The sequence below is a fragment of the Streptomyces sp. NPDC003035 genome (genome assembly GCF_042888285.1).
In the GTDB taxonomy this organism is placed as follows: Bacteria; Actinomycetota; Actinomycetes; order Streptomycetales; family Streptomycetaceae; genus Streptomyces.
The window spans coordinates 57672-111735 of the sequence record NZ_JBIAPJ010000012.1; the positions used below are offsets into that span (position 1 = coordinate 57672).

A 54064-nucleotide genomic window follows, 5' to 3' on the forward strand; every position below is an offset into this window, starting at 1 on the left:
CACCGACAGGACAGGACACCCACGCCATGGCCGATGCCGTGAAGGGCCCCGCGAGCTACTTCCCCTCGATCGAGAAGAAGTACGGCCGCCCCATCGCCGAATGGAAGGACCTCATCCGCTCCTCGCCGCTGACCAAGCACATGGAACTCGTCGCCTGGCTCAAGTCGGAGCACGGGCTCGGGCACGGCCACGCCAACGCCCTGGTCGCGCACACGCTCGCGGAGGACAGCGGCAAGTGATCCCCTGTCAGCGCCCTGCCCGGTCAATTCGCTCGCGCACGACCGGCCGGGCCTGGCAGGATCACCGCATGACCTACGGAATCGAGTACCACTCCGCCCTGTGAGCGCCCCGGACGAGCGCGGCGCGCTCACCCCTCGGCCCTCCCTGTACGACTACGCGCTGGGCCTGCACCGCGCGGAGCCCGACGGCCGCCTTCCCGAGGGCGGTTACCCCCTCCCCGTTCAACCCCCGCGGCCCGAGCAGCGCTCCCCTCGCGGCTGGAGAAAGACCTCCGAGGCGCTCGCGGACGCCCTCACTCCGCTCCTCGCCGATCCGGACACCACCCGGGCCGCCGACGAGGTCCACCGGCGTCTGCGTGAGCTGGACGCACGGGAGCATCACGTCCGCCGCGTGGTCCCCGATCTGCCGCTGGTGGACGAGGCGGCCGCGCGGGCGCTCGGCCGCCGTCTTACCCGTACGGGAACGAGCGCCGAGGCCGTCGGCGCCGGCCTCCGCCTCCTCGCCCGGCTCGGCGAGCCGGAGGACATCCCGTACCTCCGAACGCTCGGCTTGCTCCGCGACTTCATGGGCACGGCCGTCCAGGCGCTCACCCCTCTCGACCGTCCCACGGCCGCCCTCGTGTGGCTCACCGGGCGCGCCAGGAACCGCGAACTCCGCCCGCTGGTCGACGCGCTCGCCGCGCACGATGACAAGGCCGTCCGCGCCACCCTGGTGGCGATGAATCTGCACCCGCGCGCCTTGGGACCGGAGACCGCTCGCAGGATCGCGGAAGCCATGGGACTCGTCGACATCCTGTGCGCGGATCCGGTCGACGCCGCCGTACTCGCCCAAGCGGCCAGGCTGCTGTCACGGATGACGAGCCAGCGCGACTACCGCCCCGAGATCCTCTCCTACGAACAGGCCGTCAGCGCCTACGAGGCCGTCGTCACACGCGCCTCCCTCCTCTCCCCGACGCTGGACCACTGCGCGACCCTGCTCTCGCTCGCCCTCGACCTGCACAGCGGCCCCAGTCGTCTGCTCCCGTGGCCGCCCGGTCGGCGCGAGGCCCTCCTGGACATCCTGGAATCCGTCCTGCACTCCCCCGAGTGGTCGGCCGTGGCCGACCACGAACCCGACGACCCCGACGATCAGCACCGCACCCACTGGATCCGGCGCACGGCCCGGCAGCCCTTCAGCGCCCGCCCGGGATCGTCCCGCCTCCAGGTCGAGGTCGCCGTACGCGATCCGGCCGACCCCGACTGCGCCGAGACCCGCTTCCTGATCGACGGACGCCCGCTGGTGCCGGAGGCATTCGGCCGGGGCCCGGGGAACTCTCCGGAGTACCTGCTCGACAGTGGACGCCTGCGGGCGACGCCCGAACCACGCGAGGTCCAGCTCGCCGAGGCGTACTGCACCGAGGGCTGCTGCGGGGCCCTCCACGTCACCGTGCAACGGGACGGAGACCACGTCGTGTGGCGCGACTGGCGCCGCACGGCCTCCGGACGGCGCGGACAGCCGCACCTCCCCGCGTACCGCTTCGACGCCACCGCCTACGACGCCGAGATCACGCGCGCCGAGCACGACCACTCCTGGGCCTGGCCGGCCCGCATCACCGCGCGCCTGCTCGCCGCGGGGCTGCGCGACCGGCCGGAACTTCTCACGCGCTGGGACGCCCGCTTCGGCTGGGTGGGCACCGACTTCCACGATCCGGACACGACGGTGCTGTCCTTCACGTTCCGGCCGGGTCTCGCCACCGGGCGGCAGGACACGAACGGAGCGTGGCTGCAGTTCCTCTGGCGGCTGCCGGACGACGGCACGCCCCCGGACCTCCGGGCGGCCGCCGCCCTCCGACTCCTGGAGACGACCGATCCGAAGACCTTCGCCCTGGTCGGAGGCGGCAGCCGGGAGTACGCGAAGGAGCTCGGCTTCCCGTGGCCCGAGGGCGGCCGCGGCTAGCGGGTGTCGCCCTCCCAGTCCCAGTGCACGTCGTCGCCCTCGCGCGGCCCGTACCGGGCGTGGCCGCCCGGGCCGTAGCAGCCGATCTCCGTGGCAAGGGCGGCCCCTTCCTCGAGCTGTCGTGCGGTCCATCCGGTGACGTCGAGCAGGAGGCCGTCCAAGGGGCCGGCCACCAGCTCGCGGTAGACGTGCCCGGGTCGGGGGCCCGGATCGGGATCGTCATGGTCGGCGCCGTACACACGCCCTCTCATCAGCTCGTCCATACCCGGCAGCATCGCATCCGGCACTGACAATCGCCCGGGCACGACGGTCCCGGTCAGGCCGCCGGGGCGATGTTCTGGTTGGAGCGGAAGACGTTGCCGGGGTCGTACTCCTTCTTGAGGGCACGCAGCCGGCGAAGCTTGTCGTCCCCGTACGCCTGCCGGACGCGGTCCGCGCCCTCGTCCATGAGGAAGTTGACATAGACACCGGCGTGATACGGCTCGAGCGCGGACCACCACGCTCGCGCCCAGGCGCGCGCCTGGTCGAAGCCCTCGGCGTCGACACAGTTGCCGTTGATGTTCAGGGTGTGGGCCACGTCCCGCCCGCTGCACGCGGTCTCGTCCTCGCCCACGCGGGCGACCGCGCCACCCAGATGGAAGATGTTGCACGTCGAGAGCGGGGAGGTGATCCGCAGCGCGTGCGCCGCGCTGATGTCGATGACCTCGTCGTCGAGTCGCTCGATGTCGCAGGACCGCACGTAGTACCACCAGCCCGGACGGAACGACGGGTCGAACATGGACTGGTGCTGCAGATAGGGCTTGGGCGCGCACAGATCGAGCAGCGGCGTCCCGAACTCCCGTAGCGGCCGGAGCACCCGCTGCCCCGCCTCGATGTCCCCGGCGTAACAGCTGATCACCGCGATGACCGGTCTGCCGTGCAGCTGGGGCGGGATCGCCGGGAGCGGCGGGGCCTTGCGGTGGACGACGATGGTGGTGAGCTCGTCGGGCACGTCGGTGATCCAGTCCCGGTAGAAGCGCAGCACCTGCGGTGCCTCTTCCAGCGGCCACAGGATCGGTCCGGCGAGCACCATGGGTCCCACGGGGTTGAGCCGGAACTCGAACTCGGTGACGACGCCGAAGTTGCCGCCCGCGCCGCGCAGGCCCCAGAAGAGTTCGGGCTCGTGGCGCGCGCTCGCGGTGACGAAGGTGCCGTCGGCCGTGACCACGTCGGCGGAGAGCAGCTGGTCGACGGTGAGCCCGTACTTCCGCATCAGCCAGCCGATCCCGCCGCCGAGGGTGAGCCCGGCGAGGCCGGTGTGCGTCACGATGCCCGCGGGCACGGCCGCCCCGAAGTGCTGCGTCTCGCGGTCCAGCGCCCCGAGCAGGACTCCGGCCTGGGCCCTGACCGTGTGGTTCTCCGGATCGACGCGGATTCCGTTCATGGCCGACAGGTCGATGACGATGCCGCCCTCGCACAGCGACTGGCCCGGGAAGCTGTGGCCCCCGCTCCGTACCGCGACGGGCAGGCCGGTGCGCTTCGCGCTCTCCAGCGCTGCGGCGACGTCGGCGACGCCGGTGCAGTACGCGAGGAGGGCGGGGAACTTGCTGATGGATCCGTTCCAGATGCGCCGGGCCTCGTCGTAGGCGGCGTCGCCGGGGCGGACGAGCCTGCCGGAGAAGGATCGCTCCAGCTCCAGGAAGGCCGCCTCGTCCAGTTGCGCGGCGGGAGCTGTGCCCATGCTCACTCCTGGGCCGATTCGGCTTCTCCTGCCAGCCTCCCACCGGCCGGCGGCCGCTGCCAGCGGGACCGGGCGGCGCCCTGGGCCAGGGCGTTCACGCAACCCCAGGCGGGGCTTCACGCAACCTTGGGCCAGGTCGTTCACGCAGCCCCGGGCGGGGCTTCGCGCAACCCTGGGCCGGGCCTTCGCGCAGCCCGGGCCGGGGCGTTCGCCCAGCAGCAGGGGGACCCCGCTCAGGCGCCGACGGTTCCGTCGACGCCCTCGCGCAGGAAGTCCGCGTGTCCGTTGTGGCGGCCGTACTCGAGCAGGACGTGCATCATCACCATCCGCAGCGACACGTCCTCGCCCCACCTCGGCTGGTGACCCACGAGGTCCAGGGAGGCGGCCTCGCGTTCGATCCGCCGGGAGTTCTCGACCTCCGCCTCCCAGGCGGCGAAGGCCTCGGCGCGGGTCGACCGGCTCGCGTCGTACGCGGCCTGGAAGTCGATCCGGTCCGACCAGACCATCGGTGCCTCGCCGTCCTCGAAGACCCGGCGGAACCAGGCGCGTTCGACCTCGGCCATGTGCCGGACCAGGCCGAGCAGCGACAGCGTCGACGGAGGCATGGACCGCTCGCGCAGCTGGTCGTCACCGAGCCCCTCGCACTTCATCGCGAGCGTCGCGCGGTGGTAGTCGAGGAAGGCCCGCAGGGTGTCGCGTTCGCTTCCGACGTGCGGCGGTCCGATGCGGGGGTCGGTGGTCACTGTCTCTGCTCCTCGTCGCGATCCGGTGCGGGTACCGAACCTACTTCCCCCTGCGCCACCGGTGGGCGCCGCTCGGCCGTCAGGGAGGCGACGAGGACCCCGGCGAGAGCCGCCCACACCACCGTCTCCGCCCCGACGGTCAGCCAGCCCGTCGCGCCGAGCGCGAGTGCGGCCCCGAGGCCGGCGCCCCGTGCCCGCCGGTCGGTGAGGAAGGCCCAGGCGCGGCGCCCCGTGCCGGGCTCGCGCAGTTCGAGCACCGCGGCCCGGCATACCAGCGCGGCCGCCGCGACCACGGCTGTCAGCACGGACGTCTCCATGGCACCGCCTCTCCCCGTCCATGCTCCCGCACGGCCACGAGGCTCGCACCGGGCGGCGACGGCATGCCCGCGCGTCAGCCGGCGAGGAAGTCCTCGATCGCCGCGGCCAGCGCCTGCGGGGTCTCCTCCGGGGCGTAGTGGCCCGCCTCCGGGAGGACTTCGAGGCGGGCGTTCGGGTACCAGCGGAGCCAGCCGGCCGCCATCGCCTCGGCGCCGAGCGCCGGATCGTGGGCGCCGACGACGAGAAGGACCGGAGCGGGGTTGTCCTTGACGCGCTGGTGGAAGTCGGTGCGGGACCACGAGTCGAGGTAGGCCCGGAACGCCCGGGCGGAGGAGCGTTCCACCGAACGTTTCACGACCGGGTCCAGCCAGGTGTCGTCGTACCGGCCGCCCGTGGTGGTGTCGATGATGACCCGTCGGTTCGCCGGGTCCTCCGCGGCGCCCGCGAACAGCGCCCAGCTCGCCTCGTCGAGCGGGAAGCCGGCGGCGGACACCGGCGAGATCCCGATGAGCGAGCGGACCCGCGCGGGCGCGTCGAGCAGCATCAGCTGGGCCGCCTTGCCGCCCATCGAATGACCTATCACGCTGAAGGAGTCCCAGCCCAGGTCGTCGGCGACTGCCAGGGCGTCCGCGGCGACCTCCTCCATCGTGAACGCGCCCTCGGTGTCGATCGCCTCCCCGTAGCCCCGGCAGTCGAGGAACGCGTACGTGCCGGTGTCGCCGTTCAGGTGGGCGCGCAGCGGGTCGAAGCTGGTGCGGTCGCCGAACCAGTTGTGCAGCACGAGAGCCCGCCGGGGGCCGCTGCCCTCCACGTCGTACGGAAGAATCTGGCCCGTCATCACGCCCCCTGGTCACGAGGTGGTGGAAGTGCTCGGCACCTGCGTGTCGGCGCCCTCGACCGGTCGCCGACGATCGAGTGTCGCGAGCCGCGGCGGCCCGGTCAACCGTCCCGACCGGGCGCACCGCGGCGCACGGGGCGCGCTCCGGGGTGGTCCGGCGCGCTCCGCCATGACCTGTCGTGTCCGGTCCGGTACGTCGGGCGACGGGCTCCGAGATGCGGGGCCCCACGGGCGGGGAGCATCCTGGCTGTGTGACGTCGCACGGCGAGGCCGGCCCCGCCCCGTCGGCAGGGGCCCGGGAGGCCCCGGGGAGCGCGGAGACCGACGGGCGGCTGTTCGACGCGCTGCCGCTGGTCCTGGCCGAGGGCGCGCTCCGGACGATCGAGGCGGTCGGAGGTTACGCGGGCGTGGTCTATCTGCGGTCCGGGACTCCGGGTCTGCTCCGCATGGCCGTGCTCGCCGGGCTCCCGGGCGAGCTGTTCCGCCCCTGGTGGCGGATGCACGTGAACCGGCCGTTCCCGGTGGCCGAGGTGCACCGCTCGGGTCAGCCGGTGCACCTGGCGGACGTCGAGGAGGCGATGCGGCAGTTCCCACAGCTCGTGGCGAGCCTCCCGTTCCCCTTCGCCTCGCTGTACGCGCCGATCGTGCACGGCCGGGAACGCTTCGGGGTGCTCGTGGTGCTGCGTACGCCGAGCCCCGGTGTTCCCGTGAACTCCCGGGACCGGATGCGGATGGCACGGGAGGCGCGCCGGCTCGGGGAGGCGCTCTCGGGTCTCATGGAGAACGGCACGCCCGTCAGGTGGCCCGGCGAGCCGGTGTGCGTCCAGCTGCCCTCGGGCGGCACGAAGCCGGTCCGGATCGGTTACTTCGACTGGGACCTGACCAGCGGCGCCGTCACGGCCGACGCCGGGCTGCGGGCGATCCTCGGTGACGGTGACGGCGACGCGTTTCCCGGGAGCATCGAGGCGCTGACCGCCCGCCTCGCTCCGGAGGACAGCTACGCGCTGTGGACGATGGCCCGCCGGGCGGCCGAGTCCGGTGCGCAGGTGGCACGCCGGATCCGGCTCAAGGGGCCCGACGGCGGGCTCCATCTCCTGGAGGTCTCCGCCCGCGCCGCGGGTGACCGCCCAGGACGGCTGACGGGCTCGCTGGTCGACCTCGGCACCGGCCTGGTCGGCTCCGACGCCACCGACCGGCTGCCGCGGGCCATCCTGGCCATCGACCGCCTGGCCCGGATCTCGTACGTGAACCATCTGGCCGAGGCCCTGCTCGGCCGCCCCCGCGCGGCGCTCGCCGGGCGCACCGTGTGGGAGGTGCTGCCGTGGCTCAACCATCCCGCCTACGAGGAGCACCTGCGGGCCGCGCTGCTCGCCGACGAGCCCGTGCACTTCCTGGCCCACACCAGCGAGGCGGAGTGGCTGTCGGTCTCGCTCTATCCCGGCCACGACGGCGTCACTCTGGTGCTCCTGCCCGAGGGCGGCCCGGCCTACAAGCCGGGCTCCGTCTCCCATCCGGACGCCGGTCTGGGTTCTCCCGCGGACCGGGCGTCGGCGCTGTACCGGCCGGTGGCGCTCGCCATCGCGCTGACCGAGGCGGTGACGGCCCGACAGGTGTCGGCCGTGGTGACCGACGAGCTGCTGCCCGCCTTCGGCGGCCGTCAGCTGGCGATCTACCTGCTGAGCGACCGTCATCTCTATCTGGCGTGGGAGACCGGTTTTCCGACCGGCTTCCTGGAGCCGTTCGACGGTGTGGGGCTCGACGCGCATCTGCCGGGGGTCGAGGCGCTCACCACCGGCCGCCCGCTGTTCTTCGAGTCGATCGAGCAGATGAGCCGGGCCTATCCGGATCTCCCGCTGGACGCCCTCACCGGGGCCCGGGCCTTTCTGCCGTTGATCGCCTCGGGCCGGCCCGTCGGCTCGTGCATCCTCGGCTTCGACCGGCCGCGCGGCTTCAGTCCGGAGGAGCGCACGGTCCTCACCGCCCTCGCCGGTCTCATCGCCCAGGCGCTGGAGCGGGCGCGGCGGTACGACAGCGAGGCCGCGCTGGCCCGCGGGCTGCAGGACGCGCTGCTCCCCCGTCGGCTGCCGGTCCGCGAGCAGGTCGACACGGTGGCGCGGTATCTGCCCGGTACGCAGGGCATGGACGTGGGCGGTGACTGGTACGACGTGATCGAGACGGGACGGGGGCTGCTGGCGCTGGTGATCGGCGACGTGCAGGGCCACGGTGTCGCGGCCGCGGCCACCATGGGCCAACTGCGCAGTGCGGTACGGGCCTTCGCCCTCGGCGGCCATCCGCCGCAGGAAGTGGTCCAGGGCACCAACCGGCTGTTGATCGACCTCGATCCGGGGCAGTTCGCCAGCTGCTGCTACATCCTCCTCGATCCGGCGACCGGCGCCACGCAGGCCGTCCGGGCCGGGCATCCGCAGCCGTTGCTGCGCCGGGCGGACGGCACGACGGAGGTGCTGAACCTGCCGGGCGGGCTGGTCCTGGGGATCGACAGCGACGCCACGTACCCGGTCACCGAGCTGAACCTGGAGCCGGGGGCGGTTCTCGCCCTGTACACGGACGGGCTGGTGGAGCGCCCGGGCACCGACATCGACGAGGGGGTCGAGTGGCTGCGCCGTACCTTCGCCGTGACCGGATCGATCCCGCTCGCGGAGACCGCCGACCGGCTGATCCGCGACGCCCGCCAGGCGACGGACCGCCCGGACGACATCGCCCTGCTCCTGGCCGCCCGCTGGTCCCATCCCGCCTGAGCGTGCCGGGCCGCGTCGCCTACGGGCGGCGGTAGCTGTCGGTCATGGTCGGCGGCGCGTTGTGCGCCGTGAAGGACGAGAACGACGAGCGGCCGCCGCTCGCCTGCACGCGCCGCGCCTGCTCGACGAGGAGGCCGTCGATGTTCTCGGTGCGCGCGCTCCCGCGGAGGAGAAGCCGGCGCGCTCACCCGGTCGGCCCCGTGGCACTGGTCGGCCGGGCCCGGTCCGGCGAGGCTGGGCCCAGCAGCAGGCAGCCCGAGGAGGAACAGTGCAGCAGGACAAGCAGCCGGAATACGGCCCGGTGGTCTTCCGCGACCGCTCCGCCGGGTTCGCGTTCCTGACCCGGTCCACGGCGACCAGCGAGCAGACCATCGAGTGGGACGACGGCCACACTTATCCGGTCGTCGACGTGGAGATCTCCTCCGAGAGCCATCCGTTCTACACGGGCAAGGCGCGCACGGTGGACACCGAGGGCCGGATCGCGAAGTTCGAGCGCCGCTACGGCGAGGGCGGCGACGAGCCCTGATCCGGCCCTGTCGGTGCCGCGCCGTAAGGTGACGGCGTCGGTACGAGAACGGGACGGTACGGGGGGCGGTCGTGCGGGAGTTGTTCCTGACGGACGTGCAGGCGCACATCAGGTGGATCGAGTTGCCCGGCGAGGGGCCCGAGCGCGTTTTCGTGCACGGCCTCGGGTGCACGAGCGCGTCCGACTTCGCCCACATCGCCACGCATCCCGCGCTGCGGGGGCGGTCGGCCCTGCTCGTGGACCTGCTCGGCTACGGGCTGAGCGACCGGCCTCGCGATTTCCGCTACGACATGACGGCGCAGGCCGCCGCCGTGGCGCGGATCCTGGAGCATCGGGGCTCCAGGGGTGTGGAGCTGATCGGGCACTCGATGGGCGGGGCGGTCGCCGTCCGGCTCGCCGCCGCCCGGCCCGATCTGGTCGCCCGGCTCGTGGTGGCCGAGCCGAATCTGTATCCCGGCGGCGGCGTGTTCAGCACACCGGTCGCCGCGCAGGACGAGGAGTCCTTCGTCCGTGAGGGCTTCGCGCGGATGGTGGCCTCGCTGGACCGGCCCGACTACGCGGCCCGGGTCCGGCTCGCCGATCCCCTCGCGGTGCATCGCAGCGCGGTAGCCCTGGTCGAGGGGGCCTCGCCGCCGGAGGGCGAGCTGCTGGCCGGGCTGGACCGGCCGCGCGCGTTCCTGGTCGGCGAGGAGAGCCTCCCGGACGCCGACGCCGAGCGGATGCGCGCGCTCGGCGTCCCGGTGTTCGAGGTCCCGAAGGCCGGGCACAACCTGATGATCGACAATCCGGACGGGTTCGCGGAGGCGCTGGCACGGGCCCTGGCCGTCGAGCGCGGCTGACCCGCCGGGCCGTCCGTCCGGGCGTACGACGACGTCCGGCCGCCTTCGCGACGTGGTTGCGCGAGGGCGGCCGGACCTGTTCCCGTCATGGGGGTGGTACGCGAACCGGTGCCGCTCAGGCCTCGACGACGCCGGAAGCGGCGACGGCGATCTTGGCGCTGGTGGCGCCGGAGTGGGAGCCGAGGCCCTCGATCTTCTTGACCAGGTCCTGGCCCTCGACGACCTCGCCGAAGACGACGTGCTTGCCGTCGAGCCAGTCGGTCACGATGGTGGTGATGAAGAACTGGGAGCCGTTGCTGTTGGGGCCCGCGTTCGCCATCGACAGCAGGAACGGCCGGTCGTGCTTCAGCGTGAAGTTCTCGTCCGGGAACTTCTCGCCGTAGATGCTCTTGCCACCGGTGCCGTTGCCCCGGGTGAAGTCGCCACCCTGGAGCATGAACTGCGGGATGACGCGGTGGAACGGGGAGCCGGCGTAGCCGAAGCCGTGCTCGCCGGTGGCGAGCTCACGGAAGTTCTTCGCCGTCTTGGGGACGACGTCGTCGAACAGCTGGAAGACGATCCGGCCTGCGGCCTCGCCGTTGATCGTGATGTCGAAGTACACATTGTTGCTCATGAGGACATCCTGTCATTCCCGATCACGCGGGGCGCACACGGGCTGCCCCATCGGAGCGTCACATCAGGCCGCCGGTGTCCGGGGTCTGGGGGAGGACGTCGGTCACGAGCGGGGCGGTCTTCTCCACGAGGGGGGCGACCGGCGTGTCGTTCTGCAGGAGACCGGTGGCCCCGGCGGCGCCGTGGTCGGCCGCGGAGGCGTGCGGCGGCGGGGTGACGAGGGCCGTGACGACACCGGCGGCGAGGGAGGCGATGGCGAGCATGCTGCGCTTCTTCATGCCCTGGACAACTGTCGAGGGGTCCGGGGGTTACGGCCTGCGCTCCAGGTGAACAGAATGCCCTGCACACATCGCCCCTATTCCCTGCAAAACCCCTGCAACCGTATGGTTGTGGTGGATGTCTCACTTAGTGACACCACTGTCCCCGGAGCAACAGAATTGGGGGACGTCATGCTTCACCGTCAGAGCCTCGCGGCCGTGGCCGCCGGCATCCTTCTCGCCGCCGGGATCGGTTCCACGATCCCCGCCGGCGCCTCCACGGAACGGTCCCCGGCGGCGGCACCGCCCTCGACCGCCCTGGTGGTCAACGCCCGCTGGGGCGGGCACGCCTCCTTCGACCGGCTGGTCATCGACGTCCGGGGCGCGATGCCCCCGATCACGGTGACACAGGTCGGAGCACTGCACTACGACGGCTCGGGCCAGCGGGTTCCGCTCGCCGGGAAGCACTTCCTGGAGATCAGGCTCTCCCCCGCCGCCGCACACGACGAGTCCGGCCGGTCCGTCTACCAGGGCCCCCGGCTCCTGAAGATCCATCTGCCCACGCTCAAGGGCGTCGCCCTGACCGGCGACTTCGAGGGCGTGGTGACCATCGGAGCGGCCTTCGACAGCAAACCGAGCTACAAGACCTTCAGGCTCCACTCCCCGGAGCGCTTCGTGCTGGACATCAACCACCCGGTCGGCTGCCGGGCCTGAAGGGGAAGCCGTGCGGGGGCCGTCCCGTCGACGGCCCCCGCACGTCCGACGGCTACGGCCGTGCGACGGCCCCCGCCGCGCCGCTCAGAGATCGGTCACCGTCTCCACGTACACCGTCGTGCCGGAACGGCGGGCGCGGTCGATCTCGGCGAGCCGGACGAAGTTCCCGGGCGTCATCTCCCGCCGCCACTCGGCCAGGGTGCGGACGCGGAACTCGCTGTGCTCGTCCGGGTCGAGGACGATGCCCGCGAGCTGATCGTCCGTCAGAATGCCGCCGTCGAAGATGAATCCGATGTGGTTGGCGGGCCACTCCTCCCCGCGGGCGGACACGAAGTGGGTGCCGAGGAGCCGCGGCTCGCCCTCGAAGACGATCCCCGTCTCCTCGTGGCACTCGCGTACCGCCGTCTCCCACGGGGTCTCACCCGGGTCCATGTTGCCGCCCGGCCACTGCCAGAGTTCCGTGCTGTACGTGGCGCGCAGCTGGAACGGCCGGCCGTCGGTGTCCGTGAAGTACAGGCAGGCGTACGCCGTCGCCCTCGGCAGCGTCGCGATGTACTCGGCGGGCGGCAGCCAGGTGTTCGCCATGGGTCAGCTCTCTTTCGACGGGCTGGTGGGTCACCCCATCCAACCGGCCCCGGCGCCCCCGCCCCGCGCTCCGCGATCATGTCCACCGGATCGTGTGATCACGGGGTCACCAGCCCCGTCTCGTACGCGATGATGACGAGCTGGACCCGGTCCCGGGCACCGAGTTTCGCGAGCAGCCGGGTCACGTACGTCTTGGCGGTGGCGACGCTGATGACCAGCCGTTCGGCGATCTCGGTGTTGGACAGTCCGCCGCCGATGAGGGTCAGCACCTCGCGTTCCCGCTCGGTGATCGAGGTGAGCTCGCCCCGCCGCGGCGCGCCTGTCGCCGGGCGGCCGGTGAACTCCTTGATGAGACGGCGGGTGACGCTCGGCGCGATGAGGGCGTCCCCCGCGGCGACGACGCGGATCGCGGCGAGGATGTCGTCCAGGCCCATGTCCTTGACGAGGAAGCCGGACGCGCCGGCGCGCAGCGCCCCGTAGACGTGGTCGTCGTCGTCGAAGGTGGTGAGGACCAGGACGCGGGTGGGGCCGGGGTCGGCCATGATCCGGCGGGTGGCCTCGATGCCGTCCATGCCCGGCATACGGAGGTCCATCACGATCACGTCGGGGCGGAGGGTCTCGGCCAGCTCGACCGCTTCGGCGCCGTTGCCGGCCTCGCCGACGACATCGAGGCCGGGGGCCTCGGCGATGACCATCCGCAGCGCGGTGCGGACGAGGGGCTGGTCGTCGGTGAGGACGACACGGACGTCGGCGGGGCCGGTCATCGGACTCCTGTCGGAACGGGGAGGCGGGCGGTGACCCGGAAGCCGCCTTCCGGGCGGGGTGCGGCGGAGAACTCGCCGTGGAGCAGGGCGACCCGCTCGCGCATGCCGACGAGACCGTAGCCGGGTCCGGCTCCGGGCTCCTCGCCCCGCCCGTCGTCGACGACCTCGATGACCAGCTCGTCCTCCTGGGAGTCGACGGTCACGCGGCAGGAGTCGGCGGCCGCGTGGCGGACCACGTTGGTGACGGACTCCTGGATGATGCGGAACGCCGAGAGGTCGATGTCCGGGGGCAGTGGGCGCCGTTCACCGCGCCACCGCACGTCCACCCGGACGCCTGCGGCCGTCGTCGTGGCGGCGAGCGCCTCGACGTCCGCGAGGCCGGCGGTGGGCCGCAGTACGGAGCCGTCCGGCTGTTCGTGCTCCCGCAGGGCCCCCAGCATCCGCCGGAGCCCGGACAGTGTCTCGCGGCTCGCGTTCTCCACGGCGGTCATCGCCTCGCGCGCCGCCACCGGCCGGGTGTCGACGACCCGTGCCGCGGCCCCGGCCTGGAGGGCGATGACACCGATGGAGTGGGCGACCATGTCGTGCATCTCGCGGGCGATCCGCAGCCGTTCGTCGATGACCGCCTTGACCGCGGCCTGCGCGGCCGCGTGGTCGCGCGCCGCGCGGGCCTGGTGGGCGGAGCGCCCGAGGAGCCAGGCGACGAAGGCGGTGAGGGCCACCGCGATCTCGGCCGACGTGCCGACGTGCCAGCCGTTGGCGAGGCGGAAGCCGAGGAAGCCGACGAGCACGCCGAGCGCGAGGGCGAGCGCGGCGATCCCGGTGCGCCGGGGCCGGCCGGCGGCGATGACGTACAGCGCCACCTCGACGGCGAGGAACTGGGCGAGGGGAATCTCCCCGACGCCCAGCGGGAGCGTCGCGGTCACCGAGGCGAGGAGCAGCAGGCCGAGTGCGGTCAGGGGCCGGTCGCGCAGCCGGCGGGCGCCCGCGAGCACCAGGGCGGTGGCCACGGCGAGGAACAGCACGCCGTCCCAGCGGAGGTACAGGACCCCGGCCAGTACGGCGGGTTCGGTCTCGCCGGGAAGCCGCATCCTGATGAGGAAGGTGAAGACCACGCCCGCGCACCATGCGACGACCGTCCAGACGGCGGGTGATACGCGTTTGACCAGGGGCGCGGGTGCGGTGGCGGGCATGATCCCGATCCTAGGCACGGGGGTGCCCCGGCGACATCGGACCTGGGGTGTACACCCCTGGTCGACAGGTGCCGGGGGAGGTCGGCCTCACCGGCGCCGGGGAGGCCGGCCTCACCGGCGCGGACGTGGTCACCGTGACGGCGGTGCACCGCGGAGACCGGTGAGCCACGGCGTCACGAGGCGTCGTCCGGGGACTCGTCCGGCAGCTCGGCCGGCAGCCGGTCGATCCGGCGCCTGACCAGGTGCTCGTGGACGAGGCGCCCGACGAGGGCGCCGCCGTAGACGACGAAGCCGACGCCGACGAGCCAGGACTGCAGGACGAGGACCGTGCCGAACTGACCGTACGTCACCGCGTTGGAGGCGATCAGCGGCGAGAAGACGAACTGGGAGAAGATCCGCAGCCCGAACAGCCCCAGGGCCGTACAGGCGGCGCCCGGGGCGAGCGCGCGCCAGCGGATGCGCCCGCACAGCAGGAAGCGCTGCGACCACCAGAAGAAGAAAAAGGCGCCGACGACGTCGCCGACGGCGACGAGGTAGGTGACGGTGGTGGAGGACTCGTGTCGTTCGGGGGCGGCGATGAAGAGCAGGAGGGCGGCGACGAGGACGGCCAGCCAGACGACGTGGCGCCACATGGTGTGCCAGCGGGCGGTGGGCAGGTCCCAGACCCGTTCGTATCCCGTCTGCACGGCGGATCCGAAGGTCACACCGAACGCGGCGAGGGCGGTGAGGCCGAAGGCGGTGGTGCGCTGGAGCGCCTCCCCCGGTTTTCCGAAGAGCCGCTCGACCTCCTCCTGCGACACCTCGGAGACCCCGAGGCCCTGGATGAGCCAGCGGGCGAAGCCCTGGCCGCTGGCGAGGTCGGCGGCGGCGACGACGATGAGCAGGGGGACGAGGGTGAGCAGACTGAGCGCCGCGAAGCCCATCGCGCGGTGCATGAGCTCCACCTCGCGCCCACGGTTCCAGGCGAGCCCGACGACCGAGACCAGCACGGACCGATGGAGCCGGTGGAACCAGTGGCCGTGCTCGGCGGGGGCACCGTCGTGGGGCGCACCGGGAGTGGGGGACATGCCACGGGGAGTACCCGCCGGGCGCCGGTACGCCTCCGTCATGCCGCCGAACGGAGGGTACGCGACGGCGCGTCGGGGCGGGTCGTCGGCGTGGCGCGTGGGTGTGGGCGTGAGCCGGTACTCGGTGCGGGGGCGCTCAATGCCGCAGGGGTGTGAGGCAGGTGCGGGTGCAGCCGTCCGGCGAGGCGTCCGGACCTCGGGTGGAGGCCTGGAGCGCGGCGCTCACCAGGGTCGCCAGGAGGTCGATGTCGGAGCCCATGTCCAGACGGACCGTCACCCAGCCGGACCCGGCGCGCAGTCGGACGGCGCTCGAGCCCAGCAGGGCGGGGCGCAGTTTCGCGATCATCGCCCGGGTGAGGTGGACGTCGGCCTCGTGCTCGCCGTGGAAGTGCACGATGTCGTGGGTCGCGGTGCGCAGACCGAGCTCGGCACCGCACTGGGCGCGGCCGGGGGCCAACGAGGGCCAACTCATCAGACGTTCACCGGCGAGCCGGGCTGTGTTCATACCCAGGAGCGTGCCGGGCGGAAGGGCCCTGCACAAGCGTCCGGGGGAAAGAATCGCGCCGAGGCGTGAAACCGACACGTCCCTGGTGACACAGGGCGCGCGGGGTCTCACGAAGAGCCGCTGCCGACGGTCGCTACGGGGCGGCCGGACGCTCACGGAGGCGGGCGGCGAGGACGGCGACGTCGTCCTCGGCGTCGTGGGCCCCGAGCCGCTCGAGCACCTCCTCCACGAGCTCCTCGGGACCGGAGCCGGGGCGCAGACGGAGCGAGGCCAGCCGGGCGAGCGAGACGTCGATGTCCTCGCCGCGCCGCTCCACCAGTCCGTCGGTGAAGAGCACGAGGGTGTCGGAGGGGGCGAGGGTGCGGTTCACGGATTCGTACCCGCCGACGCCCGTGCCCAGCGGCGGGCCGACGGGGAGCTCGACGAGGTCGGCGGAGCCGTCGGCGGCGAAGATCACGGGCGGCAGGTGCCCGGCTCCGGCGAAGGTGGCCGCGCCGCGCGCGGGGTCGACCCGGACGAGCAGACAGGTCGCGGGCCGCCGCCCGCCGTCGTCCGCGACGACGGAGTCGAGGTGGCGCAGCACCCGATGGGGCGGCAGGTCCGTGGAGGCCACGTCCCGCAACGCCGAGCGGTACGCGTTCATGTCGACGGCGGCGTCGAGGCCGTGCCCCATCACGTCGCCGACGACGAGGAGGCTGCGACCGAAGTGGAGCCGTACGGTCTCGAACCAGTCCCCGCCCACGAGCGTCCTGGCGCCGGCCGGCAGATAGCGGCCGGCGATCTCCAGGTTGGGGTGCGGCCGGCCCGGCTCGGCGACGAGCGCCTGCTGGAGGTGGAAGGCGGTCCGCTCGGTGGCGGTGAGCCGGCGAGCATGGTCCAGATGCGCCGCGGCGAGCCGGGCCGCGTCGTGAACGGTGGCCGTCTCGTGCTCGGTGAGGCCGGCGGCACGCACCCGGACGGCGCTCACGGATCCGATGACCCTGCCCTGGCGTTCCAGGGGGGCCGACACGATCTGCACGGGGTCACCGCCGGGGGTCACGTCCGTGAAGGTCCGGGGCGCGTCCTTCTCGTGCCGCGGCTCCACCCGGTGGAGGAGCTCAGGATCCCCGGCCACGGCGGCACGTACCCAGCCGGGCTCGTCCTCGGGCCGGAGGTCCACGGCCGCCGCCTCGTACCCGTGCCGGCAGAGGAACGCGGCGAGGTCCTCGCAGACGCTCGCCTCGTCGGGACGTGAGCCGATCTCGCCGATCGCGGCCGTCGTGGCCCGCAGCCGGGCCAGGACCGCCGCATGCTCCTCGGCCAGGGAGGCCTCTTCCCCCGCTCGCTCCGACAAGACACCTCCTCCGCGGCTACGGCTCCGACCGGCCTGCTGATCCCATTGGACCAGCGCCGCACCGGGCCTGCCACGGAGGGTGCCGGGGACGAGACCGGCCGGCGGGCACTAGGGAGTCCTGCTTCCGCGGATCACGGGGTGGCCGTCGGTGAAGCCGAGGTCGGCGAGGTGCATCGCGCGCAGGGTGCGGTCGGCGTTCCAGGCGTGGAAGACGATGTGGTCGCGGCCGTCCGGGCCGGTGACGACGTCCTGGCCTCCGGGGCCGATCGCCCGGCCGGCGAAGGTGTCCGTCGTCATGAGGGGCGTGGCAGCCTTGGTGTACGGCCCGTGGAGGCTCGAGGCCACGGCGTACCCGGTCTTGTACCTCGTACCGCCCTCGATCTCGGCCGCGTAGGCGTCGGCGGAGTAGAGGAGGACGTACCGTCCGTCGCGCTTGACGAGGGTGGGGGCCTCGACGAGTCCGCCTTCCCAGTCCCGGTCCTGCTTGATCAGGGCGACGGGTTCTCCGGTGAGGGAGGTGCCGTCCCAGGAGACGGGCTGGAGGTGGATCCAGGTGTCCATGTGGCAGCAGTTCCCGTCGCTCTTCCACAGCAGGTACCGCCGGCCGTCCTCCGTGTAGGCGGCCGCGTCGATGGCCCCGCCCTGCGCGGTGGGGCAGACCAGAGGGCCTTCGCCGACGGGTGTGAAGGGTCCGTTCGGGGAGGTCGCCAGCGCGACGCCGATGCACTGCCTGCCGCTCGCCCGGTCGTGCGCGGTGTAGTGCAGGGTGAATCCGCTGCCGTTGTCGAACACCTCGGGGGCCCACACCCGCGGCTCCTCGGGATGCACCCAGCCACCGAGTCGGGGCAGGGGATCGGTGTCCGCGACGGACCAGTGGATGAGGTCGGAGGAGGTCGCGTGCTGAACGTTCCTGCCGATGTCGCTGGTGGCATAGGCGTGGTACGTCGCGCCCACTTTCACGATGTCCGGGTCGGGGAAGTTGCGGTCGAGGACCGGGGCGCGCACGGCGGCGCCGGCGGGGGTGCCGCCGGACGCGAGGGCGAGTGGGCCGGTGGTTCCGGCGGTTCCGGCGGTTCCGGCGAGGGCCGCGAGGAGGCATCCGAGCAGGCTCGCGACGCGGTGACGGGACATGGGGTGGTGCTCCCTGCTGGTGGAGGAGAGGCGAGGAGGAGGGAGGGGAAGGCGGAGCGGAAGGCCGGCCGCCGACGCGGCGACGTACGGGCGTCTGCGGCCGGCCGGGGAGGGGCGTGATCAGCGGTTGGTCCACAGGCTCCAGAGCCAGAAGGACCCCTGGGCGCACTGGTACTGGTCCCAGTGGCCTCGCTCGATCCCCTGCTGACCGGCCGTCTGGCAGCCGCCGAGGGAGACGTACTTGCCGCGGTGGACGTCGAGGCCCTCCGCCTCCGACACGGCGGAGGCGGTGACGGCGGTGGTCGGAGCGGCGGCCGCGGGAGCGGCGGCGCCCAGACCGAGGGCGATCACCGCGGCCGCGGCGACGGCGGGGGCGATGGCGGGCAGTGCGATGCGTACACGGGTCATGGGAGTGCCTTTCGAAGAGTGGGTCGATGGAGGATCCGCGTCGGCCGGGTGCGGCGGTGCCGTCGGCCACGGAGCATCGGGTCGCTCACCCCGAGAGGTGCTGTGCGAGCCGATGTGAGGAGCTTGTTCCGACGCTCCGCCCGGCACAATCCGGTCCCGGCCGCTTCACGGATGTCGGGACAACCACGCCTCTGACCTGCAGGGACACGCACGTCCCGGGACGGACGGAAGCACCGGCGGGACACCGTGCCGGGGGAACCTGCCGGCCGACCGGCGGAACGCGCTCCGGGGGCCGCCTCGGCGAGTGCTTCAGGCCCACTTCTGGGAGGGCGTCCGGTTGCACGGCAGCGCGCGCAGGCCGGCGCCGCTGTCGTCCAGGCACGCGCCCGTGGAGGTGTTCTTCAGCTCGGCCGCGTCGTCGGGCGTCGAGGTGTACGACCACTTCTGTGTCACGGCGGTGGCCCGGCACTCCACAGCGCGCAGCCCCGCGTCACCGTGGTCCAGGCAGGAGCCCGTGGCGTGGTTCATGAGCTGCCATGTGTCGTCCGCCCCTCTGCGCACAAGCCCCACACCGGAGAGTAGCCGGTACTCGGCCGGGTCTGCACGACCAGTTCAGCAGGGTACGGGTGTTCGCCTTCGTCAACAGGGCCGACGAGGTGACGGATCTGATCGCGCGGGGCGCGGCGGATCCGGCGGGGCTCGGCGCGCGCATCCTCGACGAGGCCGAACTGACCGGCTGGCATGGTCAGAGCGACTACGGGACTTCCCTGGGCGAGTTCGCCGAGCGGTACGCCGACGCCATCGGCCCGCGCTCGGTCGTCTTCCTCCTCGGCGACGCCCGGACGAACGGGAGCGACCCGAACCTTCCGGCGCTGCGAGAGATCGCGGACCGGGCCCGCCGGGTCTACTGGCTGAACCCCGAGCAGCCCTCGCTCTGGTCCACGGGCGACTCGGTCGCGCTCGCGTACGCCGAGCTGGTCGAGATGCACCCGTGCCGCAACGCGCGCCGGCTGGGCGAGCTGATCGGCCGTCTGCTGCCCGTCTGACGGAGGTCGTGGCACCATCGCGCCATGACGAAGCCGGACGCGGTGAGCGCCCGGGTGGCGGGCGCGTTCCGGGTACGCCTCGCTCGAGCAGCTCGCCGGGGTGCCGGAGGCCGAGCTGCCGCCACGGCATGGGGTGGGGCCCAAGGCGGTGACCGTGCTTCGGGAGGTCATGGCGGAACGAGGTCTGGCTCTCGGCTGAGCGCCGAGCTGACGGCGGACAGCCGACGCCCGCGGCTGAGGACTGAGACGGCTGACGGCTGACGGCTCAGGAACCGCCGCTCTTCCGCTCGTCCTCGTCGTCGATGATCTCGGCGTCGACCACCTCGTCCTCGCCGCCACCGCCCGTCTTGGCCTCGCCCTGCGGGGCGTCGCCGCCGGCGGCCTGCGCGGCCTGGGCCGCCCGGGCGTCGGCGTACATGGCCTGGCCGAGCTTCTGGGAGACGGTCGCGACCTTCTCGGTGGCGGTACGGATCTCCGCCGTGTCGTCACCCTCGGCGGACGCGCTCTTGAGCTTCGCCTTGAGTTCGGCGACGGCGGTCTCGACCTCGGTCTTGACCTCGCCCGGGACCTTCTCCTCGTTGTCCTTGAGGAACTTCTCCGTCTGGTAGACGAGCTGCTCGCCCTGGTTACGGGTCTCGGCGGCCTCGCGACGGCGGTGGTCCTCGTCCGCGTACTGCTCGGCCTCCTGGCGCATCCGGTCGACCTCGTCCTTCGGCAGCGAGGAGCCACCGGTGACGGTCATCTTCTGCTCCTTGCCCGTGCCCAGGTCCTTCGCGGTCACGTGCATGATGCCGTTGGCGTCGATGTCGAACGCGACCTCGATCTGCGGGACACCACGCGGGGCCGGCGGCAGACCGGTCAGCTCGAACATGCCGAGCTTCTTGTTGTACGCCGCGATCTCGCGCTCGCCCTGAAAAACCTGGATCTGCACCGACGGCTGGTTGTCCTCGGCCGTCGTGAAGATCTCCGAACGCTTCGTCGGGATCGTCGTGTTGCGCTCGATCAGCTTGGTCATGATGCCGCCCTTGGTCTCGATACCGAGGGACAGCGGGGTCACGTCCAGGAGCAGGACGTCCTTGACCTCACCCTTCAGGACACCGGCCTGCAGAGCGGCGCCGATGGCGACGACCTCGTCCGGGTTCACACCCTTGTGCGGGTCCTTGCCCGTGAGCTCCCGCACCAGCTCGGTCACGGCGGGCATCCGGGTCGAACCGCCCACCAGAATCACATGGTCGACGTCGGACACCTTGATCCTGGCATCCCGTACCGCCTGGTGGAACGGCGTCTTGCAACGCTCGAGGAGGTCGGCCGTCAGCTGCTGGAACTGAGCCCGGGTCAGCTTCTCCTCCAGGTGCAGCGGGCCCTCGGCGGAGGCCGTCACGTACGGCAGGTTGATCGACGTCTCCGTCGCCGCCGACAGCTCGATCTTCGCCTTCTCCGCGGCCTCACGCAGCCGCTGCACCGCCATCTTGTCCTTGGACAGGTCGACGCCGTGGCCGTTCTTGAACTGCTTCACCAGGTAGTCGACGACCCGCTGGTCCCAGTCGTCACCACCCAGATGCGTGTCACCGTTCGTGGCCTTCACCTCGACCAGGCCCTCACCGATCTCCAGGAGCGACACGTCGAACGTGCCGCCACCCAGGTCGAAGACCAGGATCGTGTGGTCGTTCTCCTTGTCCAGGCCGTAGGCCAGCGCCGCCGACGTCGGCTCGTTGATGATCCGCAGCACCTGCAGGCCCGCGATCTCACCCGCCTCCTTCGTCGCGGTGCGCTGACTGTCGTTGAAGTACGCGGGCACGGTGATCACCGCGTCCGTCACGTCCTCACCCAGATATGCCTCGGCGTCGCGCTTCAGCTTCTGCAGCACGCGTGCCGAGATCTCCTGCGCGGTGTAGCGCCTGCCGTCGATCTCGCCGCTCTCCGGGAAGTGCCACCGCGTGTCCCCGATGTGCCGCTTGACCGACCGCACCGTGCGCTCCACGTTGGTCACGGCCTGGCGCTTGGCCACCTCACCGACCAGCACCTCACCCTTCTTCGCGAAGGCGACCACGGACGGCGTGGTCCTCGCGCCCTCGGTGTTCGTGACGACCGTGGGCTCGCCGCCCTCCAGCACGGCCACCACCGAGTTCGTCGTTCCGAGGTCGATACCGACTGCGCGTGACATGGCCCTCTCCTCATCCGGCCCCGTCTGGCAGCTACCCACAACGCGCCCGATCATGGAAGGAGATGTGTCGTCATGAGCGGCGGTGAGGCGTGATGGCTCGGGTGGCGGTGGAAGGCGCGGAGATCGTCGTCCGGCTGTCCCTGCGCGAGCAGCTGGCCGCCCGCCGCAGACAGCTGCGGGTCCCGCTGAGCGCCCTGCGCGAGGTGCGTGTCGAGCCGGACTGGTGGCGGGCCCTGCGCGGGCGGCGCGGCCGGGGGGTCTGGATCCCCGACCGGCTGTACGTCGGCATCCGCGTCCTGCCCGACGGGCAGGACTTCGCCGTGATCAAGCCGGGCGAGCCGGTTCTCTGCGTCGAGCTGCGCCGGGGCACCGCGTTCGGCCGCCTGGCCGTCTCCGATCCTGATCCGGAGCGGGCCGTACGAGAGCTCCGGCCGTTCGTCCCCACGGACCGGCTGGGCTGAGGCGAGCCGTCCGGTTTGGCGTGGCAGCCCATGGGCACCCGTGAGGTGCGCGGTGAGAGGTGGCAGAGACGGCCCCTTCACCACGCTCCGCATCCGGGCGGACACGCCGGACTCGACTGCCGCGTGGCCGCGCGCCCGTCGGAACCCATGTCCTGGGGGACATCATGGAACTCGGCTTCCTCAAACCTCTCTTCGCCCGGCCGGGGCCGTGGGCCTCGGTCTACATCGAGACCACGCGCGCCACGGAGGACGCGGCGAAGATACAGAAGCTCCGCGAGCGCTCCATCGCCGCTCAGCTCATCGACGCGGGTGCCGACGGTTACACCACCAGAGCGGTGATGGAGCGGCTGGCGCACGAGCCCGTGGCGGGGACGCCACCCGGCCGGGCGCTGTTCGCCGCGGGCGCCGAGGTGGTCCTCGACGTCCCGCTCACCCTTCCCCCGCCCGTCGGCGAGGCCACCTGGTCGATGCTGCCGCACGTGGCGCCGCTGGCCACCCTGCGGGGTGACTCGCCCACCTGCATGGTGGCGTACATCGACCGCGCGGGCGCGGATCTGGAGCTGCGCGAGGGTAACCGCCGTACGACGCTGGACGAGGCCCGCGGGTCGGAGTGGCAGGGGCGCGGGCACCGCGGCGTCCCCACCGACCGGTACGAGTGGCACTACCGCAACAGGGTCGAGAACGGCTGGAACGAGACCGCCGACCTCATCGCGGCCGAGCTGGCCCGGCAGTGGCCGGAGAGCGGCGCCGAACTGCTGGTCCTGGCCGGTGACGCCCGCGAGCGCAGGGCCGTGCACAACCGGCTGCCGGAGCGGGTGCAGGACGTCACCGTCGAGGCGGAGGGCGGCGGCCGCTCGGCCGGCGCCGGCACGGCGGCGCTCGACACCGAGATCAGGCAGGCGTGCGAGGCGTACGCGCAGGACCGGCTCCGCAGGACGCTCGAACGGTTCCACCGGGGCCGGGGCAAGCCGGGCGAGCACCGCGAGTCCTCCGTGGACACCGGCCCCGGCGAGGCGGCGGAGGGCATCCCGGCGGTCGTGGACGCCGCGCGCAAGCACCAGGTGGCCACCTTGCTGCTCACCCCGGAGGCCGCCGACGGGGGCCGCCAGGTCTGGATCGGCCCGGGCGTCGACGAGGTGGCCGTGCAGCGTGGTGAGGCCCGTGCGCTGGGCGTGCCCCGGCCCGAGCAGGCGCGCGCGGACGACGCGCTGCTGCGGGCGGCCGCGGCGGCCGACTGCGAGGTGCTCGTGGTGCCGGAGGGCATGCAGGGCCCGGCGGGCGGGCTGGGGGCCGTACTCCGCTGGAGCATGTGACCCCCGGTCCGTCGGACGACCTGGAGGTGGCCGAGGCGGCCGGGGCGGGGGCGTGAGGCTTCGGCGTGACGCCCCTCGCCCGGCGCTGGAACGTCGTGCCGCGCGGCGCTTCAGCCGGCGTTCGGCGGGACGGCGCTTCGGCGCTTCAGCGCTTCGGCCGCTTCAGCCGGGGGTGACGTTCTCGGCCTGGGGGCCCTTCGGGCCCTGGACGACGTCGAACTCGACCTTCTGTCCTTCCATGAGTTCGCGGTAGCCAGTGCTGGCGATGGCCGAGTAGTGGACGAAGACGTCCGGGCCACCACCGTCCTGGGCGATGAAGCCGAAGCCCTTCTCCGCGTTGAACCATTTCACTGTTCCGGTTGCCATCGTGATCTCCTTGGCGCATACGGACACTTCCATGGTCCCTCGACGCGGCCCGGAAGTCCCGGCGGGTAGCGTGGCCGCATGGAACTCATCGGAGAGATCACCGCCGACCGGCCCCTGCTCGTCCTGGCCGTCAAGGAGGAGGCGCAGTTCCTCGACACGGACCTGCCGGTCCTGCTCACCGGCATGGGCAAGGTGAACGCGGCGACCTCGCTGGCGACCGTGCTGGGCCGGGGCACACGCCCGTCCGGGGTCGTCAATCTGGGGACCGCCGGGGCGCTGCGTCCCGGGTGGACGGGTACCCACGTGGTGGGCACGGTGATCCAGCACGATCTCGACGGCGAGCTGCTCGCGACGCTGACCGGGGAGACCTACGGAGCGCCACTGGCCCTGCCGGACGGCGGCGACGTGACCCTGGCGACCGGTGACGCCTTCATCTCCGACGAGGCCGCCCGGGCCCGGCTCGCCGCGCGGGCACCGCTCGTGGACATGGAGGGCTACGCCCTGGCGACCGCCTGCGGACTCGCGGAGGTGCCGATCCGGATCGTCAAGCACGTGAGCGACGAGGCGGGGGACGGCGCGGCCCGCACCTGGCGGGAGTCGGTCGCGGACTGTGCCCGGGCGCTCGCGGACTGGGCCGCGGCCCACACCCCGTACCGCTCCTGAAGGCCGCTCGGGCGTCCGGCGGTCAGCCGGACGCCGGACCGAAGCGGCGGCGGTACGCGGACGGGGAGAGGCCCGTCTCGCGCTTCATGAGGGCTCGCAGGTTGGCCGCCGTGCCGAGGCCGGCGGCGCGGGCGACGACGTCGAAGCGGGACTCCCCGCGCTCGATCAGACGGCAGGCCAGGGCCACCCGCTCGCCGGTGAGCCAGGCCAGCGGGGTCGTACCGAGCTGGGCCCGGAACCGGCGGTGGAGCGTGGCCGGGCTCACGGCGGCGTGGGCGGCGAGATCGGCGACGGTCAGCGGTGAGCCGAGGCGTTCCTGGGCCCAGGCGAGCAGCGGGGCGAGCGATTCGTCGGGCACCTCGGGGACCGGCCGCTCCACGAACTGGCGCTGCCCGCCGTCCCGGTGGGCCGCGAAGACGAGCCGGCGGCTGACGGAGTTCGCGACTTCGGCGCCGTGGTCGCGGCGGACGACGTGGAGTCCGAGGTCGAGGGCGGCGGCGCTGCCGGCGGCGGTGAGGATGTCGCCGTCGTCGACGAACAGGACGTCGGGTTCGAGGCGTACGGAGGGGAAACGGGCACGGAAGGAGTCCGCCCACTGCCAGTGGGCGGTGGCCCGCCGGCCGTCGAGGACTCCGGCCTCGGCGAGGGTGAAGGCGCCGCTGCAGAAGCCGATGAGGCGTGCGCCGCGCGCGTGGGCGCGCCGGATCGCGTCGAGCACAGCGGGCCGGCGGGGCACCTCGACGTCGGGGCGGTTGGGGACGATCAGGGTGTCGGCGGTGTCGGCCGCCGCGAGCCCTGCCACGCCGGCGAGAGTGAAGAAGCCGTCCCTCATGAGGGTGCGGGGTTCGGGCGAGCAGAGCCGGAAGTCGTACAGGTCGCGGCCGAGTTCCGGACGGCGCAGTCCGAAGATCTCGGTGGCGCAGCCGAGCTCGAAGGGGTTGGAGTTCGCGTCGACGATGACGACGACGCGGTGCGCCGGTGCGTGCGAGGATCCTTGCGGCATGTGCTTTTTCTAGCACTCACGCCGGGCGGAGGACAGGGCCGAGGATGGGCTCCATGAGCCGACAGACCTCTGTGAACGATGTTCCTCTCGCCCTCGCCACGGCGCTCGCCTCCTTCGACGAGCTGTGGAGCCCGCGCGTCGTGGCACGGGTGAACGACTACGACGTACGCGTGGCGAAGGTGGCGGGCGAGCATGTGTGGCACGCGCACCACCACACCGACGAGTTCTTCCTCGTGATCGAGGGCGAGTTGCACATCTCGCTCCGGGAGGAGGGGGTGGAGCGGACGGTGTCACTCCCCCGCGGCTCGGTCTTCACCGTCCCCCGGGGCGTGGAGCACCGCCCGTACGCCCCGTCCGGCGCGTCGATCCTGATGTTCGAACCGACGGGGACGCTCTCGGTCGGAGACCGCCACGAGGAGATCCCGGACCACGTCGACGTGACGACGGGCCACGCGCTCGGCGAGTAAGGCCGTGACCCTCGCGCCGAACCGGTCAGCCGAACCGCGCGCGGGAGACGTTCACACGGGGAACGCCGCCTGAACGGCGAGGCGTGCGACGACACGATCCTCCAGCGCGAGCGCGGGATCATGAACGGCGCACGAGGCACCGAACCCGGCATGAGCGACACCGGCTGCCCGGAACTCCCCGTTTGGGACGGGTGCGGCCCGTGGCGACCCGCGTGTCCCGTCGCCCTCCCCCGTGCGGTCGGCCGGAGGCGAGACCATCCTGGAGGGGTGGGCCCCTCCCCGGAACCGCCCTGCGGTGCGGGGGGAGCTCCTGTGCGCCCCCGATGCGGACGTGAGCGCCGGGTCGCGTTCCGAGCAGGATGCGCACCGATGCGCGGTGCCTGTGGCGCGAGTCGCGTACGGGGCGGGTGCCGCCGGTTCGAGGGAGGCGGGACGGATGAGCGGGTCCGGGTCGGGTACGGGCGGCAAGGCACGGTTCGACGACATCTACGACCAGCCGGACCCCCGGGCGTACTTCCTGCGCCTGGCGCCGCTGGAGTACGAGATTCCGCAGCAGGCCCAGGCCGCCTTCCGGCGCGCGGCGGCCGAGCGCGGCGGCGGGACGGTCCTCGACCTGTGCTGTTCGTACGGGATCAACGCCGCGCTCCTCAACCACGACGTCACCCTGGCGGAGCTGTACGCGCGCTACACCGATCCGGCGGTCCGCGGGCTGACCTCCGCGGAACTCGCCGTACAGGACAAGGAGTTCTACGCCGCCCGGCGCCGCGCCGACGCCGCGCCCGTCATCGGACTCGACGTCGCGGGCCACGCACTGCGGTACGCCCGCGCGGTCGGGCTCCTCGACGACGCCTTCGCGGAGAACCTGGAGGAGGGCACGCCGCCGAGCCCCCGGCTGCGGGCCGCGATGGCCGACGTCGGGCTGATCACGCTGACCGGCGGGGGCAGCTACCTCACCCGCCGCACCTTCGCCGCGCTCCTGGAATGGGCCGGACGGCCGGTGCGAGTGAGCGCGTTCGTGCTGCGCACGGTCTCGTACCGGCCGATCGCCGAGTGCCTGGCGGCCTACGGCCTGCGGACCGTCGCCGACCCGTCACGGACGTACCCGCAGCGGCTGTTCACGGACGACCGCGAACAGCGCTTCGCCGTCGAGGCGGTGCGGGCGCTGGGCGGCGACCCGTCGGGACGGGAGTCGGAGGGCCGCTTCCACACGGTCCTGTACGAGTCGTTCCCGGCGGACGCGCACGGGTCGGGCGACTGACAGCGGACGGTCGCCGACCCGACCTGCCGAACCGGCCTGCCGAACCGACCTGGCCGACCGACCTGGCGATCCGGCAGCGGGCGCGAGGGGACGTGTCAGCGGACCACGTCGAAGACGTTCTTCTGCAGGCCGTTCGCGTATACTTCGTGCTCGACGAGCTTCAGCTTCTGCGTGTCCTTGTCCGTGGCGCTGAAGAGGCGCTTGCCCGCGCCGAGCAGCAGCGGGAAGACGAGCAGGTGGTAGCGGTCGATCAGGTCGGCGTCCGAGAGGGCCTGGTTGAGCGAGGCGCTGCCGTGGACGATGATCGGGCCGCCCTCCGTCTCCTTCAGCGCCGCCACGTCGTCGAGGGAGCGCAGGATCGTCGTCTCGCCCCAGTTCTCGACCAGGTCGTCCTCGGTGAGGGTGGTGGAGACGACGTACTTCGGCATCACCTTGTAGTCGGCGAAGTCCTCCATGTCGGGCCACACCGGGCTGAACGCCTCGTAGCTGGTCCGGCCCAGCAGTATCGCCGTGGCTTCCTTCTGCTCCCGGTCCTTGATCTCGAACGCCTCGGGGAGGAACTCGACGTCCTTGAAGGTCCACCCCGAGTTCCGGTAACCGGGCTCGCCGCCCGGGGCCTCCATGACGCCGTCGAGGGAAATGAAGGCACTGCTGATCAGGGTACGCATCTCGGGTTCCTCGGTGTCTTGTGTCGAGTTCTCAGCGGTTCGGTCGGCGACCGCTTCGGCCACGCTCGTGGCTGCGCTGCACCAACCATGATCTCTGACTCCGGGTCACGGGGAAACTCATCGGTCCCGCCCGCCCTTTACTGTCGTCGTACGACGAGAACCGCCGCGACGTCGTCCTCGAGCCCGCCCGCACCGTAGGCGGCCACGTCACGGTGCAGAAGGGCGGGGAGGCGCTCGCCCGGCTCCCCCACCCACCGGGACATCCGCTCCTCCAAGGGGTAGAAGGTGCCGGCGCGGTCGCGGGTCTCGCTCACGCCGTCGGTGAACAGGAGCAGCCGGTCCCCCGGTTCGAAGGGGACCTCCTCCACCCGGTGGCGGGCGTCGACCAGGCCGGCCAGGTTGACCGGCAGGGACGGGTCGGGGAGATCGACGGGCCGAACACGCGTGCCGTGCTGGAGCAGCGGGGCGGGGTGGCCGCAGCTGAGGAGCCGTGCGACGTTCCCCTCGTCGGGGATCTCGACGAGGACGACGGTGGCGAAGCGTTCGGCCGCGTCGGAGTCGGGGTCCCAGGCGCCGTAGCGTTCGAGGCCCTCCTCCAGGCGGTCGGCGAGGGCGGGTAGGTCCGGGGCGCCGTCGACGGCCGCGCGGAAGGAGCCGAGCAGGACGGAGGCGGTCTCCACCGCGCCGAGCCCCTTGCCCTGGACGTCACCGAGCATCAGCCGCACGGCACCGGGCACGTGGACGGCCTCGTAGAAGTCGCCGCCGATCCGGGCCTTCGCCGCGGCGGCGACGTACAGCAGATGGAGGTCGACGGGACCGAGCCGGGGCGGGAGCGGCCGGAGCACGACCCGCTGCACCACCTCGGCGACGGCGGTGACCTCGCGCAGGTCCCGTTCATAGCGAAGCCGGACCCGGCTCACCCACACGGCGACCGCGGTCACCGCCGCCAGGACGACCTCGTTGGCGAAGATGCCGGGAAAGAACGGCTCGCCCCTGTCCCACCCGAGCAGCCCGCCCAGCACCATGGCGATCAGACCGATGACGACGGTGCCCCGGACGCTCCAGGTGACGGCCGCGAGGGCGGGCGCGGCGGCCAGGAGCCGGTCGTAGCGTTCCTCGTCGGAGGTGAAGGCGTCCGCGAGCACCGTCAGGACCATGGCCAGCACCGGCAGCGCCCGGCCGATGTTGATCTGCGCGTGCGGCCGGTACGAGGGGCGGCCACGGTGATCACCTGAGGGCATCTCGTGATCGTACGCAGTGGGGGTGACGGCGGCCGGGCGCCGGTTACGGGCGTGTCCGCGCCGGGTCAGGGCCGGTAGGCGGACCGGGGCGTTGCTCGGGACGCGTGCCGGGACACGGGCCGGGGTGCGGGCGGGGGCCGGCGTGCCTCCGGGCCTTCGCGGGCGCGGTGCGCCCCGGCAGTCCGAGCGCGGCGGCGGCACCGACCGCCGCGACGGCGGTGAGGACCAGGAAGGTGCTCCTCATCGCGGGGACGAAGCCCGCGGACGCGTCGAGCGTCATCAGCAGGGTCGCGGTGGCGACCCCGAGCGCGGGTCCGATGTTCATGGCGGTCTGCTGGAGGCCGCCGGCGACACCGGCCTCGGCGACGGCCGCCCGGTGCACGACGACGGTGGTGGCGGTGGCCATGACCGTGCCGAACCCGGCGCCCAGCAGGGCGAAGCAGCCACCGGTCGACACCGCCGTCGCCGAGGCGTCGAGCCGGGAGAGCAGCAGCACGCCGAGGGCCAGCAGGACGCCTCCCCCGACCGTCGTACGGCGGGGGCCGAACCGGCGTTGCAGCAGGGCCGCGGTGGGTGCGCCGACCACCATCAGGACGGCGAGGGGCAGGACCCACAGGGCGCTCGTCAGCGGGTCGAGCCCGCGGACGTCCTGGAGGAAGTACGTCGCCACGAAGAGCGCGCCGAAGAGGGTGGCCGATGCGGTCAGGAGCGTGACGAGGCCCGCCACCACCGCCCGGGACCGCAGGAGGGCCGACGGCAGGAGGGGACGGGCGGTGCGCCGTTCGTGCCAGGCCAGGGCCGATCCGGCCGTGACGGCGGCGCCGAGAGCGAGCGCGGTCGACGTGGTCCAGCCGGACTCGGGTGCTCCCACGAGCACCTGCACCAGACAGCCCAGGGTGACGGCGAGCAGGCAGGCGCCGGGCAGGTCGAGAGGCGTACGGACACCGGCGGGCGGAGCGGAGGGCCCGGCACCGCTCGGGCGCGGCGCGGGGACCATGAGGGCCAGGAGGCCGATCGTGAAGGCCGGGATGGCTGTGAGGACGAAGACGGAACGCCAGCCGTGGGCGGTGACGAGCGCGCCGCCGACGAGCGGCCCCGTCGCCGCGGCGAGGCCGATCGCGCTGGTGCGCAGGGCGATCGGCATGGCCAGCCGGTCGGGCGGGAAGACGGCGCGCAGCATGCCCAGCGTGGCCGGCTGCAGGAGCGCCCCGCACACGCCCTGGAGGACGCGGAGGCCGATCACCCACCTGATCCCGGGCGCGAGCGCGATGCCGGCCGACGCGGCGGCGAAGCCGAGCGTCCCGAGGGCGAAGAGCCGCCGGTGGCCGTAGCGGTCGCCGAGCCTGCCCGCGAAGACGAGCAGGCCGGCGACGGCGACGAGGTACCCGGTGCTGGTCCACTGGACCTCCGTGAAGCTCGCGTGCAGATCGTGCTGGAGGGTGGGCTGCGCGAGGGTGAGCACGGTGCCGTCGAGGGCGACGACGGCGGCGCCGACGACGCTGCAGGCGAGGGTCAGATGCCGGTGCCGTATCACCGTGCGCGTCCCGCCGGGCCGACGTGGGCGTCGAGGGCGGTCCGGAGCAGCGGCTCCACGTCGTCCGTACGGGCGGCGAGCTGGAGGCTGCCCCAGCCCCAGAGCTGGGCGATGCCGTGCAGGTTCGCCCAGAGCGCGGCCGCCACCGCCGCGGGCTCGGGGCCGGACTCGGGGTCAAGCTCGGGGCTGGAGTCGGGGCCGGGCTCGGTTCGGGCGCGGGCGACGAGCCGGGCGAGGAGGTCGAACAGCGGCAGGCTGGTCTCCCGCAGCCCGAGCCGTCCGCTGTCGAGCAGGTCGTGACGGAACATCAGCTCGTACATGCCGCGCCGCGTCAGGGCGAAGTCGAGATAGACGCGGGCGAGAGCGTCCAGTTCGGCGCGGGGGTCGTCGGACCCTGCCGCGAGCGCGGCGGTGACGCGGTCCCTGAGCTCGGCGAAGCCCTCACGGGCGATGGCCGACAGCAGGTCGAGGTGGGTCGGGAAGTACCGGCGGGGTGCCCCGTGGGAGACCCCGGCACGGCGGGCGATCTCCCGGAGGGAGAGCGCCTGCGCTCCTTCCGCGTGCACCAGCTCGACGCCGGCGTCGATCAGTCGGCGGCGCAGTCCGGCCTCGGCCTCAGTCTCGGTCTCGTTCTTGGTCCGATCAGTCATAGACACTGTCTACCAGTCGTCGTAGACACTGTCTACCAAGATCGACGAAGTCCTCCGCTACACTGTTCGACAGCGAAGGGGAGTAGCCCTGCGAACCGGTCGTCGACACACTGGAGCCCTCGGGTTCCCGGTGGCCGGGTCCGCGCGGAAGTGTGGACGGGCGAGACCTTCGGCCAGGCATTCACCATGTCCGCATCCTGTGGGCATGGTCCGTCATGCCGGGCCGAGTGGTTCTTCCCGTCGCCCACCGTGGTGCCGTGCGGATCCCGGGCCCGGACCGAGCAGAGAGCCCCCGGTATGCACCTGGACCCCTTGGCGATCCTCACCGCCTTCGGGCTGATCTTCCTCGCCGAGCTTCCCGACAAGACGATGTTCGCGTCCCTCGCCATGGGCACGCGCATGCGTCCGCTGTACGTCTGGTTCGGCACCTCGACCGCGTTCGTCGCGCACGTGGCCATCGCGGTGGGCGCGGGCAGCCTCATCGGCCTGCTGCCCGACTGGATCGTCAAGCTCATCTCCGCCCTGCTGTTCGGCTTCGGCGCGTTCATGCTGCTGCGCGGCGGGGGCGACGACGAGGAGGACGAGGCGGGCGGCGGGACGGTGACCGGCTTCTGGCCCGTCTACTCGACCGCGTTCATGGCCGTCTTCATCAGCGAGTGGGGCGACCTGACGCAGATCACCACGGCCAACCTCGCCGCCACCAACGGCACCTGGTCGACGGCGATCGGGTCCGCCGCGGCGCTGATGAGCGTCTCCGCCCTGGCCCTGGTCGCGGGCCGCTTCATCGCCAAGCGCGTGCCGCTGAAGACGGTCCAGCGCATCGGCGGCGTCTGCATGGCGGGCCTGGCGATCTGGTCGCTCACCGAAGCCGTCGTCGGCTGACGCGACGATCCGCGCCCGGCCGCGGACGGCCGTCCACGGCCGGGCGCGCCTCACCGGAAGTCCCGGAAGACCCCTTCCGGGTCGTCCTTCGCCGCCGCGGCGAACTCCTCGAAGCCCATGTTGGCGATGAACAGGTTGACGTGGATGGAGACGACTCCCCCCGGAACCGTACGGAACCGGGTGCCGAACTCGGTCGGTCGGGCGTACTCCTCCTCGTCGTGCTCCGCCCGGGTCTCCGTGAGGACCGCGAGCAGGCCACGATGGGCGGACGTCATCGTCGTCCGGTCGGCGAGGAACACCACGCTCAGTTCCTCGTCGCCGGCGACGGCCGCCAGCACCTCGTCCACCTCAGCGCCCGCCCAGGCCGGGTCGTCGACGACGTGCACGGAGAGGCCGGCGAGGTCGGCGTCCTCGTGGAGGGCCGCGCGTACGGCCTGCCACGCGTCCTCGTCCGCGTAGTCGGTACGTATGACGAGGGCGTCGAACTCGCCGCGCCCGGTGACCGGCGGACGCGGTTGCGGGCGGCGGCTCCGCGGAAGGACGCGCGGGCGGGCGAAGTCCGTGTTGTCGACCACGACGTCCATCCTCGGCAGGGGGTCGACCTCGTCGAGATAGATCCGCTGCGCCACGCCGTACCGGCCCCGGTGGAGGGTCTCCGCCTCGGAACCCGCCCAGTCCACGTCCCGCTCCGCTCCCCGCCGCACCGAGAGCTCGGCGTCCACGTCGAGCCAGACGCGGTAGTCCCAGTAGTCGTCGATCTCCGGCCGGAAGGCGAAGACCCCGTCCACGACGATCACGGCGTCGGGGGCGAGCGGGGTCCGCTGCGCGGAGTGGTCGAGCTGGGTGAGCGGGTCGATGCCGCACAGCGCGCACGAGTCCGCCTCGGGCGACCGGCCGGGGTCCAGGAGGAGACGCCTGACCGACTCGTAGTCGTACGCGTTGCGGTAATAGCCCTCCCCGGACTCCCGGTCGTAGAGATGCCGGTCCTTCCACGGCTTCTTGAAGTCGTCGAGCGTCGCGCGGAGCACCGGCCGCCCCGCGCCCGCCAGCCACTCGGCCAGCTCGTGCCCGAAGCTCGTCTTGCCGGCCGCGGTGAATCCGTCGATGCCGACGAGAAGGCGGCCGGGCCCCCGCGCCAGGATCGCTCGCGCGATCTCCTCGATCAGGGCGGCCCGTTCGACGGAGGCCGCGGGCGGGACCGGCTGCTGCCAGGTCGAGGGCGAGTGGTGGACGTCGGCTCGCTGCGCAGTCATGGGCCGAACCTACCGACCCCCTCCCCGGCGGCGGACGGCCAGGGGCGCCCTCTGTGCCGACCGCCGGCATCCTCGCCTGCCCCGACCCTTGTTGAAGCACTGAATCACTGCTTCACTTCTTCCATGCCCTACCGCCGCACGCCCGCCGTCCAGGCGAGACTCGACGACCGGCGCACCACCGTCGTCGACGCCGCGCTCGGCCTCCTCGCCGAGCACGGCTACGCCGGCTGCACGATGGCCGCCGTCGCCGCACGCGCCGGGATCGCCACCGGCAGCGTCTACCGTCACTTCCCCAGCAAGGCCGAGCTGGCCGTCGAGCTGTTCCGGACCGTGGTCTCCCGCGAGGTGGCCGCGGTGTCCGAGGCGGCGGGCCGTCCCGAGCACGCGGGGGCCGCCGAGCAGGTCGTCGCCGTGATCGAGACCTTCGCCCAGCGCGCCCTGAAGTCGCCGCGACTCGCGTACGCGTTGCTCGCCGAGCCCGTCGACCCGGCCGTGGACGCCGAACGGCTGGTCTTCCGACGGGCGTTCCGCGATGTGTTCGCCGAGCGGATCGCCGAGGGGGTGCGCTCCGGGGAGCTTCCGCCCCAGGACGCCTCCTTGACGGCTGCCGCGCTGGTCGGGGCGGGCGCGGAGGCGCTCGTCGGCCCGCTGGCGGAGGGGTCGGTGGGGCCCGACACCGTACCCGCCCTGGTCACCTTCACCCTGAGAGCCATGGGAGTTCCCGATGCCGCGCACGCATGAGGTCACCAACCAAGTCCCGCCGCTCGTCGGTCATGACGTGTCGGCCGACCCGGCCCTCCTGGAGAGCCTGCGCCGGGAGGGGGCGGGCTGGGCCGAGGCGGAGGTGCGCGAGCTGGGCGTGCTGGCCGGCGGCGAAGAGGCCCAGGAGTGGGGGCGGCTGGCCGAGCGGAACGCTCCGGTGCTGCACACGCACGACCGCTACGGCCACCGCGTCGACGAGGTCGAGTTCCATCCGTACTGGCACGAGCTGATGACCGTCGCCGTGCGGCACGGACTGCACGGGGCGCCCTGGCGCGACGAGCGGCCCGGCGCCCATGTCGCGCGGGCGGCCAAGGTGTTCGTGTGGGGGCAGGCGGACCCGGGGCATCTGTGCCCGATCTCGATGACGTACGCGGCGGTGCCCGCCCTGCGCGCCCAGCCGGACCTCGCCGAGGTGTACGAGCCGCTTCTCACCTCCCCCTTCTACGACTTCGGGCTGCGCGAGCCGACGTCGAAGCGCGGCCTCATCGCGGGGATGTCCATGACCGAGAAGCAGGGCGGCTCGGACGTGCGCGCGAACACGACGCGGGCGGTGCCGACCGGCGAGGACGGCGTCTACGCGCTCACCGGGCACAAGTGGTTCACCTCGGCGCCGATGTCGGACGTGTTCCTCACCCTGGCGCAGGCGCCCGGGGGCCTGTCCTGTTTCCTGGTGCCGCGGGTGCTGCCCGACGGCACGCGCAACGCGATCCGGCTGCAGCGCCTGAAGGACAAGCTCGGCAACCGCTCCAACGCGTCCTCCGAAATCGAGTACGAGGGTGCGCTCGGCCGTCTGGTCGGCGAGGAGGGCCGGGGGGTCGCGACCATCATCCGGATGGTGAACATGACCCGGCTGGACTGCGCGATCAGTTCGGCGTCCGGGATGCGCCAGGGCCTGGTGCAGGCCGTCCACCACGCCACGTACCGCAGCGCGTTCGGGGCCCGGCTGGTCGACCAGCCGCTGATGACCAACGTGCTGGCCGACCTGGCGGTGGAGGCGGAGGCGGCCACGGTCGCCGGCCTGCGGCTCGCCGGGGCGGTGGACCGAGCGGCGGCGGGTGACGCGGAGGAGGAGCTGCTGCGCCGGATCGGTCTGGCCGTCACCAAGTACTGGGTGTGCAAGCGGGCTCCCGCGCATGCCGCCGAGGCGCTGGAGTGCCTGGGTGGCAACGGTTACGTCGAGGACTCGGGTCTTCCCCGCCTCTACCGCGAGTCCCCGCTGCCCTCCATCTGGGAGGGCTCGGGCAATGTGGCCGCACTCGACGTGCTGCGGGCCATGGGGCGGCAGCCGCAGGCCGTCGAGGCGTTCTTCGCGGAGGTCGACCGCGCGGCGGGCGCCGACCGCCGGCTCGAGGCGGCGACGGCGCGGCTCCGCAAGGACCTGGGGGACCTCGGCGACGGCGCCGCGCTCCAGTACCGTGCCCGCCGGCTGGTCGAGCACATGGCGCTGGTCCTGCAGGGCTCGCTGCTCGTCCGGCACGGCCATCCGGCGGTCGCGGACGCGTTCTGCGCCTCGCGCCTGGACGGCGACTGGGGCATCGCCTTCGGTACGCTGCCGCCCGGTCTGGACACGGCGGCGATCATCGAGCGCGGCAGGCCGGACGCGACGGCGACGGCGACGGCGACGGCGACGGCCTGACAATGACCGGTCTGACAACGACCGGCCTGTCAACGACCGGCCCGCAGGCGGGACGGCGCCTCAGCCGGGCCGCTTGCGGAGGGCTCCCAGGTAGACCCCGACGAGGATGAGCGGGGTGCCGAGGAGCAGCGAGGCCGTGAGGGGTTCGTCGTCCAGCCAGGCCGACAGCATGATCGTGACGATGGGGACGACGACGAAGACGTACGACGCCCGCGACGCGTCCCACCGGTGCACCACGAACAGGAAGAGGACGAAGGTGAGAACCGAGCCGGCCACGACCAGGTAGGCGAGCGCCCACCAGGTCGCGGCGCGGTCCGGCAGGCGCCAGGTGTCGCCGGCCGCGAGCGATCCGGCGAACAGCAGGACGGAAGCGGCCGTCATGCCCACCGCGTTCATCGTGACCGCGTGCACCTTCGGGAGGCGCCGCACGAGCACGGTGGCCTGGGCGAACGCCAGCATGCTGCCCAGGATCGCCAGCAAGGACCGCACGGGCACCCCGCTCTCCAGCGGTGCCCGCGAGATGACGGCGACGCCGGCCGTGGCGAAGACGGTGCCGACGGCCGCCATGACCCGGAAGCGTTCGAGGCGCTGCGCCACCGCGAGCAGCAGGGTCGCGAGGGGGACGAGGGACAGGATGGTCTGGCCGAGCCCGGCGTGGATGTGGACCAGCGCGTAGTACGCGAGCGCGAAGGTGACCCCGAAGTTGAGGACGCCGAAGAGGATCGACCCGGCGAGCGCTCGGCCGCGCGGGAACTCCAGTCCGCGGACGGCCATCACGGCCAGCAGGAGCAGCGAGGCGGCACCGAACCGCAGGGCCGCGCCCCACAGCGGGTCGAGTTCACGATTGCTGAAGCGGACGCCGACCGCGTTCCCGCCCGCGAGGACCGCGGCGGCCAGGAACGCGGCGGGCGTCACGCGGTCCGTGGCACGCTGCACCGGCCCACCGTAGCCGCGCCGCTTCCTGCCCCGTACGGGACACACCGCCCCGGACCGGACACAGCACTCCGGACGGGACACACCGCTCCGTGCGAGGCCCACAAGGCCGCGCGGACGGCGCGGTCAGTGCTGGGCGGCGACCGTCTCGGCGAATGCTCTGATCAGCCCGTTCTCCCCGGCCGTCGGCCAGACCAGGCCGTACTCGACGGGCGGTGCGTCGCGCAGGGGTACGTAGGAGATGCCCGGGCGCGGGTGGTAGCGGGCGCCACGGGCGGCTCCGGGGGAGACTCCGCGGCCCGCGCTCACGTGGGAGAGGACCTCCTGCCAGGAGGCGGCCACCGGACCTCGGGGGATGACCGCGCCGGAGGGGGTGCGGGCGGGATAGTGGGCGTCCAGCCAGTAGCGGGGGTTGGCCCCCGCCGTGGTGACCAGCGGGACATCGGCCAGGTCGTCGAGCACGACGGATTCCCTGCGAGCCAGGGGATGGCCGGCCGGGACGAGGAGGACACGGGGCTCGGCGGCGAGGACGGGTCCGGTGGTGAGCCCCGGTTCGCGGACGGGGAAGGCGGTGAGCAGGAGATCGAGTTCGGCGTCCTGGAGCGGCCGGAAGCCGCCGTCGAGCGGCACCTCCCGGATGTGGATCTCGCATCCGGGGTGGCGCGCGCGGAAGGCGTCGGCGGCCGCGCTGAGCAGTTCGCCGCTCCAGGGAGCGCCGAAGCCCGCACGCAGTGTGCCGTGCACGCCCCGGCCGGCGGCCGTGGCCCGCTCCAGAGCGGCGAGGATCTGCCGGTGGGCGGGGCGCAGGTCGTCGGAGAGGCGGCGGCCGACCGGGGTGAGGCGGACGCTGCGGCTGGTGCGCTCGAACAGGGGCGTACCGACGCGGCGCTCCAGCTTCTTGACGGTCTGGCTGATCCGGCCGGTGGAGACGCCCAGGCGTTCGGCCGTGCGGCCGAAGTGGAGCTCCTCCGCGAGCGTCAGGAACGCCTCCAGTTCGTGCCGTTCGAGCATCGCCACCTCCTCCATCGTTGAGTTTCGCTCAACGCCGGTTGCATTGTCGCACCTTGATCGGCCGGGGCGGCGGGCGGAACTCTTGAGCCATGAATCCGCTGACCGACGCGGCGCCGCGGGCCGCCGCCGCCCACCCGGGCCCCCCACCGGGATCCCGCCCGGCCCTCCGGCCGAACGTGCTGGTCATGGCGGTGGCGGGGGCGGTCACCGTCTCCAACATCTACTTCCCGCAGCCGCTCCTTGACGCCATCGCCCAGGGTCTGGACGTCTCCCAGCACACCGCGGGACTCGTCTCCTCGGCCGCCCAGCTCGGGTACGCGCTCGGCATCCTGTTCATCGTCCCGCTCGCCGACACCGCCCGGCTCCGCCGCCTCACCACCGTGCTCCTCGCGCTGACGAGCGGCGGGCTGCTGGTGGCCGCGGCGGCGCCGAACGTCGTGACGCTCACGGTCGCGACCCTCGCGGTCTCCACGACCACCGTCCTGCCGCAGGTTCTCACCCCGGTGGCTGCTGCCCTCGCCGGGCCCCGGGAGCGCGGCCGGGTCGTGGGGCTCATCGGTCTGGGACTCACCCTGGGCTCCACCCTCTCCCGTACGGTCTCGGGCGCGGCCTCGGACGCAGGCGGGAGCTGGCGCGCCGCCTATCTGCTGGCAGCGGCCGCGACGGCCGCCCTGCTGTTCGTCGTGCCCCGCAGCCTCCCCGAGCGCGCCATGCCCGCCGAGCGCATCGTGCCTGCCGAGCCCGCCGTGCCTGCCGAGCCCGCTGCGGACCGGCTGCCGTACACGCGGCTCCCGTACCGGCGGCTGTTGGCGAGCCTGCCCCGGCTCTTCGCCGAGCACCGGGAGCTGCGCGCCTCGGCGCTGACCGGCGCCGCGGTCTTCGCCGCGTACAGCGTCTTCTGGGCGACCCTCGCCTTCCATCTGGCGGCCCCTCCGCTGGGCCTCGGCCCCGGGGCGGCCGGGCTCTTCGGGCTGCTGAGCCTGCCCGGGGCGCTGCTCTCGGCGCTCGCGGGACGGCTCGCCGACCGCTACGGGGCGGGGCTGGTGAACGCCTGGTCGCTGCTCTGTGTGGTGGCCTCCTTCGCCGTCGTCGGGTTCGGGGCGCTCTCCCTCGTCGCGCTGGCGATCGGCGCCAATCTGCTCGTCCTGGGGACCAGCGCCTGTCAGGTGGCCAACCAGGCGCGGATCTTCGGCCTCGGCAGCGAGGTCGCCGCCCGCGTCAACACCGTCTTCATGCTGTCGACGTTCGGTGGCGGCGCGGTCGGCTCGCTCACGGCGGTATGGCTGTACGGGGCGTACGGCTGGACGGTGACGGTCGTGGCCGCGACGGGGTTCACGGCCGTGGCCGCTCTGGTGGTCGGGGCGACACGCCGTACCTCCCCGAGTTGCGTACCGGACGACACGCGCGAGGCTGGGAGCCACCACCCGCTCACCCCCGCAGGGAGAGACGATGCATGACCTCGCGGCCCTCGCCGACGAACATCTGACCAAGGCGCATGCCGACGCGCACGGCAGGAGCGCCCACCTGGTGATGCACGACGGAGTGCTCCGGCAGAGCGTCATCGCCCTGGTCTCCGGCGCGGCACTCGACGAGCACAACGCCCCGCCGGCAGCGAGCCTGCAGGTCCTGCGCGGACGGGTCCGCCTGACGGCGGCGGACCGGTCCGAGGACCTGTCGGTGGGCCAGCTGCGGATGATCCCGAAGGAACGCCACGGGCTCACGGCCCTGGACGACGCGGTCGTCCTGCTGACCGCCGTCAACGACTAGGGGAATCCGGAACGTCACGCCGTCCGCCCGCGGAGCGGGACCTCAATGACGGTCCGTGGAGTCCCGCCGCCGGGCTCACTCGCCTGCCTGGGCGCCGGTCAGCTCCGCGACACGGTCGGCGGTCTCCTCCGGCAGGACGGGCGGCTGCCCCGTGATCCAGACGGCCCGCACCGACATCCGGCTGACGCGCCAGCCGCTGTCGGTGCGGCGGACCTCCCCCTCGTAGACGCCGCCCACCGTGAAGAGCGGGTCGGCGCCCTCGCCGCGCGCCCGGAGCGTGGAGTCCAGGTGGACGTGGGTCATATGGGCGTTCCAGGAGACCTCGGCCGTCCGCGCACCCGGTTCGGCCCGGACGAGGACGTCGGAGGAGAGGTGCAGGGTGGCGGCGAACCGGCCGATGGCCTCCTCCACCTGACGTATCGCGTCGGCGCCCTCGGCCACCCCGAGGGGGGTGGTCGTCCGCAGGTCGTCGGTGAAGTAGGCGTCGGCCCAGCCCTCGTCGAACCGCCGCTGGTCCATGGCGCGGAAGAAGCCGCTGATGAGGGCGGAGATCTCGACGTGGTCCTGGAGACTCGTCGTGCTGCCGGCCGTGCCGCTGTTCGTGCCGCTTGTGCTGCTCGTCGCGTTCATGGCTCGATCATTCGACCTCGACCACGGTTGAGGTCAAGACGTTCTCTCGTCCCTTCTCCCGGCGCTCACACGGTCTCGTTCAGGTCCCGCGCGTAGTACTCGATGGCGGCCCTGTACCGGCGTACGTACGGGTCGTCGCTCGTGGTCGCGACCAGGCGCAGGAGCAGCTGCGCCGACTCGTGGTGCTCGCCCGTGTTGAACAGGGCCATCGCCAGGAAGGTGCGCAGCGCGCCGTCGGCCGGGAACTCCTCGACCGCCGCGCGCAGGACGGCGACGGCCTCCTCGTACCGGCCGAGGATGCGGAAGGTGCTGCCGAGCCCGAGCAACGCGCCCCTGCGGTCCTCCTCCGTGAGCCCGGTGCCGGGCCCCTTCAGCGCCCGCTCGTAGAAGGGCACCGCCTCGGCCTCCAGACCGAGGACGTCGTGGGCCCACGCGGTCTGGTACGCCACCTTGGCGTCGTCGGGGTACCGCACGGCGAGCTCCAGCAGGCGGTCCCGAGCCTCCTCCTGGCGGCCCTCCTCGCGCAGTCCGACCGCTTCGGCCAGCAGTCCGTCTCGCTCGTCGTCGTTGTCCATGGTTCGCATCGTCGCAGGCCGCCACGGAGTGCGGTAGGGGCTGCCAGATGACGGAGCGCCATACTCCGCCCCGCCGGTTGTGGCGGCCGGGCCCATAGGAGACGCGTGCGGCCCGCGCCTAGCCTCCCGGCCATCACCCCGACACGACCGAGCCGCCCGGGAGACTCCATGCGTCCACTCCGCTCCCCCCGCTCCCCCCGCTCTTTCCGCCCGCGCGGGCCGCGCCGACTGACAGCGCTGCTGCTGTTCGCCGCCGCGGCCCTCTTCCCCGTCACGACACCGGCAGCCGCGGCCACCCCCGCCCCCGTGCCGGGCACCCTCCGGCCGTACACCATCGACGCCGTCCACAGCTCCGGGGTCTCCTCGGGCGGCTACATGGCCACCCAGCTCCATGTGGCGTACTCGGGCACGTTCAGCGGGTCCGCGGTGTTCGCCTCCGGCCCGTACGGCTGCGCCCAGAACTCGCTCTCCACCGCCCTCAACGCCTGTATGAACACCACGCAGGACCTTCAGCTCGCGAAGCTGGAGCAGACCGCGCGGGACTGGTCGGCGCGGGGACTCGTCGACCCGGTCGCGAACCTGGCGGGCGACCCCGTGTACGTCTTCAGCGGCTCGGGCGACACGACCGTGAAGCGGCCGGTGGCCGACGCCCTGGCCGACTCCTACGGCCGGTTCGGCGCGCGGGTCCTGTACAACCGCGGCACGGCGGCCGGCCATGCCTGGATCAGCCCGCTCGGCCCCAACTCCTGCACGGTCACGCAGAGCCCGTGGATCAACGACTGCGGCATCGACGCGGAGCGCGAACTGCTCGGTCATCTGCTGGGCTCCGTCGCGGCGCCCAGTGCCTCCCCCGGCGGGACGCTGATCCAGTTCGACCAGAACGCCTACGCGCCGGGCGGCGCGTCGGCGCCCCTGTCGCTGGACGACAGGGGATTCGTCTACGTGCCGACGTCGTGCGCCGGCGGCGCGTCCTGCTCCCTGATGGTGGCGCTGCACGGCTGCAAGCAGGGGTACGGCTACCAGGGCTTCGGGACCCGGTTCATCGACCGGGCGTATCTGAACGAGTACGCCGACACCAACGACATGATCGTGCTGTACCCGCAGGCCGCCGCGACAGCCACCCTGGAGAACCCCAACGGCTGCTGGAACTGGTGGGGTTACCTCGGTGACGCGTCGCACGCGCGGCACGGCGGCAAGCAGATCGAGGCGATCATGGGGATGGTCCGGGCGCTGCGCGGCTCCGCTCCCCCGCCCGCGACCGACCGGGTGACGCTGCCGAGCCTCGACGCGCAGGACGGGTATGTGAAGGCGGCCGCCGACGGATCGGGGCCGGCGGTGGGCACCCTGGAGGACACGTACGGTCTGGCGCTCGGCCGTGGCACCGACGCCAAGGTGAACCGGACGCTGCTGTCCTTCGACACGTCCAGGATCCCGGCCGGCAAGGAGATCACCCGCGCCTATCTGACGGTGAACCGCAGCAGCGGCTCGGGCGATCCGTGGGCGTCTCCGGCGGGCAACCGGCTTCTTGTGGACGTCACCACGGGCTGCTTCGGCGCGTGCGCCGTCGAGCCCTCGGACTGGTCGGCCGCGGCCACGGTCGCGGGCGGGGCGCACATCGCCCCGCTCTCCTCGGGCTCCGCCGCCTCCACGGACCTCTCGGCGGGGGCGCTCGCGGCCCTCGACCGGGCCGGCACGACACAGGTACGGCTCCGCTTCGAGCCCGCCCCGGCCTCGACGGCGTACCTCTTCGTCAACCAGGCCACTCCGGTGACACTGACGGTCGAGTACCGCTGATCCCACCCGAGCCCGACCCGACCCGCCCGCCCGCCGGACGGGCGGGCGGGCGGACGGGCGGGCGGCGGGCGGTCCGCCGGCAGAGTCACCCGTCCGGAGGACAGGACGGCGGGCAGTTCCCGCGCCGGGAGAACCACCGGGCACCGCGTGAGCGGGCGGGCGGCGTCCGCCGCGGCCACGGTCCGTCACCGCGCCCGCCGGGTGGGAAGCGGCCCCTGCTGCTCCTGTGGAAGGAGCACTGGCCGGAAGTCGACGCACCTGGACGGCACCACATGACCATGTCCCCCTTCGGTTCCTTCGGTGGACCGGACCCGTTCAACGAACTGCTCAACCGCTTCTTCGGCATGTCGCCCGCGGCCTCTCCCCCTGCCGTCCAGCGGGTACCGATCGGCAGGCTCCTGACGGACTCCGCGCGGCAGCTGCTCGACCGGGCCACCACCCGAGCCGCCGAGGACGGCAGCGCCGACCTGGACACGGAGCACCTGCTCTGGGCCTGCACGCAGATCGACCCCACTCGCACCCTGCTCGCCCATGCGGGCGCCGACCCCGACCAGCTGGGCAAGGCGATCGCGGAAATCCTGCCGGGCGCGAGCACCGTTCCGTCCGCGCAGCCGGGGCTCACGCCGTCGGCCAAGCGGGCCCTGCTGCGGGCGTACGAGCGCTCGCGGGCGTCGGGCGTCTCGTACATCGGCCCGGAGCACGTCCTCGGCGCGCTCCTCGACGACCCCGACGCGGCGGCGGCGAAGCTGCTGAGCACGTACGGAACGGATGTCGACGGTCTGCTCGCCGCCCCCGAGCGGGCGGGTCGGGCGGAGGGCGCCCCGGCGGCCGGGCCGGAGAGCAGGACGCCCACGCTCGACGAGTACGGCCGGGACCTGACCGAGGAGGCGCGGGCCGGCAGGCTCGACCCGGTGGTGGGGCGGGCCGAGGAGATCGAGCAGACCGTCGAGATCCTCTCCCGCCGTTCGAAGAACAACCCGGTCCTCATCGGTGAGCCGGGCGTGGGCAAGACCGCGATCGTGGAGGGGCTCGCCCAGCGGATCGTGGCGGGCGAGGTGCCGAAGACGCTGGAGGGCAAGCGGGTCATCGCGCTCGACCTGTCCGGGCTCGTCGCCGGCGCGCAGTACCGCGGCCAGTTCGAGGAGCGGCTGAAGAACGTCATCGACGAGGTGAAGGCGGACGCGGACGCGACGGTGCTGTTCATCGACGAGCTGCACACGGTGGTGGGCGCCGGCGCCACCGGTGAGGGCGCGATGGACGCGGGCAACATGCTCAAGCCGGCGCTGGCCCGCGGCGAGCTGCACGTGGTGGGCGCGACCACGATCGACGAGTACCGGCGGTATGTGGAGAAGGACGCCGCGCTGGAGCGGCGCTTCCAGCCCGTGATGATCCCGGAGCCCTCGGTGGAGGAGACGATCCTGATCCTGGAGGGGCTGCGGGACTCCTACGAGGCCCACCACCAGGTGCGCTACAGCGACGCCGCGCTCGTGGCGGCCGCCGAGCTCTCCGACCGCTACGTCTCCGACCGGTTCCTGCCCGACAAGGCCATCGACCTGCTGGACCAAACGGGCGCGCGCGTGCGACTGCGCTCCCTGGGCAAGTCGACCGAGGTGGTGGGCCGCGAGGACCGGCTGGCGAAGCTGCGCCGCGAGAAGGACGAGGCCGTCGCGGCGGAGGACTTCGAGAAGGCGAACGAGCTGAAGCAGGAGATCTCCCGTCTGGAGGGTGAGCTGGCGGGGGTCGCGGAGCGGCGCGAGGGCGTGATGGAGGTGACGGGCGACGACATCGCGGAGGTGTTGGCGCGGCGCACCGGCATCCCGGTCGCGCGGATGACGCAGAGCGAGAAGGAGAGGCTCCTCAGGCTGGAGGACGCCCTGCACAGGCGAGTGGTGGGCCAGGACGAGGCGGTCACCGCGATCGCCCAGGCCGTGCGCCGCAACCGGGCGGGCATGGGCGATCCGAACCGTCCGGTGGGCTCGTTCCTCTTCCTCGGACCGACCGGCGTCGGCAAGACCGAACTGGCCAAGGCGCTCGCGGAGTTGCTGTTCGGCGACGAGAACCGCATGGTCCGCTTCGACATGAGCGAGTTCCAGGAGAAGCACACGGTCTCCCGGCTGGTCGGCGCCCCGCCCGGATACGTCGGTCACGAGGAGGCGGGTCAGCTGACCGAGCGGGTGCGCAGGCAGCCGTACAGCGTCCTGCTCTTCGACGAGGTGGAGAAGGCGCACGCTGATGTCTTCCACACCCTGCTCCAGGTGCTGGACGACGGACGCCTGACCGACGCCCAGGGCCGGACGGTCGACTTCCGCAACTGCGTGGTCATCATGACGTCGAACATCGGCGCCCAGCGGATCCTGGCCCACCACGGCGACGTCTCGGAGATCCGCGAAGAGCTGAAGCAGGATCTGCGCGGCCACTTCGCGCCCGAGTTCCTCAACCGCATCGACGAGACGATCGTCTTCCACGGTCTGGCCGAGGACGACCTTGGCCGGATCCTCGATCTGCTGCTGCGTCAGAGCGAGCGCCGGGTCCGCGCACAGGGTCTGGAGCTGGAGGTGACGGAGGCGGCGAAGAAGCTCCTCGTCGCCCACGGTCACCAGCCGGAGTTCGGCGCCCGGCCGCTGCGCCGCACGATCCAGGCCGAGCTGGACAACAGGATCGCGAACCTGCTCCTGGGCGGTGAGGCCGATCCGGGCGACCGGATCGTGACGGACGTCGAGAACGACTCTCTGGTGTGCCGGGTGCGGAGGCCGGAAGCCGCGGAAGCCGCCTCGTCCGCCGCGTGACACCCGCCGCGTCACACACCCCCTCAGCCCGCGGGGCCCGGAAGTGTCGTCTCCCCTTTCCGGCCCCGCGGTTCCATGCCGTCGGTGTGTTCACTCGCTGCGCAGGGCCTGCGAGATCGTCAGCCGGGCGGCGCGGGGAGACGGCTGACGGGCGGAAGGTCAGGGGGACGTGCCCCGTTCGAGGGTCGGCGCACCGACACCCTCTAGCTCGGGGTGTCCGCCGTCGGGACGAAGGCCGTGCCGTGGCCGGGGACGACCAGGGCGGGGGCGAGGTCGAGGATCGCGCGGCGCGAGGCGTGCAGGGCGGCGGGGTCGGTGGCGTAGGGGTCCTCGACGGGACCCTCCGCCGACCACCACAGGTGGGTGAGGACCACCAGGCCGTCCGCTGTCTCCGCGAGTGTGCTGATGTCCTCGGGGGTGTGGCCGGGTGTGGCCGCGAGCCGGATGGAGGGCGAGAGCGCGAAGCCGTCGGCGGGGCGGTCGATCCAGAGGTCGTCCTCGTAGATGGCCCAGTGGTCGTGGTAGCGGGCGGCGGGGAAGAGCGCCGCGTTGAGGGTGTGGTCCGGGTGGTGGTGGCTGAACACCACGTCGGTGACCTGTTCCGGCGCCACGCCCGCGTCGGCCAGCGGGCCGAGGATCAGCCGGCGGTCGGCGACCATGCCCGGGTCGACGACGACCACGGTGTCCCCGTCACGGAGAAGGCTGACGGTGGACGCGGTGCGCGGGCCGACGTACCCCGCGGTGAGAACGGTCAAGGTGGCGGTCATGGCCGCACGCTAGCGTGGCCGATCTTGGATGACGCACGGTTTTGAGCCAGACCTGGGGGCGTTTTCTGGCCGGAATGCGGACGCCGGGCATGCCCGGCCCCGTATGCGAGGAGGGCCGGGCGGTACCGGCGTCCGGCGCGCGCAGGACGCCCCGGCCTGAGTCACCGTGGCGGCTCGGGCAGCTCCTCACCCGTCTCCAGGAGGGACTTGAGGCTGGAGAGCAGCGCCGGCCAGCCCTCGCCGATCAGCTCACGGATCGTGCCGTCGGGCTCGAGGTCGTCGTGCACGACGGTGAGCTTGACCATGTCCCCGGCCGGCTCGATCTCGAAGGTCACCTTCGAGCGGCGTTCCTTCGCCAGCTTCACGTACACCTCGTCCCCGATGCCGACCGCCTCGGCCCACTCCGGCGTGAAGGTGTGCCAGGTGTACGAGAGTCGGCGGCCGGGTTCCGCCACGAGGACCACCTGCTCGGGGTCGCTGGTCCTGCGACCGCCCTCGTCCCAGACCATCGGCGATCCGGCGGCCCAGGTGGTCTCGAAGGCCACGCCCCAGTAGCGCCGGGTGAAGGACGGGTCGGTGAGGGCCTGCCACAGCTCGTCGGGGGTGGTGCGGATGTAGGTGGTGTAGACGAACGCGTTGCTGTCCATCGGACTCTGCTCCAATGCTGACTTCAGGTCGGCGAGCGCTCGGACGCGCTCGCGGGCGTACTGGCTGACCCAGCGGTCCGCGACGGCGTGGATCGGAGCGGCGTTCAGATAGTGCAGCTTCTCCCGTCCCCGCCGCACCGTCACCACCAGACCCGCAGCCTCCAGGAGCGCCAGATGCTTGCTGACGGACTGCCGTGCCATGTCCAGACCCGCGCAGAGTTCGCGCAGCGTCTGGCCGTTGCGGGCGTTCAGACTGTCGAGCAGCCGTCGCCGGCTGGCATCGGCCAGCGCCTTGAACACCTCATCCATCGCCCCACCTCAACATGCAGCCTTTTACCTGCCTCTACCGTAGGCAGCCTTGCGGCTGCATGTCAACGACCATGCGCCGCGGCGGGCCGGAGAGCCGCCGCCACCAGCCCTTCGACCTCCTCGACGGCGACACTCCCGCCCCTGACGACCCGGTCGAGCACGAGTCCGTCCACGCAGGCGAGCAGCGTCACCGTGCGGCCCTCGGGGTCCTCGACGCCCTGCGCGGCGAGGAAGTCACGGACCGCGTCGCGGGCCGGGTTCTCGCGCGGGACCAGGATTTCGCGGAACTCGGGGTGGCGCGCGCTCTCGACGGCGCAGGCGTAGCGGGCGAGGGAGCGACGGCGCCCCTCGCCGGTGAGGCGCGCGGCGACGAGCGCGGTGATGCCGTGGGCGAGTTCAGCCGCGGTGCGCGGGTTGGGTGCGCGCTCCGCGGCGGCCCTCAGCTCGGCCTGGTCGAGTTCGACGAGGCGGAGCACCAGTGCGGTGAGGAGGGCCGAGCGGGTGCGGTAGTAGGCCGAGGTGGTGCCGGCCGGGAGCCGTGCGGCGGCGTCGACCGCCCGGTGGGTCAGCCCGCGCATCCCGGCATCGGCGAGGACATCGAGGGCGGCGTCGGCGAGGAGGGTGCGTCGGTCGGAGGTCACCCCCTCTTTCTACACCTGTAGAGAAGCCCGCTAGTCTTTCTACAGATGTAGAAGATGTGGGTCGATTCGTGTGGGTCGATTTCGACAGAGGGGCTGGTCGTGATGGGGAACAACGCTGTCGTCATCGGCGCGGGCATCGGCGGGCTCGCCGCCGCCATCGGGATGCGGCGCGTCGGCTGGGACGTGCGCGTCCTGGAACGCGCACCCGTGCTCGACGACGCGGGAGCGGGGATCTCGCTCGCCGCCAACGGCATCCGCGCCCTCGACGCCCTCGGTGTCGGGGCGGCCGTCCGGGCGGCCGGGCGCGGGCAGTACACCGGCGGCACCCGCACGCCGGACGGGTCCTGGCTCGCCCGGATGGACGGCGCCGCTCTCGAACGGGCCCTCGGTACGCCCATCGTCGGCATTCCGCGTGCCACGCTGCACCGTCTGCTGCGTGCCGCGCTGCCGCCGGAGAACGTGAGCGTCGGTGTCGAGGTGACCGGCGTCGACCACTCGACGCCGGGCCGCGTCCACGTCCGCACGCGGTCCGTGGGCTCCTCGGCCTCTCCGGGTCTCGACGCCGACGCGGGGCTCGAAGCACACCCGGAAGCCGGCGCCGATGCTGATGCCGACGGCGACGCGGGTCTCGACGCCGACCTGGTCGTGGCGGCCGACGGCGTCAACAGCCGTACCCGGGCGGCCCTCTTCCCCGACCACCCCGGCCCCGCGTACAGCGGCTCGACCGTGCTCCGCGCCCTCACCGAAGCGCCGCTGGACCTGCCCACCGACTTCGAGATCACGTGGGGGCACGGCGCCGAGTTCGGGCACATCGCGTTCGAGGACGGTCGCGCGGAGTGGCACGCCGTCCTCAACTCCCCCGCCGGGGTGCGGCACGCGGATCCGCTCGGCGAGGTCCGCAGGCGTTTCACCGGCTGGCACCAGCCCATCGCGCGGCTGCTCGACGCGACCCGCCCCGAGGCCGTCCTCCACCACGACATCCACGAACTGAGGGTCCCGCTCCCCTCCTTCGTCTCCGGCCGGGTCGCCCTGCTCGGCGACGCCGCCCACGCGATGACCCCGAACCTCGGGCAGGGTGCCTGTCAGGCCCTGGAGGACGCCGTCGTGCTCGCCGCCGCCCTGGCGCACGGCCCCGACACCGCCGCCGCGCTCGCCGCCTACGACGCCGAGCGCCGTCCACGAACCCGGTCGGTCACCGTCGCCGCCCGCAAGGCCGGCCGCATGGGACAGCAGCTGTCCGGCCCGGCGGCCGTGGCCCTGCGGAACGCGGCCCTGCGTCTGGCGCCGTCGGACATGGCGGTACGCATGATCCTGCGGCACGCCGACTGGACTCCGCCCCGGCTCCCTGGCGTGCCTTCAGGGGCCTCCTTCGTTGAATAGGTGCGGACAAAACTACTCAACGAGGCTGCTACTTTGTCCGGATGTCCCTCAAGCACGCGGTCCTGGCAGCCCTCCTGGAGGGTGAGGCGTCCGGATACGACCTGGCCAAGATCTTCGACGTGTCCGTGGCCAACTTCTGGGCCGCCACGCCGCAGCAGCTCTACCGGGAGCTGGACCGGCTCTCCGACGCCGGACTGATCGCCGCCCGCGTCGTCCAGCAGGAGCGGCGCCCGAACAAGCGCATGTTCTCGCTCACCGACGCGGGACGGCAGGACCTCATGGCGTACACGGCCCAGCCACCGCGTCCGACCGCCATCCGTGACGAGCTGATGGTCCAGGTCCAGGCCTGCGACGCGGGCGACATCGACGCGGTGCGCGGCTTCGTCGAGGAGCGCATGGAGTGGGCCCGGGGCAAGCTCGCGCGGTGGGAGAGGCTGCGGACGTGGATGCTCGACGGCCGGGACGAGGCCACGTACCTCCGCGAGGCGGAGCGGATCGGCCCCTATCTCACGCTGATGCGGGGCCGCTCCCTCGAGGAGGAGAACCTGCGCTGGGGTGAGCAGGTGCTCGCGATCCTGGATGAGCGCCGCGCCGTACGGCAGCGCGCCTGAGGCACCACGGGCGGTACCGCAGCAGGTCCGAGGCACCACGGGCCGTACGGCAACGGCCCTGAGACGCCGCCGGAGCCCGAAACAGCGTCCCCCTGCCCGCCTATGCTGGGCAGCGTGACGGAGCGAAGGAGCCAGGACCGGGCGGCCGACGACGCGGGGGCCGGCCGGGTCCGGCCGGTGGCGGCTCCGCGCGGGCCGCTCGACCTGTCGCTGCTGCGCACCTTCCTCGCCGTCCACCGCACCGGCTCCTTCACGGCCGCCGCCCGGCTGCTGAGCCTGTCCCAGCCGACCGTCACCACCCAGATCCGTTCGCTCGAACGCCGTCTCGGCCGCGAGCTGTTCGAGCGGCAGCCGCGTGGCGTCGCGCCGACGTCGTACGCCGACGAGCTCGCCGCCCGGGTGGCGGCGCCGATCGACGCGCTGGCCGCCGTGGCCGACCACGGCCCGGGGGCCGCCCCGTCCCTCCAGCCCGTCCATCTCGCAGGGCCTGCCGAGTTCCTCTGTGTGACGGCCCTGCCCGCCCTCGCACCGCTGGTCGAGGAAGGTGTACGACTCCAGGTGACGCCCGGCATGACCGACGAACTGCTCGACGGCCTGCGGGCGGGCCATCACGATCTGGTGATCTCGACGGTCCGGCCTCGGGGGCGGACGCTGACCTCCGTACCGCTGACGGACGAGGAGTTCGTGCTCGTCGCCTCCCCCGACTGGGCACGGCGGCTCGGCCCGGACGCCGTGGCCGAGGACGGACCGGCCGCGCTGCGCGACGTGCCGATGGTGATGTACGCGGAGGATCTGCCGATCGCCCGCCGGTACTGGCGTCATGTCTTCGGCCGGCGCCTGACCGGCACGGCCGCCGTCACCGTGCCCGACCTCCGGGGTGTCGTGGCCACGGTCGCGGCGGGGGCGGGATTCAGCGTGCTGCCGCACTACCTCTGCCGCGCGGAGCTCGACGCGGGCCGGCTCGTCGCGCTGCTGGAACCGGAGGACCCCCCGATCAACACGGCGTACCTCGCCCAGCGCCCCGGCACCCCCGAGAACCCGCACGTGCCCCTCGTACGCGACCGCCTGCTGGCCGCCGCCCGCGCCTGGTGACGCACCTTCTTACCCTGCGGTAACGTCACGGGTCGTCGACCGGAGGCGCCGGTCGCGGACAAGGGGCGGACCGGATGAACGTCGGTGACATCGTCGAGGACTTCACTCTCCCGGACGAGACGGGGACACCTCGCTCGCTGGTCGACCTCCTCGCGGACGGGCCGGTGGTCCTCTTCTTCTACCCGGCTGCCCTCACGCCCGGCTGCACCGCCGAGGCCTGCCACTTCCGGGACCTGGCCGGTGAGTTCCGGGCGGCCGGAGCACTCCCGGTCGGCATCAGCTCCGACGTGGTGGAGCGGCAGCAGGAGTTCGCCGACCGTCACTCGCTCGGCTATCCCTTGCTGTCCGACCCGGAGGGCGCGATCCGCGACCGGTTCGGGGTGACGCGCGGTTTCTCGCTCGCGCCGACGAAGAGGGTCACGTTCGTCATCGCCGAGGACCGCCGAATACTGGAGGTGGTCCGCAGCGAGCTGCGGATGAGCGCGCACGCCGACCGCGCACTGGCGGCCCTGCGGTCGCGCACGGCCTGACGTCCCCCGGCGACGGCAAGGGCAGCAGTATCGACGAACTGGCCCGGCTGGCCGATCTCAAGGACAAGGGTGCCCTCACGCCCGAGGAGTTCGAGAAGGCGAAGGCCAAGGTCCTGGCCGGGCCGTTCCTGTTCCTCGTCCCGCTGTCCTTCTGCGGCGCGCTGCTGCTCCAGGCACGGACCGTGCTCGAACTGGCCGGCATCGAGAACCGCGACACCACCGACCCGGAGCGCGCCGCGGAACTGCTCGTCCTGCAAGGGGTGTACGAGGATACGGAGGCGGCCGGGGCCGGTCTGCGCGTCCGCCCCGCCCCCGCACCCGCCGACGGCACGCCCCGCCGCTCCGGCAGGATCGCAGCGCTCCGGGACCTGATCCCGCGGATGGCCCGCCTTCTCGGCATCGTCACGCCCGCCGACGACACCCGAAGCAGGCTCGCCCTGCTCGGCCAGTGGTCGCTGACCGGCCTGGTCTTCCTGACCGGGCTCGTGGCGCCGCTGGTCTGGCTCCCGTACATGGCTGTCTCGTACCACCGGGCCACCACCCGGCTGACGGACCGGGCGACCCTCCACTACTTCGGCAGCCGCGACCCACGCCCGACCCACACGGCCCGCCTCCAGCCGGAGATGGTGCCGAACGGCCTGCGCGCTCTGGGGTCGATCTCGTACCGGCCGTGGGAGTGGTTCTGATCGCCCTGCCGCTGGTCACCGCCCCCATGGTCGTGGGCGGCCTGTGGCTCTGGCACCGCCACTCCTGGGCAGTCAGCTCCCCGTCTGCGCCGTGTAGACGTCCTTGACCTTCACCTCGGTGACGCCCCTGCCCTCCGGGAAGACGCGTCGCCAGTCGCCGATGACATGGAGCTCGTCGGTGCCCATGGCGCGGACCACCGTGAGCCCCTCGTCGTGCGCCTTGTACGCCTTCATCCAGAGGTTGGCGAACGCCTGGGAGCGGATGAGGTGCATCCAGTCGGGGCGGTACAGCTCGCGGTTGTAGTTCGACTCACCCATGGTCGCGACGAACTTGGAGTACATCGCCTTCACGTACTCCAGCGTGACCTCGTCCTCGGCCTCGACGGCCGCGGCCCGGGCGTCGCGCAGCGCGTTGCGGAACTTTTCCAAGAGGTTCTCGGTCGCGCCCGAGGTGAACGACTCGTGGACGACAGGGGGTTCGCACAGCCCGTACGAGGGTGAGGAGAGGCGCAGGAGCAGCCGAAGGGTCGGCTCGGTGACCCAGAACGGGCCTGGTTCGTCGCGGGCGCCGAGCGGGTTGGGGAGGTGGTCCTCGTGCTCCCAGACGGGCGGGGTGATCAGATGGACCCCGGCGCGGCGGCGGTCGTGGGTACCGCCGGTGTGGTGTTCGAGGGCGCCGAGCGGGAGATGCGTCTTGAGGGCGCTGAGGTAGGCGCCGTTGATGTCGAGCGCCGTGATCTCGTGCCGGCCGGGGGGCAGGGCGGCCCGCGTCCACTTGGGGCGCGCCTCCCAGATCTCGTCCGCGCCGCGCGAGGTCTTCTTGCGCAGGATGCCGGGCAGCGGGGGATGCCCGACGATCTCGTACCGGGCGCCCTTGCGGCATGCGTCGAGCAAGGCCATCGCGTCGGGGATCGCCGTACGGATCAACTCGGCCGTCGCCGCGTCGGCATCACCGTCGTGCTGGACGAGCGCCCGGTGCACGGCGTCCGCGATGAGGCCGACGGGGGTGGGTGCGGGGTCCTGGAAGGCACGGCGGGTGGGGGCCTTGGCGGCCGCGGCCCCGGCCTGGCCGCCCCGTCCGGGTGCGGCGGGGAGCGGGCCGGGGGCGGGCGGGGTGGCTTGTGATGCCGCCGATGCCGCCGATGCCGCCGGAGCCGGTGTCGCGGGAGCCGGTGCGGCCGGGGCTCCGGCGCAGTCCTCGGGGTCCAGGTGCTGGGCGAAGCCCGCGACCTGGTGACGGGCGGGGTGTCCACACAGGACGCACGGTTCGGGGGCGGGGAGCTCCGTGACGTCGTCGTCGACCGCCGTCTCGTCGGCTGACCGGTCGTGGACGGGGGCGGTACGGGAGGGCTGCTCGGGGGCCGGTTCCGGCGACAGCTTCTCGCGGAGGCCGTCCAACAGGTACGCGTACCGGGTGCGGGGCTCCCCCGTCGGCTCGCGACCCGCCTCCCACGCGCCGAGCGTGGTGGGGCTCACGCCCAGCGCCCTGGCCACCTGTGCCTTGGACAGCCGGGCCGTCTCCCGCAGCCGTACGCGCTCCTCGGGGGCCGGGAGTTCCGCCTCGGGTCCGACGGCCGCGAGCAGTGCGTCGACCGCTTCCAAGTCCGTCACTGCCGCCCTGCCTCCCCAGCCCTCTGCACGTCGCCAGCCTACCCGCCGGTCCTGGAGGGAACGCGACACCTGGGGCTGTGGCCCGCCAGGCCGCCGCGACACGTCGGGACGTCGGGAATAGGAGGCACGAGCGGCGCGAGCGGTCCGAGCGGCTCCCGCACCGTCGGCGGTGCGGGAGCCGGTCGGGCGGCCGGGGTCGGTTCAGCAGCCCGTCGCCCAGATGTGGGAGTCCCCTCGGTCGTTGGCGGCGCCGTTGTAGCCGACTTCCTGGCCGGGCCCCAGGCAGATCGTCATGGCGCCGCCCTGCCAGGCGTTCTCGTACACGCGGACGTGGTCCTTGATCCCCGCTCCGGAGATGCCGTGGTTGGCCCAGGAGGAGTCGGTGTCGGCGATCCAGTTCTCCCACCAGCCGTCGTCGCCGCTCCAGTTGGCACGCTGGCCGC

At 72.8% G+C, this 54064-nt stretch carries 56 protein-coding genes and 2 pseudogenes (1 of these 58 running past the window's edge); 25 read left to right on the forward strand and 33 right to left on the reverse strand.

The genetic code is table 11. The features are described 5' to 3' along the window. Window positions 1-26: 26 nt before the first annotated feature. Both ACFYV5_RS31585 and ACFYV5_RS31590 read left to right on the forward strand, forming a co-directional pair. On the forward strand, window positions 27-239 hold the full coding sequence (locus ACFYV5_RS31585) for a DUF4287 domain-containing protein (RefSeq protein ID WP_389174132.1): 213 nt from the start codon (window positions 27-29) through the stop codon (window positions 237-239). Between the two features lie 100 nt (window positions 240-339). Continuing rightward, a complete protein-coding gene (locus tag ACFYV5_RS31590) occupies window positions 340-2175 on the forward strand; it encodes a hypothetical protein (RefSeq protein ID WP_389174134.1) in 1836 nt (611 codons plus the stop codon). Here the strand turns inward: ACFYV5_RS31590 and ACFYV5_RS31595 are convergent. The 5 genes from ACFYV5_RS31595 to ACFYV5_RS31615 form a co-directional block, all read right to left on the reverse strand. After that, a complete protein-coding gene (locus ACFYV5_RS31595; RefSeq protein WP_355113899.1) occupies window positions 2172-2438 on the reverse strand; it encodes a hypothetical protein in 267 nt (88 codons plus the stop codon). The two genes, ACFYV5_RS31590 and ACFYV5_RS31595, sit on opposite strands and share 4 nt — an antisense overlap. 53 nt (window positions 2439-2491) lie before the next feature. Beyond that, the gene (locus tag ACFYV5_RS31600; protein ID WP_389174137.1) at window positions 2492-3895 is read right to left on the reverse strand and encodes an FAD-binding oxidoreductase; all 1404 of its coding nucleotides are present in this window, start codon (window positions 3893-3895) and stop codon (window positions 2492-2494) included. 233 nt (window positions 3896-4128) lie between these two features. Continuing rightward, the gene (locus ACFYV5_RS31605; protein ID WP_389174140.1) at window positions 4129-4638 is read right to left on the reverse strand and encodes a DinB family protein; all 510 of its coding nucleotides are present in this window, start codon (window positions 4636-4638) and stop codon (window positions 4129-4131) included. Beyond that, window positions 4635-4955 (reverse strand): hypothetical protein, encoded by a 321-nt coding sequence (locus ACFYV5_RS31610; RefSeq protein WP_355113893.1) that lies wholly within the window; start codon window positions 4953-4955, stop codon window positions 4635-4637. Before ACFYV5_RS31610 ends, ACFYV5_RS31605 begins: the two co-directional genes overlap by 4 nt. Before the next feature lie 74 nt (window positions 4956-5029). Then, entirely contained in the window at window positions 5030-5794 is a 765-nt protein-coding gene (locus ACFYV5_RS31615; RefSeq protein WP_389174142.1) for an alpha/beta fold hydrolase, read from the reverse strand. Between the two features lie 251 nt (window positions 5795-6045). Here ACFYV5_RS31615 and ACFYV5_RS31620 point away from each other — a divergent pair, with 251 nt between their 5' ends. The 3 genes from ACFYV5_RS31620 (at window position 6046) to ACFYV5_RS31630 (ending at window position 9915) form a co-directional block, all read left to right on the forward strand. Next, window positions 6046-8550 carry a SpoIIE family protein phosphatase gene (locus ACFYV5_RS31620; RefSeq protein WP_389174144.1) on the forward strand — a complete coding sequence of 835 codons (2505 nt, stop codon included), beginning with the start codon at window positions 6046-6048 and terminating at the stop codon, window positions 8548-8550. 268 nt (window positions 8551-8818) lie between these two features. Further along, the gene (locus tag ACFYV5_RS31625) at window positions 8819-9076 is read left to right on the forward strand and encodes a type B 50S ribosomal protein L31 (protein WP_355113885.1); all 258 of its coding nucleotides are present in this window, start codon (window positions 8819-8821) and stop codon (window positions 9074-9076) included. Between the two features lie 71 nt (window positions 9077-9147). Beyond that, the gene (locus ACFYV5_RS31630) at window positions 9148-9915 is read left to right on the forward strand and encodes an alpha/beta fold hydrolase (protein ID WP_389174147.1); all 768 of its coding nucleotides are present in this window, start codon (window positions 9148-9150) and stop codon (window positions 9913-9915) included. 115 nt (window positions 9916-10030) lie between these two features. Here ACFYV5_RS31630 and ACFYV5_RS31635 read toward each other — a convergent pair whose 3' ends face one another. After that, window positions 10031-10528, reverse strand: coding sequence for a peptidylprolyl isomerase (locus ACFYV5_RS31635; RefSeq protein ID WP_389174149.1), 498 nt, complete (start codon window positions 10526-10528; stop codon window positions 10031-10033). Window positions 10529-10586: 58 nt separating this feature from the next. Continuing rightward, the gene (locus tag ACFYV5_RS31640; RefSeq protein ID WP_355113880.1) at window positions 10587-10805 is read right to left on the reverse strand and encodes a hypothetical protein; all 219 of its coding nucleotides are present in this window, start codon (window positions 10803-10805) and stop codon (window positions 10587-10589) included. Window positions 10806-10976: 171 nt separating this feature from the next. Here ACFYV5_RS31640 and ACFYV5_RS31645 point away from each other — a divergent pair, with 171 nt between their 5' ends. Continuing rightward, entirely contained in the window at window positions 10977-11498 is a 522-nt protein-coding gene (locus ACFYV5_RS31645; protein WP_355113878.1) for a hypothetical protein, read from the forward strand. Between the two features lie 84 nt (window positions 11499-11582). Here the strand turns inward: ACFYV5_RS31645 and ACFYV5_RS31650 are convergent, their stop codons facing one another. The 9 genes from ACFYV5_RS31650 to ACFYV5_RS31690 form a co-directional block, all read right to left on the reverse strand. Further along, window positions 11583-12083: an NUDIX domain-containing protein gene (locus ACFYV5_RS31650; protein ID WP_389174151.1), complete on the reverse strand. Its 501-nt coding sequence runs from the start codon at window positions 12081-12083 to the stop codon at window positions 11583-11585. Window positions 12084-12181: 98 nt separating this feature from the next. Continuing rightward, entirely contained in the window at window positions 12182-12847 is a 666-nt protein-coding gene (locus tag ACFYV5_RS31655) for a response regulator transcription factor (protein WP_355113874.1), read from the reverse strand. Then, window positions 12844-14040 carry a sensor histidine kinase gene (locus ACFYV5_RS31660; protein WP_355113872.1) on the reverse strand — a complete coding sequence of 399 codons (1197 nt, stop codon included), beginning with the start codon at window positions 14038-14040 and terminating at the stop codon, window positions 12844-12846. Before ACFYV5_RS31660 ends, ACFYV5_RS31655 begins: the two co-directional genes overlap by 4 nt. A 173-nt stretch (window positions 14041-14213) precedes the next feature. Then, on the reverse strand, window positions 14214-15107 hold the full coding sequence (locus ACFYV5_RS31665) for a YhjD/YihY/BrkB family envelope integrity protein (RefSeq protein ID WP_355116397.1): 894 nt from the start codon (window positions 15105-15107) through the stop codon (window positions 14214-14216). Window positions 15108-15243: 136 nt separating this feature from the next. Beyond that, complete coding sequence (locus tag ACFYV5_RS31670) at window positions 15244-15612, reverse strand: luciferase family protein (RefSeq protein ID WP_355116395.1); 369 nt, start codon at window positions 15610-15612, stop codon at window positions 15244-15246. A gap of 133 nt (window positions 15613-15745) precedes the next feature. Continuing rightward, window positions 15746-16945, reverse strand: a complete 1200-nt coding sequence (locus ACFYV5_RS31675; RefSeq protein WP_389174157.1) for a PP2C family protein-serine/threonine phosphatase — start codon at window positions 16943-16945, stop codon at window positions 15746-15748. A gap of 108 nt (window positions 16946-17053) precedes the next feature. Then, window positions 17054-18076 (reverse strand): glycoside hydrolase family 43 protein, encoded by a 1023-nt coding sequence (locus ACFYV5_RS31680; protein WP_389174160.1) that lies wholly within the window; start codon window positions 18074-18076, stop codon window positions 17054-17056. 120 nt (window positions 18077-18196) lie between these two features. Next, entirely contained in the window at window positions 18197-18484 is a 288-nt protein-coding gene (locus ACFYV5_RS31685) for a hypothetical protein (protein ID WP_389174163.1), read from the reverse strand. Window positions 18485-18793: 309 nt separating this feature from the next. Next, window positions 18794-19012 carry a ricin-type beta-trefoil lectin domain protein gene (locus ACFYV5_RS31690; protein WP_389174165.1) on the reverse strand — a complete coding sequence of 73 codons (219 nt, stop codon included), beginning with the start codon at window positions 19010-19012 and terminating at the stop codon, window positions 18794-18796. A gap of 71 nt (window positions 19013-19083) precedes the next feature. On the opposite strand from ACFYV5_RS31690, the pseudogene ACFYV5_RS31695 reads away from it, so the two are divergent. Beyond that, window positions 19084-19530 (forward strand): annotated as a pseudogene (locus ACFYV5_RS31695) (VWA domain-containing protein); the annotation flags it as partial. Window positions 19531-19795: 265 nt separating this feature from the next. On the opposite strand, the gene dnaK reads toward ACFYV5_RS31695, so the two are convergent. Beyond that, a complete protein-coding gene (gene dnaK, locus ACFYV5_RS31700; RefSeq protein ID WP_389174169.1) occupies window positions 19796-21694 on the reverse strand; it encodes a molecular chaperone DnaK in 1899 nt (632 codons plus the stop codon). A gap of 92 nt (window positions 21695-21786) precedes the next feature. Between dnaK and ACFYV5_RS31705 the strand changes: the two genes are divergently transcribed. Together ACFYV5_RS31705 and ACFYV5_RS31710 are read left to right on the forward strand one after the other, a co-directional pair. Next, a complete protein-coding gene (locus ACFYV5_RS31705) occupies window positions 21787-22155 on the forward strand; it encodes a hypothetical protein (protein WP_355114697.1) in 369 nt (122 codons plus the stop codon). 164 nt (window positions 22156-22319) lie between these two features. After that, window positions 22320-23468, forward strand: a complete 1149-nt coding sequence (locus ACFYV5_RS31710; protein ID WP_389174173.1) for a hypothetical protein — start codon at window positions 22320-22322, stop codon at window positions 23466-23468. 162 nt (window positions 23469-23630) lie between these two features. Here ACFYV5_RS31710 and ACFYV5_RS31715 read toward each other — a convergent pair whose 3' ends face one another. Then, a complete protein-coding gene (locus ACFYV5_RS31715) occupies window positions 23631-23834 on the reverse strand; it encodes a cold-shock protein (protein WP_355114700.1) in 204 nt (67 codons plus the stop codon). Between the two features lie 78 nt (window positions 23835-23912). On the opposite strand from ACFYV5_RS31715, the gene ACFYV5_RS31720 reads away from it, so the two are divergent. Then, a complete protein-coding gene (locus ACFYV5_RS31720; RefSeq protein ID WP_389174176.1) occupies window positions 23913-24497 on the forward strand; it encodes a nucleosidase in 585 nt (194 codons plus the stop codon). Window positions 24498-24519: 22 nt separating this feature from the next. Here the strand turns inward: ACFYV5_RS31720 and ACFYV5_RS31725 are convergent, their stop codons facing one another. Then, a complete protein-coding gene (locus ACFYV5_RS31725) occupies window positions 24520-25500 on the reverse strand; it encodes a helix-turn-helix domain-containing protein (RefSeq protein WP_389174179.1) in 981 nt (326 codons plus the stop codon). Window positions 25501-25553: 53 nt separating this feature from the next. Between ACFYV5_RS31725 and ACFYV5_RS31730 the strand changes: the two genes are divergently transcribed. Further along, window positions 25554-25967, forward strand: a complete 414-nt coding sequence (locus ACFYV5_RS31730; protein ID WP_389174182.1) for a cupin domain-containing protein — start codon at window positions 25554-25556, stop codon at window positions 25965-25967. Between the two features lie 436 nt (window positions 25968-26403). Continuing rightward, complete coding sequence (locus ACFYV5_RS31735; RefSeq protein WP_389174185.1) at window positions 26404-27225, forward strand: hypothetical protein; 822 nt, start codon at window positions 26404-26406, stop codon at window positions 27223-27225. Window positions 27226-27320: 95 nt separating this feature from the next. Here the strand turns inward: ACFYV5_RS31735 and ACFYV5_RS31740 are convergent, their stop codons facing one another. The 4 genes from ACFYV5_RS31740 to ACFYV5_RS31755 all read right to left on the reverse strand — a co-directional run bounded on the left by ACFYV5_RS31740 (window position 27321) and on the right by ACFYV5_RS31755 (window position 31318). Beyond that, window positions 27321-27893, reverse strand: a complete 573-nt coding sequence (locus tag ACFYV5_RS31740; RefSeq protein ID WP_389174188.1) for a dihydrofolate reductase family protein — start codon at window positions 27891-27893, stop codon at window positions 27321-27323. Between the two features lie 137 nt (window positions 27894-28030). Further along, window positions 28031-29134, reverse strand: a complete 1104-nt coding sequence (locus ACFYV5_RS31745; RefSeq protein ID WP_389174191.1) for a PP2C family protein-serine/threonine phosphatase — start codon at window positions 29132-29134, stop codon at window positions 28031-28033. 43 nt (window positions 29135-29177) lie between these two features. Beyond that, a complete protein-coding gene (locus ACFYV5_RS31750; protein WP_389174194.1) occupies window positions 29178-30668 on the reverse strand; it encodes an MFS transporter in 1491 nt (496 codons plus the stop codon). After that, the gene (locus tag ACFYV5_RS31755; RefSeq protein ID WP_389174197.1) at window positions 30665-31318 is read right to left on the reverse strand and encodes a TetR/AcrR family transcriptional regulator; all 654 of its coding nucleotides are present in this window, start codon (window positions 31316-31318) and stop codon (window positions 30665-30667) included. The genes ACFYV5_RS31750 and ACFYV5_RS31755 overlap by 4 nt, the downstream gene beginning before the upstream one ends. Window positions 31319-31615: 297 nt before the next feature. Between ACFYV5_RS31755 and ACFYV5_RS31760 the strand changes: the two genes are divergently transcribed. Then, a complete protein-coding gene (locus ACFYV5_RS31760; RefSeq protein ID WP_355114714.1) occupies window positions 31616-32200 on the forward strand; it encodes a TMEM165/GDT1 family protein in 585 nt (194 codons plus the stop codon). A gap of 50 nt (window positions 32201-32250) precedes the next feature. Here ACFYV5_RS31760 and ACFYV5_RS31765 read toward each other — a convergent pair whose 3' ends face one another. Continuing rightward, complete coding sequence (locus ACFYV5_RS31765; protein ID WP_389174201.1) at window positions 32251-33453, reverse strand: DUF6924 domain-containing protein; 1203 nt, start codon at window positions 33451-33453, stop codon at window positions 32251-32253. A 123-nt stretch (window positions 33454-33576) separates the two neighbouring features. On the opposite strand from ACFYV5_RS31765, the gene ACFYV5_RS31770 reads away from it, so the two are divergent. After that, window positions 33577-34194 (forward strand): TetR/AcrR family transcriptional regulator, encoded by a 618-nt coding sequence (locus tag ACFYV5_RS31770; protein ID WP_389174204.1) that lies wholly within the window; start codon window positions 33577-33579, stop codon window positions 34192-34194. Beyond that, window positions 34178-35851 (forward strand): acyl-CoA dehydrogenase family protein, encoded by a 1674-nt coding sequence (locus tag ACFYV5_RS31775; protein WP_389174207.1) that lies wholly within the window; start codon window positions 34178-34180, stop codon window positions 35849-35851. Before ACFYV5_RS31770 ends, ACFYV5_RS31775 begins: the two co-directional genes overlap by 17 nt. Before the next feature lie 60 nt (window positions 35852-35911). On the opposite strand, the gene ACFYV5_RS31780 is transcribed toward ACFYV5_RS31775, so the two are convergent. Together ACFYV5_RS31780 and ACFYV5_RS31785 are read right to left on the reverse strand one after the other, a co-directional pair. Continuing rightward, the gene (locus ACFYV5_RS31780) at window positions 35912-36787 is read right to left on the reverse strand and encodes a DMT family transporter (RefSeq protein ID WP_389174210.1); all 876 of its coding nucleotides are present in this window, start codon (window positions 36785-36787) and stop codon (window positions 35912-35914) included. 123 nt (window positions 36788-36910) lie between these two features. Next, window positions 36911-37795, reverse strand: a complete 885-nt coding sequence (locus tag ACFYV5_RS31785) for a LysR family transcriptional regulator (protein ID WP_355114723.1) — start codon at window positions 37793-37795, stop codon at window positions 36911-36913. A gap of 89 nt (window positions 37796-37884) precedes the next feature. Here ACFYV5_RS31785 and ACFYV5_RS31790 point away from each other — a divergent pair, with 89 nt between their 5' ends. Further along, window positions 37885-39252, forward strand: coding sequence for an MFS transporter (locus ACFYV5_RS31790; protein WP_389174212.1), 1368 nt, complete (start codon window positions 37885-37887; stop codon window positions 39250-39252). Further along, entirely contained in the window at window positions 39245-39562 is a 318-nt protein-coding gene (locus tag ACFYV5_RS31795; protein WP_355114727.1) for a cupin, read from the forward strand. The genes ACFYV5_RS31790 and ACFYV5_RS31795 overlap by 8 nt, the downstream gene beginning before the upstream one ends. Before the next feature lie 75 nt (window positions 39563-39637). Here ACFYV5_RS31795 and ACFYV5_RS31800 read toward each other — a convergent pair whose 3' ends face one another. Then, window positions 39638-40192: a nuclear transport factor 2 family protein gene (locus ACFYV5_RS31800; protein ID WP_389174217.1), complete on the reverse strand. Its 555-nt coding sequence runs from the start codon at window positions 40190-40192 to the stop codon at window positions 39638-39640. A gap of 65 nt (window positions 40193-40257) precedes the next feature. Continuing rightward, window positions 40258-40767, reverse strand: a complete 510-nt coding sequence (locus tag ACFYV5_RS31805) for a tetratricopeptide repeat protein (protein ID WP_389174219.1) — start codon at window positions 40765-40767, stop codon at window positions 40258-40260. A 168-nt stretch (window positions 40768-40935) separates the two neighbouring features. On the opposite strand from ACFYV5_RS31805, the gene ACFYV5_RS31810 reads away from it, so the two are divergent. Then, window positions 40936-42561, forward strand: a complete 1626-nt coding sequence (locus ACFYV5_RS31810) for a poly(3-hydroxybutyrate) depolymerase (protein ID WP_389174222.1) — start codon at window positions 40936-40938, stop codon at window positions 42559-42561. A 272-nt stretch (window positions 42562-42833) separates the two neighbouring features. Further along, window positions 42834-45347 carry an ATP-dependent Clp protease ATP-binding subunit gene (locus tag ACFYV5_RS31815; protein ID WP_389174225.1) on the forward strand — a complete coding sequence of 838 codons (2514 nt, stop codon included), beginning with the start codon at window positions 42834-42836 and terminating at the stop codon, window positions 45345-45347. Between the two features lie 203 nt (window positions 45348-45550). Here the strand turns inward: ACFYV5_RS31815 and ACFYV5_RS31820 are convergent, their stop codons facing one another. From ACFYV5_RS31820 to ACFYV5_RS31830, 3 genes are all read right to left on the reverse strand, one after another. Then, window positions 45551-46114, reverse strand: coding sequence for an MBL fold metallo-hydrolase (locus ACFYV5_RS31820; RefSeq protein WP_389174228.1), 564 nt, complete (start codon window positions 46112-46114; stop codon window positions 45551-45553). A gap of 161 nt (window positions 46115-46275) precedes the next feature. Further along, window positions 46276-47070 carry a metalloregulator ArsR/SmtB family transcription factor gene (locus ACFYV5_RS31825; RefSeq protein WP_355114744.1) on the reverse strand — a complete coding sequence of 265 codons (795 nt, stop codon included), beginning with the start codon at window positions 47068-47070 and terminating at the stop codon, window positions 46276-46278. A 62-nt stretch (window positions 47071-47132) separates the two neighbouring features. Continuing rightward, window positions 47133-47711, reverse strand: coding sequence for a TetR family transcriptional regulator C-terminal domain-containing protein (locus ACFYV5_RS31830; RefSeq protein ID WP_355114746.1), 579 nt, complete (start codon window positions 47709-47711; stop codon window positions 47133-47135). Between the two features lie 102 nt (window positions 47712-47813). Here ACFYV5_RS31830 and ACFYV5_RS31835 point away from each other — a divergent pair, with 102 nt between their 5' ends. The 6 genes and pseudogenes from ACFYV5_RS31835 to ACFYV5_RS31860 all read left to right on the forward strand — a co-directional run bounded on the left by ACFYV5_RS31835 (window position 47814) and on the right by ACFYV5_RS31860 (window position 52010). Then, window positions 47814-49091, forward strand: coding sequence for an FAD-dependent monooxygenase (locus tag ACFYV5_RS31835; RefSeq protein ID WP_389174233.1), 1278 nt, complete (start codon window positions 47814-47816; stop codon window positions 49089-49091). Window positions 49092-49132: 41 nt separating this feature from the next. Continuing rightward, a complete protein-coding gene (locus ACFYV5_RS31840) occupies window positions 49133-49702 on the forward strand; it encodes a PadR family transcriptional regulator (protein ID WP_389174236.1) in 570 nt (189 codons plus the stop codon). Window positions 49703-49804: 102 nt separating this feature from the next. After that, window positions 49805-50794, forward strand: coding sequence for a LysR family transcriptional regulator (locus ACFYV5_RS31845; RefSeq protein ID WP_389174239.1), 990 nt, complete (start codon window positions 49805-49807; stop codon window positions 50792-50794). A gap of 74 nt (window positions 50795-50868) precedes the next feature. After that, entirely contained in the window at window positions 50869-51324 is a 456-nt protein-coding gene (locus ACFYV5_RS31850; RefSeq protein ID WP_355114752.1) for a peroxiredoxin, read from the forward strand. A gap of 38 nt (window positions 51325-51362) precedes the next feature. Further along, window positions 51363-51428 (forward strand): annotated as a pseudogene (locus ACFYV5_RS31855) (SHOCT domain-containing protein); the annotation flags it as partial. A 78-nt stretch (window positions 51429-51506) separates the two neighbouring features. Next, complete coding sequence (locus ACFYV5_RS31860) at window positions 51507-52010, forward strand: hypothetical protein (RefSeq protein WP_389174244.1); 504 nt, start codon at window positions 51507-51509, stop codon at window positions 52008-52010. Between the two features lie 72 nt (window positions 52011-52082). On the opposite strand, the gene ACFYV5_RS31865 is transcribed toward ACFYV5_RS31860, so the two are convergent. Then, window positions 52083-53621: a helix-turn-helix domain-containing protein gene (locus ACFYV5_RS31865; RefSeq protein WP_389174247.1), complete on the reverse strand. Its 1539-nt coding sequence runs from the start codon at window positions 53619-53621 to the stop codon at window positions 52083-52085. Window positions 53622-53822: 201 nt separating this feature from the next. After that, a protein-coding gene (locus ACFYV5_RS31870; protein WP_355114760.1) for a peptidase inhibitor family I36 protein crosses the window boundary here: on the reverse strand, window positions 53823-54064 show its 3' portion. The gene runs 130 nt beyond the window's last position; 242 of the gene's 372 nt are visible here — the last part of the coding sequence; its start codon lies off the right edge, out of view; its stop codon occupies window positions 53823-53825.

Coding starts and splice junctions, on each gene's coding strand:
- ACFYV5_RS31790 (WP_389174212.1), top strand. CDS start 37,885: ATGAATCCGCTGACCGACGCGGCGCCGCGGGCCGCCGCCGCCCACCCG.
- ACFYV5_RS31770 (WP_389174204.1), top strand. CDS start 33,577: ATGCCCTACCGCCGCACGCCCGCCGTCCAGGCGAGACTCGACGACCGG.
- ACFYV5_RS31760 (WP_355114714.1), top strand. CDS start 31,616: ATGCACCTGGACCCCTTGGCGATCCTCACCGCCTTCGGGCTGATCTTC.
- ACFYV5_RS31705 (WP_355114697.1), top strand. CDS start 21,787: ATGGCTCGGGTGGCGGTGGAAGGCGCGGAGATCGTCGTCCGGCTGTCC.
- ACFYV5_RS31745 (WP_389174191.1), bottom strand. CDS start 29,134: ATGCCCTCAGGTGATCACCGTGGCCGCCCCTCGTACCGGCCGCACGCG.
- ACFYV5_RS31655 (WP_355113874.1), bottom strand. CDS start 12,847: ATGACCGGCCCCGCCGACGTCCGTGTCGTCCTCACCGACGACCAGCCC.
- ACFYV5_RS31735 (WP_389174185.1), top strand. CDS start 26,404: ATGAGCGGGTCCGGGTCGGGTACGGGCGGCAAGGCACGGTTCGACGAC.
- ACFYV5_RS31710 (WP_389174173.1), top strand. CDS start 22,320: ATGGAACTCGGCTTCCTCAAACCTCTCTTCGCCCGGCCGGGGCCGTGG.
- ACFYV5_RS31715 (WP_355114700.1), bottom strand. CDS start 23,834: ATGGCAACCGGAACAGTGAAATGGTTCAACGCGGAGAAGGGCTTCGGC.
- ACFYV5_RS31680 (WP_389174160.1), bottom strand. CDS start 18,076: ATGTCCCGTCACCGCGTCGCGAGCCTGCTCGGATGCCTCCTCGCGGCC.
- ACFYV5_RS31785 (WP_355114723.1), bottom strand. CDS start 37,795: ATGCTCGAACGGCACGAACTGGAGGCGTTCCTGACGCTCGCGGAGGAG.
- ACFYV5_RS31805 (WP_389174219.1), bottom strand. CDS start 40,767: ATGGACAACGACGACGAGCGAGACGGACTGCTGGCCGAAGCGGTCGGA.
- ACFYV5_RS31775 (WP_389174207.1), top strand. CDS start 34,178: ATGCCGCGCACGCATGAGGTCACCAACCAAGTCCCGCCGCTCGTCGGT.
- ACFYV5_RS31720 (WP_389174176.1), top strand. CDS start 23,913: ATGGAACTCATCGGAGAGATCACCGCCGACCGGCCCCTGCTCGTCCTG.
- ACFYV5_RS31600 (WP_389174137.1), bottom strand. CDS start 3,895: ATGGGCACAGCTCCCGCCGCGCAACTGGACGAGGCGGCCTTCCTGGAG.
- ACFYV5_RS31825 (WP_355114744.1), bottom strand. CDS start 47,070: ATGGATGAGGTGTTCAAGGCGCTGGCCGATGCCAGCCGGCGACGGCTG.
- ACFYV5_RS31835 (WP_389174233.1), top strand. CDS start 47,814: ATGGGGAACAACGCTGTCGTCATCGGCGCGGGCATCGGCGGGCTCGCC.
- dnaK (WP_389174169.1), bottom strand. CDS start 21,694: ATGTCACGCGCAGTCGGTATCGACCTCGGAACGACGAACTCGGTGGTG.
- ACFYV5_RS31810 (WP_389174222.1), top strand. CDS start 40,936: ATGCGTCCACTCCGCTCCCCCCGCTCCCCCCGCTCTTTCCGCCCGCGC.
- ACFYV5_RS31740 (WP_389174188.1), bottom strand. CDS start 27,893: ATGCGTACCCTGATCAGCAGTGCCTTCATTTCCCTCGACGGCGTCATG.
- ACFYV5_RS31840 (WP_389174236.1), top strand. CDS start 49,133: ATGTCCCTCAAGCACGCGGTCCTGGCAGCCCTCCTGGAGGGTGAGGCG.
- ACFYV5_RS31800 (WP_389174217.1), bottom strand. CDS start 40,192: ATGAACGCGACGAGCAGCACAAGCGGCACGAACAGCGGCACGGCCGGC.
- ACFYV5_RS31665 (WP_355116397.1), bottom strand. CDS start 15,107: ATGTCCCCCACTCCCGGTGCGCCCCACGACGGTGCCCCCGCCGAGCAC.
- ACFYV5_RS31850 (WP_355114752.1), top strand. CDS start 50,869: ATGAACGTCGGTGACATCGTCGAGGACTTCACTCTCCCGGACGAGACG.
- ACFYV5_RS31595 (WP_355113899.1), bottom strand. CDS start 2,438: ATGGACGAGCTGATGAGAGGGCGTGTGTACGGCGCCGACCATGACGAT.
- ACFYV5_RS31755 (WP_389174197.1), bottom strand. CDS start 31,318: ATGACTGATCGGACCAAGAACGAGACCGAGACTGAGGCCGAGGCCGGA.
- ACFYV5_RS31765 (WP_389174201.1), bottom strand. CDS start 33,453: ATGACTGCGCAGCGAGCCGACGTCCACCACTCGCCCTCGACCTGGCAG.
- ACFYV5_RS31645 (WP_355113878.1), top strand. CDS start 10,977: ATGCTTCACCGTCAGAGCCTCGCGGCCGTGGCCGCCGGCATCCTTCTC.
- ACFYV5_RS31635 (WP_389174149.1), bottom strand. CDS start 10,528: ATGAGCAACAATGTGTACTTCGACATCACGATCAACGGCGAGGCCGCA.
- ACFYV5_RS31610 (WP_355113893.1), bottom strand. CDS start 4,955: ATGGAGACGTCCGTGCTGACAGCCGTGGTCGCGGCGGCCGCGCTGGTA.
- ACFYV5_RS31815 (WP_389174225.1), top strand. CDS start 42,834: ATGACCATGTCCCCCTTCGGTTCCTTCGGTGGACCGGACCCGTTCAAC.
- ACFYV5_RS31615 (WP_389174142.1), bottom strand. CDS start 5,794: ATGACGGGCCAGATTCTTCCGTACGACGTGGAGGGCAGCGGCCCCCGG.
- ACFYV5_RS31685 (WP_389174163.1), bottom strand. CDS start 18,484: ATGACCCGTGTACGCATCGCACTGCCCGCCATCGCCCCCGCCGTCGCC.
- ACFYV5_RS31650 (WP_389174151.1), bottom strand. CDS start 12,083: ATGGCGAACACCTGGCTGCCGCCCGCCGAGTACATCGCGACGCTGCCG.
- ACFYV5_RS31585 (WP_389174132.1), top strand. CDS start 27: ATGGCCGATGCCGTGAAGGGCCCCGCGAGCTACTTCCCCTCGATCGAG.
- ACFYV5_RS31640 (WP_355113880.1), bottom strand. CDS start 10,805: ATGAAGAAGCGCAGCATGCTCGCCATCGCCTCCCTCGCCGCCGGTGTC.
- ACFYV5_RS31820 (WP_389174228.1), bottom strand. CDS start 46,114: ATGACCGCCACCTTGACCGTTCTCACCGCGGGGTACGTCGGCCCGCGC.
- ACFYV5_RS31795 (WP_355114727.1), top strand. CDS start 39,245: ATGCATGACCTCGCGGCCCTCGCCGACGAACATCTGACCAAGGCGCAT.
- ACFYV5_RS31845 (WP_389174239.1), top strand. CDS start 49,805: ATGCTGGGCAGCGTGACGGAGCGAAGGAGCCAGGACCGGGCGGCCGAC.
- ACFYV5_RS31690 (WP_389174165.1), bottom strand. CDS start 19,012: ATGAACCACGCCACGGGCTCCTGCCTGGACCACGGTGACGCGGGGCTG.
- ACFYV5_RS31725 (WP_389174179.1), bottom strand. CDS start 25,500: ATGCCGCAAGGATCCTCGCACGCACCGGCGCACCGCGTCGTCGTCATC.
- ACFYV5_RS31730 (WP_389174182.1), top strand. CDS start 25,554: ATGAGCCGACAGACCTCTGTGAACGATGTTCCTCTCGCCCTCGCCACG.
- ACFYV5_RS31670 (WP_355116395.1), bottom strand. CDS start 15,612: ATGAACACAGCCCGGCTCGCCGGTGAACGTCTGATGAGTTGGCCCTCG.
- ACFYV5_RS31660 (WP_355113872.1), bottom strand. CDS start 14,040: ATGCCCGCCACCGCACCCGCGCCCCTGGTCAAACGCGTATCACCCGCC.